This is a genomic window from Microbacterium halimionae (assembly GCF_011761265.1).
GTDB classification, from domain to species: Bacteria; Actinomycetota; Actinomycetes; order Actinomycetales; family Microbacteriaceae; genus Microbacterium; species Microbacterium halimionae.
The window spans coordinates 1-57476 of record NZ_JAAOZB010000001.1; the positions used below are offsets into that span (position 1 = coordinate 1).

55 protein-coding genes and 3 tRNA genes (1 of these 58 running past the window's edge) are annotated in these 57476 nt (G+C 61.3%); 14 read left to right on the top strand and 44 right to left on the bottom strand.

What is annotated here, in order from left to right:
• Positions 1-319: 319 nt before the first annotated feature.
• The 10 genes from FHS06_RS00005 to FHS06_RS00050 form a co-directional block, all read right to left on the bottom strand.
• Positions 320-949 (bottom strand): hypothetical protein, encoded by a 630-nt coding sequence (locus FHS06_RS00005; RefSeq protein WP_167043774.1) that lies wholly within the window; start codon positions 947-949, stop codon positions 320-322.
• A gap of 200 nt (positions 950-1149) precedes the next feature.
• Complete coding sequence (locus tag FHS06_RS00010) at positions 1150-1608, bottom strand: DUF5956 family protein (protein WP_167043776.1); 459 nt, start codon at positions 1606-1608, stop codon at positions 1150-1152.
• 140 nt (positions 1609-1748) lie between these two features.
• Positions 1749-1825 (bottom strand) — tRNA-Met (locus FHS06_RS00015).
• 32 nt (positions 1826-1857) lie between these two features.
• A tRNA-Thr gene (locus FHS06_RS00020) sits at positions 1858-1929 on the bottom strand.
• Between the two features lie 72 nt (positions 1930-2001).
• Positions 2002-3060, bottom strand: a complete 1059-nt coding sequence (locus FHS06_RS00025) for a M23 family metallopeptidase (protein WP_167043778.1) — start codon at positions 3058-3060, stop codon at positions 2002-2004.
• 330 nt (positions 3061-3390) lie between these two features.
• Positions 3391-4182 carry an inositol monophosphatase family protein gene (locus tag FHS06_RS00030; RefSeq protein ID WP_167043780.1) on the bottom strand — a complete coding sequence of 264 codons (792 nt, stop codon included), beginning with the start codon at positions 4180-4182 and terminating at the stop codon, positions 3391-3393.
• A 48-nt stretch (positions 4183-4230) separates the two neighbouring features.
• Complete coding sequence (locus FHS06_RS00035; RefSeq protein ID WP_167043782.1) at positions 4231-5181, bottom strand: hypothetical protein; 951 nt, start codon at positions 5179-5181, stop codon at positions 4231-4233.
• Positions 5182-5344: 163 nt separating this feature from the next.
• A tRNA-Tyr gene (locus tag FHS06_RS00040) sits at positions 5345-5426 on the bottom strand.
• Between the two features lie 131 nt (positions 5427-5557).
• Positions 5558-6481 (bottom strand): PfkB family carbohydrate kinase, encoded by a 924-nt coding sequence (locus FHS06_RS00045; protein ID WP_310734775.1) that lies wholly within the window; start codon positions 6479-6481, stop codon positions 5558-5560.
• A gap of 2 nt (positions 6482-6483) precedes the next feature.
• Positions 6484-6978, bottom strand: a complete 495-nt coding sequence (locus FHS06_RS00050) for an FBP domain-containing protein (RefSeq protein WP_167043784.1) — start codon at positions 6976-6978, stop codon at positions 6484-6486.
• A gap of 71 nt (positions 6979-7049) precedes the next feature.
• Here FHS06_RS00050 and FHS06_RS00055 point away from each other — a divergent pair, with 71 nt between their 5' ends.
• Positions 7050-7538 (top strand): YajQ family cyclic di-GMP-binding protein, encoded by a 489-nt coding sequence (locus tag FHS06_RS00055; RefSeq protein WP_167043786.1) that lies wholly within the window; start codon positions 7050-7052, stop codon positions 7536-7538.
• 19 nt (positions 7539-7557) lie between these two features.
• Here the strand turns inward: FHS06_RS00055 and FHS06_RS00060 are convergent, their stop codons facing one another.
• A complete protein-coding gene (locus tag FHS06_RS00060; protein WP_208387850.1) occupies positions 7558-8358 on the bottom strand; it encodes a siderophore-interacting protein in 801 nt (266 codons plus the stop codon).
• Between the two features lie 57 nt (positions 8359-8415).
• Between FHS06_RS00060 and FHS06_RS00065 the strand changes: the two genes are divergently transcribed.
• From FHS06_RS00065 to FHS06_RS00080, 4 genes are read left to right on the top strand one after another with little or no spacing between them, the layout of a single operon-like run.
• Complete coding sequence (locus tag FHS06_RS00065; protein WP_167043789.1) at positions 8416-9426, top strand: FecCD family ABC transporter permease; 1011 nt, start codon at positions 8416-8418, stop codon at positions 9424-9426.
• Positions 9423-10478, top strand: a complete 1056-nt coding sequence (locus FHS06_RS00070; protein WP_208387851.1) for a FecCD family ABC transporter permease — start codon at positions 9423-9425, stop codon at positions 10476-10478. Before FHS06_RS00065 ends, FHS06_RS00070 begins: the two co-directional genes overlap by 4 nt.
• Positions 10475-11317: an ABC transporter ATP-binding protein gene (locus FHS06_RS00075; RefSeq protein ID WP_167043791.1), complete on the top strand. Its 843-nt coding sequence runs from the start codon at positions 10475-10477 to the stop codon at positions 11315-11317. Before FHS06_RS00070 ends, FHS06_RS00075 begins: the two co-directional genes overlap by 4 nt.
• 23 nt (positions 11318-11340) lie before the next feature.
• Positions 11341-12357: an ABC transporter substrate-binding protein gene (locus FHS06_RS00080; RefSeq protein ID WP_167043794.1), complete on the top strand. Its 1017-nt coding sequence runs from the start codon at positions 11341-11343 to the stop codon at positions 12355-12357.
• Positions 12358-12416: 59 nt separating this feature from the next.
• Here FHS06_RS00080 and FHS06_RS00085 read toward each other — a convergent pair whose 3' ends face one another.
• The 5 genes from FHS06_RS00085 to FHS06_RS00105 all read right to left on the bottom strand — a co-directional run bounded on the left by FHS06_RS00085 (position 12417) and on the right by FHS06_RS00105 (position 17869).
• Positions 12417-13406 (bottom strand): alpha/beta hydrolase, encoded by a 990-nt coding sequence (locus FHS06_RS00085; protein ID WP_167043797.1) that lies wholly within the window; start codon positions 13404-13406, stop codon positions 12417-12419.
• A 46-nt stretch (positions 13407-13452) separates the two neighbouring features.
• Positions 13453-14550, bottom strand: a complete 1098-nt coding sequence (locus FHS06_RS00090) for a hypothetical protein (protein WP_167043800.1) — start codon at positions 14548-14550, stop codon at positions 13453-13455.
• Positions 14551-14596: 46 nt separating this feature from the next.
• Positions 14597-15970, bottom strand: coding sequence for an FAD-dependent oxidoreductase (locus tag FHS06_RS00095; protein WP_167043803.1), 1374 nt, complete (start codon positions 15968-15970; stop codon positions 14597-14599).
• A gap of 74 nt (positions 15971-16044) precedes the next feature.
• On the bottom strand, positions 16045-17106 hold the full coding sequence (locus tag FHS06_RS00100) for a polyprenyl synthetase family protein (RefSeq protein ID WP_167043806.1): 1062 nt from the start codon (positions 17104-17106) through the stop codon (positions 16045-16047).
• Positions 17107-17146: 40 nt separating this feature from the next.
• On the bottom strand, positions 17147-17869 hold the full coding sequence (locus tag FHS06_RS00105; RefSeq protein ID WP_167047653.1) for a demethylmenaquinone methyltransferase: 723 nt from the start codon (positions 17867-17869) through the stop codon (positions 17147-17149).
• Between the two features lie 83 nt (positions 17870-17952).
• Here FHS06_RS00105 and FHS06_RS00110 point away from each other — a divergent pair, with 83 nt between their 5' ends.
• Positions 17953-19212, top strand: a complete 1260-nt coding sequence (locus FHS06_RS00110) for an isochorismate synthase (RefSeq protein WP_167043808.1) — start codon at positions 17953-17955, stop codon at positions 19210-19212.
• Between the two features lie 7 nt (positions 19213-19219).
• Here FHS06_RS00110 and menD read toward each other — a convergent pair whose 3' ends face one another.
• Entirely contained in the window at positions 19220-20992 is a 1773-nt protein-coding gene (gene menD, locus FHS06_RS00115; protein ID WP_167043810.1) for a 2-succinyl-5-enolpyruvyl-6-hydroxy-3-cyclohexene-1-carboxylic-acid synthase, read from the bottom strand.
• Between the two features lies 1 nt (position 20993).
• Positions 20994-21410, bottom strand: a complete 417-nt coding sequence (locus FHS06_RS00120) for a PLD nuclease N-terminal domain-containing protein (RefSeq protein ID WP_167043813.1) — start codon at positions 21408-21410, stop codon at positions 20994-20996.
• Positions 21411-21481: 71 nt separating this feature from the next.
• On the opposite strand from FHS06_RS00120, the gene FHS06_RS00125 reads away from it, so the two are divergent.
• On the top strand, positions 21482-21823 hold the full coding sequence (locus tag FHS06_RS00125; protein WP_167043816.1) for a DUF4229 domain-containing protein: 342 nt from the start codon (positions 21482-21484) through the stop codon (positions 21821-21823).
• Here FHS06_RS00125 and FHS06_RS00130 read toward each other — a convergent pair.
• The 5 genes from FHS06_RS00130 to FHS06_RS00150 are packed head-to-tail and all read right to left on the bottom strand — an operon-like array spanning position 21779 to position 26909.
• Complete coding sequence (locus tag FHS06_RS00130) at positions 21779-22747, bottom strand: 1,4-dihydroxy-2-naphthoate polyprenyltransferase (protein WP_167043819.1); 969 nt, start codon at positions 22745-22747, stop codon at positions 21779-21781. The two genes, FHS06_RS00125 and FHS06_RS00130, sit on opposite strands and share 45 nt — an antisense overlap.
• Positions 22748-22806: 59 nt before the next feature.
• Positions 22807-24030: a chromate efflux transporter gene (gene chrA / locus FHS06_RS00135; protein WP_167043822.1), complete on the bottom strand. Its 1224-nt coding sequence runs from the start codon at positions 24028-24030 to the stop codon at positions 22807-22809.
• Entirely contained in the window at positions 24011-25174 is a 1164-nt protein-coding gene (locus tag FHS06_RS00140; protein WP_167043825.1) for an AMP-binding protein, read from the bottom strand. Before FHS06_RS00140 ends, chrA begins: the two co-directional genes overlap by 20 nt.
• The gene (locus FHS06_RS00145) at positions 25162-26118 is read right to left on the bottom strand and encodes a 1,4-dihydroxy-2-naphthoyl-CoA synthase (RefSeq protein WP_167043828.1); all 957 of its coding nucleotides are present in this window, start codon (positions 26116-26118) and stop codon (positions 25162-25164) included. The genes FHS06_RS00140 and FHS06_RS00145 overlap by 13 nt, the downstream gene beginning before the upstream one ends.
• A complete protein-coding gene (locus FHS06_RS00150) occupies positions 26115-26909 on the bottom strand; it encodes an LLM class F420-dependent oxidoreductase (RefSeq protein WP_167043831.1) in 795 nt (264 codons plus the stop codon). The genes FHS06_RS00145 and FHS06_RS00150 overlap by 4 nt, the downstream gene beginning before the upstream one ends.
• Between FHS06_RS00150 and FHS06_RS00155 the strand changes: the two genes are divergently transcribed.
• Complete coding sequence (locus FHS06_RS00155) at positions 26908-27945, top strand: o-succinylbenzoate synthase (RefSeq protein ID WP_167047656.1); 1038 nt, start codon at positions 26908-26910, stop codon at positions 27943-27945. The genes FHS06_RS00150 and FHS06_RS00155 overlap by 2 nt on opposite strands.
• Here FHS06_RS00155 and FHS06_RS00160 read toward each other — a convergent pair.
• Positions 27923-28570 carry a TetR/AcrR family transcriptional regulator gene (locus FHS06_RS00160; protein ID WP_167043834.1) on the bottom strand — a complete coding sequence of 216 codons (648 nt, stop codon included), beginning with the start codon at positions 28568-28570 and terminating at the stop codon, positions 27923-27925. The two genes, FHS06_RS00155 and FHS06_RS00160, sit on opposite strands and share 23 nt — an antisense overlap.
• A 138-nt stretch (positions 28571-28708) precedes the next feature.
• Here FHS06_RS00160 and FHS06_RS00165 point away from each other — a divergent pair, with 138 nt between their 5' ends.
• Positions 28709-31492, top strand: coding sequence for an MMPL family transporter (locus tag FHS06_RS00165; RefSeq protein WP_167043837.1), 2784 nt, complete (start codon positions 28709-28711; stop codon positions 31490-31492).
• Complete coding sequence (locus FHS06_RS00170) at positions 31489-33417, top strand: YhgE/Pip family protein (RefSeq protein ID WP_167043840.1); 1929 nt, start codon at positions 31489-31491, stop codon at positions 33415-33417. Before FHS06_RS00165 ends, FHS06_RS00170 begins: the two co-directional genes overlap by 4 nt.
• A gap of 100 nt (positions 33418-33517) precedes the next feature.
• On the opposite strand, the gene FHS06_RS00175 is transcribed toward FHS06_RS00170, so the two are convergent.
• The 7 genes from FHS06_RS00175 to FHS06_RS00205 all read right to left on the bottom strand — a co-directional run bounded on the left by FHS06_RS00175 (position 33518) and on the right by FHS06_RS00205 (position 45760).
• Positions 33518-37648: a LamG-like jellyroll fold domain-containing protein gene (locus tag FHS06_RS00175; RefSeq protein ID WP_167043843.1), complete on the bottom strand. Its 4131-nt coding sequence runs from the start codon at positions 37646-37648 to the stop codon at positions 33518-33520.
• A gap of 99 nt (positions 37649-37747) precedes the next feature.
• The gene (locus FHS06_RS00180; RefSeq protein WP_310734774.1) at positions 37748-39718 is read right to left on the bottom strand and encodes a glycoside hydrolase family 127 protein; all 1971 of its coding nucleotides are present in this window, start codon (positions 39716-39718) and stop codon (positions 37748-37750) included.
• A 2-nt stretch (positions 39719-39720) separates the two neighbouring features.
• Complete coding sequence (locus tag FHS06_RS00185; RefSeq protein ID WP_167043846.1) at positions 39721-40539, bottom strand: carbohydrate ABC transporter permease; 819 nt, start codon at positions 40537-40539, stop codon at positions 39721-39723.
• A complete protein-coding gene (locus FHS06_RS00190) occupies positions 40536-41501 on the bottom strand; it encodes a carbohydrate ABC transporter permease (RefSeq protein ID WP_208387852.1) in 966 nt (321 codons plus the stop codon). Before FHS06_RS00190 ends, FHS06_RS00185 begins: the two co-directional genes overlap by 4 nt.
• An 86-nt stretch (positions 41502-41587) precedes the next feature.
• Complete coding sequence (locus FHS06_RS00195) at positions 41588-42847, bottom strand: sugar ABC transporter substrate-binding protein (protein WP_167043849.1); 1260 nt, start codon at positions 42845-42847, stop codon at positions 41588-41590.
• Positions 42848-42906: 59 nt separating this feature from the next.
• A complete protein-coding gene (locus FHS06_RS14255; RefSeq protein WP_310734773.1) occupies positions 42907-43911 on the bottom strand; it encodes a LacI family DNA-binding transcriptional regulator in 1005 nt (334 codons plus the stop codon).
• Between the two features lie 130 nt (positions 43912-44041).
• Positions 44042-45760, bottom strand: a complete 1719-nt coding sequence (locus FHS06_RS00205) for an amylo-alpha-1,6-glucosidase (protein ID WP_167043855.1) — start codon at positions 45758-45760, stop codon at positions 44042-44044.
• Here FHS06_RS00205 and FHS06_RS00210 point away from each other — a divergent pair, their 5' ends adjacent.
• Positions 45761-46021 carry a hypothetical protein gene (locus FHS06_RS00210; RefSeq protein ID WP_167043858.1) on the top strand — a complete coding sequence of 87 codons (261 nt, stop codon included), beginning with the start codon at positions 45761-45763 and terminating at the stop codon, positions 46019-46021.
• Positions 46022-46127: 106 nt separating this feature from the next.
• Here FHS06_RS00210 and ccsB read toward each other — a convergent pair whose 3' ends face one another.
• From ccsB to FHS06_RS00245, 7 genes are all read right to left on the bottom strand, one after another.
• Positions 46128-47171 (bottom strand): c-type cytochrome biogenesis protein CcsB, encoded by a 1044-nt coding sequence (gene ccsB, locus FHS06_RS00215; protein WP_167043861.1) that lies wholly within the window; start codon positions 47169-47171, stop codon positions 46128-46130.
• A gap of 9 nt (positions 47172-47180) precedes the next feature.
• Entirely contained in the window at positions 47181-48881 is a 1701-nt protein-coding gene (gene resB, locus FHS06_RS00220; RefSeq protein ID WP_167043864.1) for a cytochrome c biogenesis protein ResB, read from the bottom strand.
• The gene (locus FHS06_RS00225) at positions 48862-49623 is read right to left on the bottom strand and encodes a cytochrome c biogenesis CcdA family protein (protein WP_167043867.1); all 762 of its coding nucleotides are present in this window, start codon (positions 49621-49623) and stop codon (positions 48862-48864) included. Before FHS06_RS00225 ends, resB begins: the two co-directional genes overlap by 20 nt.
• On the bottom strand, positions 49620-50213 hold the full coding sequence (locus FHS06_RS00230) for a TlpA family protein disulfide reductase (protein WP_167043870.1): 594 nt from the start codon (positions 50211-50213) through the stop codon (positions 49620-49622). Before FHS06_RS00230 ends, FHS06_RS00225 begins: the two co-directional genes overlap by 4 nt.
• Positions 50213-50842, bottom strand: coding sequence for a histidine phosphatase family protein (locus tag FHS06_RS00235; RefSeq protein ID WP_167043874.1), 630 nt, complete (start codon positions 50840-50842; stop codon positions 50213-50215). The genes FHS06_RS00230 and FHS06_RS00235 overlap by 1 nt, the downstream gene beginning before the upstream one ends.
• A 68-nt stretch (positions 50843-50910) precedes the next feature.
• Entirely contained in the window at positions 50911-51579 is a 669-nt protein-coding gene (locus tag FHS06_RS00240; protein ID WP_167043877.1) for a DedA family protein, read from the bottom strand.
• Positions 51580-51678: 99 nt separating this feature from the next.
• On the bottom strand, positions 51679-52134 hold the full coding sequence (locus FHS06_RS00245; protein WP_167043880.1) for a DUF6264 family protein: 456 nt from the start codon (positions 52132-52134) through the stop codon (positions 51679-51681).
• Positions 52135-52181: 47 nt separating this feature from the next.
• Here FHS06_RS00245 and aspS point away from each other — a divergent pair, with 47 nt between their 5' ends.
• Positions 52182-53525, top strand: coding sequence for an aspartate--tRNA(Asn) ligase (aspS, locus tag FHS06_RS00250; protein ID WP_167043883.1), 1344 nt, complete (start codon positions 52182-52184; stop codon positions 53523-53525).
• 112 nt (positions 53526-53637) lie between these two features.
• On the top strand, positions 53638-54846 hold the full coding sequence (locus FHS06_RS00255; protein ID WP_167043886.1) for a mechanosensitive ion channel family protein: 1209 nt from the start codon (positions 53638-53640) through the stop codon (positions 54844-54846).
• Here the strand turns inward: FHS06_RS00255 and FHS06_RS00260 are convergent.
• From FHS06_RS00260 to FHS06_RS00285, 6 genes are all read right to left on the bottom strand, one after another.
• Complete coding sequence (locus FHS06_RS00260; protein WP_167043889.1) at positions 54843-55154, bottom strand: Dabb family protein; 312 nt, start codon at positions 55152-55154, stop codon at positions 54843-54845. The genes FHS06_RS00255 and FHS06_RS00260 overlap by 4 nt on opposite strands.
• A gap of 2 nt (positions 55155-55156) precedes the next feature.
• A complete protein-coding gene (locus FHS06_RS00265) occupies positions 55157-55432 on the bottom strand; it encodes a glutaredoxin family protein (RefSeq protein ID WP_167043891.1) in 276 nt (91 codons plus the stop codon).
• Positions 55433-55476: 44 nt separating this feature from the next.
• Positions 55477-55770: a rhodanese-like domain-containing protein gene (locus FHS06_RS00270; RefSeq protein ID WP_167043894.1), complete on the bottom strand. Its 294-nt coding sequence runs from the start codon at positions 55768-55770 to the stop codon at positions 55477-55479.
• 75 nt (positions 55771-55845) lie between these two features.
• Positions 55846-55944, bottom strand: coding sequence for a 30S ribosomal protein bS22 (locus FHS06_RS00275; protein ID WP_003792170.1), 99 nt, complete (start codon positions 55942-55944; stop codon positions 55846-55848).
• A gap of 83 nt (positions 55945-56027) precedes the next feature.
• On the bottom strand, positions 56028-56219 hold the full coding sequence (locus FHS06_RS00280; protein ID WP_165141394.1) for a helix-turn-helix domain-containing protein: 192 nt from the start codon (positions 56217-56219) through the stop codon (positions 56028-56030).
• A 93-nt stretch (positions 56220-56312) separates the two neighbouring features.
• Positions 56313-56717: an ArsR/SmtB family transcription factor gene (locus tag FHS06_RS00285; RefSeq protein WP_167043897.1), complete on the bottom strand. Its 405-nt coding sequence runs from the start codon at positions 56715-56717 to the stop codon at positions 56313-56315.
• Positions 56718-56787: 70 nt separating this feature from the next.
• On the opposite strand from FHS06_RS00285, the gene FHS06_RS00290 reads away from it, so the two are divergent.
• Positions 56788-57476 carry the 5' portion of a TrkH family potassium uptake protein gene (locus FHS06_RS00290; protein WP_167043900.1) on the top strand. Its footprint extends 751 nt past the window's final position, so the window shows 689 of its 1440 coding nt (coding positions 1-689); the start codon lies at positions 56788-56790; its stop codon lies off the right edge, out of view.

The window sequence follows — 57476 nt, forward strand, 5'->3', positions numbered from 1 at the left end:
GACAAGTGCACGCTGTTGAGTTCTCAAGGATCGGATGCTCCCACTTTCCAGCCTCTCGGCCTTCTACGCAGGGCAACTTCTCTATCTTATTCTCTTTCCGGCGCTTGTCAAGCTGGCTTTTCTCAGATGAGATCTGGAAAAAGAGCATGACGTATCAGCGCTTTTAAGAGGAAGATTTGATGCTCCGTGACCGGCTTTTCAGCTCATCACCGGGGCAACTTGAATAGCTTAACCCATCCCTGACCCAACTTCAAACCACCCCAGCATCGGAAGTAATCACGACTGTAGCTAGGGCGCTACTGTCCGGTAATCATGCGGCTTATCGAGACGAAACGAGGTCGTTCGATGTCGACAGTTCGGGCGTGTCTACGGCATCCTCCTCGCGTCGGAAGATGATCTTGAAGATCGGGAAGAACACCGCTGCCGAGATCAGGGCGTTGATCAGCATCGTGACGACGTCGGCGCTTGCTTCGCCGGCATCCCCCATCCCCCAGGTGGAGATCAACAACTCATAGATCGGAGCTTTATAGAACCCTTGGAGCGCTGCCGCCCCAAAGGTGATGACCACGTAGGCCAATGCGTACCAGAGCGCTGCCCACCACGGATTGGTGTTCGATTTGAAAGTGATGTTGCGCTGCGCGAAGAAGTTCAACACCTGAGCGATAGCAAGGGTGATCTGCACCGCAAGAAAGTAGGCCAATCCCCCACCGCCATCAGGCAAAGATCCGGCCGCGTAATCGAAGATGTAGTACCCGTTCGCGCCCACGGGAAACGCTTGGAATCCCATGCTGACGAGTTCGGTCATACCGAACAACCATTTGATCAACGGCATCAAGATCAGCTGCAGCACCGTCATGCCGATATTGAGCAGCGTGAAGACAATGAGTTGAGCCAGCGTTTCTCGTCGCCTGGAGAACTCGAGCCACGTGGTCTTTATATCGCGCGCCATTGCCACGCCCTTCTGTATATGTCGTCAAGCGCACTCGTCACCGGAAGTTGAGTGCAGCGTGCTCAGTGAATCAAGGGATCATGGGCTTCAGGCATAACCCTGCACAAACTGTCGACTTGCAGGCATAACTTGCGCGTCCAAAGCCGGCAAGACCACGTAAGTCGAACACGCGTCTTTTGGGCGCAACACATGTGATGAGATCAGTGACGATTTCGCGGTGGGGAGTAGAGCGGTGGAACCACAGTCCTGAAAGCGTGGGCTGCGGTTTCGGGCCGGAGATAGTTGAACCCGTCTTCGCTTGCCGCGCGCTCAACGGCGCTCCAAAACTCGCTCGCCGATGTAAGTCCGTATGGCAGCTTCAGCGGTACCACGAATCCGCGCGGTGGGAGAGGAGCGCCGAGGGCGTTGAGATTCAGAGACGCGCAGTCCCGGACTTCATCGATCTCGGCATCTGTGACGGGCCTGGAAGTCTTCGTGGTGACGCCTTTAGCGTCAGTGATCGTTTCTCGCACAACCCATGGCTCACTTCCACGGCGCAACCGCAGGAGCTCCGGTGAGACCTCGGTTGCGACTACCCAGGCGATCGAGAGGGACCAACCATCCAGGGGCATCTCAATGAAGCCATCTTCACCGGTGTCGCGCTTGAGCTGATCCCACATGGTGGTCAAAGGGTAGTACCACCGTGCGCCTCGCACGCTGGTCGCACCCAAGAAAAAAGCGCTGATGCAAAACATCAACGCTTCTTCTTATTCGCAGCCACATCGAATCATCAACGTCGGTGGCCTGGCTATCGCCGTTTTGGTAGCAGGAGAGAGATTCGAACTCTCGACCTCACGATTATGAGTCGTGCGCTCTCACCAACTGAGCTACCCTGCCGCACTGCATCCACCGTGAAAGAAGATGATGCGAGCCCCGAGTCAGGATTGAACTGACGACCCCTTCCTTACCATGGAAGTGCTCTACCACTGAGCTATCGGGGCATTCCCGAATCTCTCCGGGCAACTCAAAGAGAATACCAGAGCAACGGCATCTCGCTGAATCGAGGACAAAGATCAGCCGAGGCTGTCCCGCCCCGCGTTCGCTTCGAGCCACGCGATTGGGTCTATCGCTGTGACACCGTTCATCAGAACCTCGAAGTGAGTGTGAGCACCGAACGAGTAACCAGTGTTACCGGTCTGGCCGATGAACTGGCCCGCCTCGACGACGTCGCCCACGCTTACCTGCAACGAGCCGTACTGCATGTGGCCGTAGCGGGTAGACACAAGCTGGCCGTCAATCTCATGATCGATGACGACGGTGACACCATAGGCGCCGCCGCTCTCCGTCGCGATGCGGACAGTACCCGCAGCGATTGACTGCACATGTGCGCCCGCACCCGGAACGAAGTCCGCACCCTCATGGAACTCACCAGTACGCCACCCGAAGCCGTAGCTGATCGAGACACCAACCGCGAACGGCCACTGGATGGCAGCATCCGGGTCGTTGACATAGAAATCTGTCGGCTGTGTGATGCCCAGCTCTGCGGCTGTCGCGGCAACGGAACCGGTCGAGTAATCGGCACGGCTGAGCGCAACGTTTTCGACATCGGCTGGCGCAACGTACGCCTGGATCTCTTCTGCGTCACCGGCAACATCTCCGCCGGCAACAAGACTCGTCGAGCTTGAGCTCACAGCGGCGGCACTGACAGCTTGCGCAGGCGTTGTCATTCCTACCGCGAGAAGTCCCACAACACCGACGATGCTGATGGAAAGCGATGTCGTCGTCGCGCGTTTGAAAGCAGCGCCCCGAAAGCGCCCCCAACCTCGACGCGCTGTCCGCTGCGAAGCGGCGAGATCGTGGGTCTCGCTAGCCATCGCAGCTGCCGCGACCTGAATTGGAAGCTCTCCCGTGAAAGAAAAAAGCTTCGCAGCAGCAGCGAACTCGTCAACCGCAGAGTCATCTGCGTCTGAAACATTGCCCGTGTCGATCGTCGGCACTTCAGCGGCCAATGGGACAGAAAGCCACTCAGGGTCAACGTTACGATCGGCATCGTTGGCCGGGATGTCCTCAGCGACCGATGCCGCAACAACAGTTGGAACCTGGCCAGCAGACCTCGCCCCGTTAGCGCGCAATTGACGCCTCGTCAACCCTGCCTGCGCTACCGCCAAGGACGGCGCAGAATCAGAAGCAGAATAGGTGTCCTCGCTGTGCACAGCCGACTCTCGTGGTTCAGCAGACGGCTGAGCAACACGGGAAGAACGACGTGTACGCGCCGCGGCGCTCGAGGGAAGGTCAGAATTCAACGGGCAGTAGGCTCTCGGGTCTCGTCGTCGGGTACGACGCTTAAACGTTCGGAAAAATCTTCAGCATTACTCATCTTTGTTGCGGCCGCAGGGCACACGCACGAAAGATAACGACTTGGTAAACGATAGCGTTTTCAGTCTGAGAATGCCATGTAGGCCTCAACTCATGATCGCCGCGGCAAGTCGGTCGAAGAAACCGCTTCCTGCGGCAATAGTCATATCCCGGCCGGGACGCCCACCTGGCGAACCCCCGACTCGCCCGCCAGCCTCACTGACGAGAAGCGCACCGGCCGCATGATCCCAGGGATGCAGCCCCCGCTCGTAGTAGGCGTCGAGCCTGCCAGCCGCCACGAAAGCAAGATCAAGAGAAGCCGCCCCTATGCGTCGAATGTCTCGCGCCAGCGGCATGACTCGAGCCAGACGCTCAAGTGCTGCTGCGTGCGTGGTGGGGTCGTACCCAAAACCGGTGGCAAGAAGTGCCCCCGCGCCACCAGGCTCACTGTTCATCTGCAATCGTGTGCCACCCAGCCATGCTCCTCCCCCACGCGTGGCGTGGAAAAGCTCGCCAGACATCGGATTGAATACGACTCCGATTTCGTTCACCCAGGTCTCAGGATCCGCGGAAGCAGAAACTGCAGCGATGCTCACGGCGTATGACGGGATGCCGTAGGCATAATTCACAGTGCCATCGATTGGATCAACGACCCATGTAATGCCAGTAGTGTCTGCTCCCGCGCCGGATTCTTCGCCGAGGAAGCCGTCGTCTGGGCGCTCAGCTTGTAGGCGCGCACGGATAAACGACTCGACCTCACGATCGGCCTCGGTCACGATGTCGGCAATTGCCGATTTCGTCGCGGCGATTGCCACGCCCTCGCTCCGACGGCGTGCTGCGAGCGCTCCGGCTTCACGGGCGATATCGATTGCGAGAGGGAGTAAGTCGCTGACGTTCACTATCCCCACGGTACTCGGGCGGAAGGCCCTGACCCGACGAAGACGAACTTAGTCTCGAGGAGGCAGTGGAGGCGGCGGGGGGAAGCCCTCGTACCCGGTCGCCACGTCGGGCGATGTCTCCGCTTGCTGTGCATTTTCTTTTGGCGGCACCCAGGTTTCGACCCGCGGATCAATCGCACCTGGACTCGGATACCCCGTGTAGTAGGCGTTCCAATCAGGTGTGCCGTCAACCATGACCGGAAGCGGCGTGAATCCATCGACGTACGTGGGCCACGACTGTGTCGGCGCCGTCCGCTGTGAAGCCTGCGCGGCGGCGTGACTCCACGAAGGGGACGCTCCCGGATGCGGCGCCGATACTTGCCTCGGCTTCTTCGGGGCAAAGAGCACGTTGACGAGCGGCAAAAGAGCCGTACCCACCGCTCCGAGAATCGCGACCGCGACAACGATGCGCCAATAAAGATTGTGGAAGTCGACCCACTCACTCAGCATCAGAGGCAAGACCAACAGAGCGGCGAGTACAGCGACAAGTCCCATCGTGGTGTAGCTGATCACTGTCGTGAACGTCATCCGATACCGCTGGTACGCCCTGCTATACAGGCGAATATGCAGCAGGGCGAGTTGCAGGATGAGAACAATCAGGAAGAAAGAGAAGACGCGAAGTGAGCCGCTGCCGAAAAAGTACGAGCTCTCCGGCATCCAGGTCAGGAAAGCGCCGATAAGCAGTGCGAGGATCCAGCTCCCCATGCTCACCAAGGAGAACCAGAGCGGTCGACGCTCGGCGAGGTGCACTTCCAGGATCGCTATTCCCGCGAAGCCTGCGAGCAGCACAATCGTGAGGAAGGCTCGGCCAACGAGGCCGTTCGACTCCCCAACGAGTACCCACACAACGCAGACGAGCGCTGCGGCGATGAGGGCACCGATGGCAACCCAAATTGCCACCCTGAGAAGCGGTGAGTTTGATGCAGTGTCAGTCGACGTGTGAGGCGCTGGCGCGGTCATGACGAACTCCCTTCGGCGAGCCTGCGCCCGCTCGCCCATACTGTCACGCAGCACCACGCGCCGCGCGACAGCAATAAGGTTCTGTGAGTATCTCGGCGCAGTTCAGAACGCATTGCCTGAAATGCGAAAAAGACCCCGCAATGCGGGGTCTTTTTTCATAACGTGGCGAGTGAGGGATTCGAACCCCCGAATGCTGAGCAGTCTGATTTACAGTCAGATCCCTTTGGCCGCTTGGGTAACTCGCCAAGGCGCACCCGCCCAGCTTTTGCAGTCGACCGGAGGCGCGATCACCAACAATACTATCGCGAGGCGTTGGGCAGAAATCGAGCTGCTGCAAAGCGTCTCGCTCTGGCGTCTGCCCGCGATTTAACAGGCGTCAACTGCCGAAGCGGTCGGAGCTCAACCCGGACAATGCCGAGGGCAAGCGAAGCAGAGCACCTTCAAAGCGACACGTGGCGGCGGCGACATCCATCGCTGTGACCAGCACCTCGGTCCAGTCCGAAGCATCGCCTGGATGGTGAGAGAGGAGCGACGCGACAGTGGAAGAAAGCACAGCATCTCCCGCTCCCATCGTGTCGATGATCGGGCCCGGCATCCGTGAAATCGGTGCGGAAACAACGACGTCGCCAGCTTCCACACTCGCACCTGCGGCGCCCGCGGTTGCCAGCACGGACTCGACGCCGAGGCTCACCAGCCGCGCGCGAAGTTCCTCAAGCGACGTGCCATAGAGAAGGGCTGCGTCATCATCACCAACCTTGGCAAGGCTCGCTCCGGCGACGATCCGCTCAAATCCTCGGACGAACTCGCCGCGATCGTGCATCATCCCACTCCTGGGATTGGGATCGATACTGATCTGCCCACCGGCCGTTTCGAGAACCTCAGCAAGTTCGCGCGTTTGACCCGCATTATCGAACGGAAAACAGCTGATGACCGTCATCGCTGCACCGCTCACCGCTGCAATCTCGGCATCACCAAAGTTTACTCTCCGGCGCTGCGCTGCTTCGTTGAACTGATATGTGGGCTCGCCTCCCGCCGAGCGCACGCTCACCGCACGAGAAGTGCCATAAGGACCGATTGTCGGGATGAGGCTTACGCCGTAGTCGTCGAGATACGTGCGAATATGCGCACCGGCGCTGTCGTCGCCGACCATAGCGATGAGGCTCGTCGGAAATCCGAGCCGAGCAAGCCCAACTGCGACATTTAGCGCGGCGCCGCCCACAAACTCACGAACCCCGGCATCGTCGCGCAACTCATCGATGAGCGCATCTCCGATTACGACAACGCGGCCCGTCATCTTCATCGCTACACTTCTCCGGTTGCGGCAACCCTATCCACAAAGGCCTGAAGGCGCCGTTTCGTGCCATCGATCTTGAGGTCTACGCTGCCTCGAATTTCGCTTGGCGCGAGGGGTAGCGCAAGTCGCACGTTCTCGTGGCAAGACAGGTCGCGACAGATGTAGGTGCCTACGCTTCCACCCTCATCATCGGCGGCCTTTGCTCTGCGAGCTGTGAACAGCGCCACCTGGTTGCCTGGCTGCATCGTGTGGCACACATTGCACATGGCGTTGCGTGCCTGCGAATTGCCCTCTGCGGCGCGCATGATGACGCCGGTAGGCATCCCATCGCGTTCGGCGACGACATAGGCGCGACCGCGGGTTCGCGGATCTCTCCAGGCGAAGAAGTCGAGATGGTCCCACTCGGTGAGCGGGAAATCGAGAGGCACGGATAGTAGGCGCAAGTCGTCGTCTTCGGCGTTGACGAACGAGGCGCGCAATTCTTCCTCGGTCAGCGGACGCATGCGCTATATCTTACGAACCCATTCGACATCGCCGCCAGGGCAAGGCTCGTCTACGCCGGTAGAATCTCTCCATGGCTGATTCCTCGTTTGACATTGTGTCCAAGGTCGACCACCAGGAGGCGGATAACGCCCTGAACCAGGCCCGCAAAGAAGTCGAGCAGCGTTACGACTTCAAAGGCACCGATTCTTCGATCGAGTGGAGCGGCGAGAGCATCCTCATTAAGTCGAACTCCGAAGAGCGCGCCAAAGCCGTCCTCGACGTGTTCCAGACCAAGCTCATCAAGCGTGGAATCTCCTTGAAGAGCCTCGAATCCGGCGAGCCAGCGGCGAGCGGTCGCGAGTACCGCATCGTGTCGACCTTGAAGGATGGCATCTCGCAGGAGAACGCGAAGAAGATCGGCAAGCTGATTCGTGATGAGGGCCCAAAAGCCGTCAAGTCACAGATTCAAGGAGACGAGCTTCGAGTGCAGTCCAAGAGTCGCGATGACCTGCAAGAGGTCATCCGCCTGTTGAAAGCTGCGGACCTCGACGTCGACCTGCAGTTCATCAACTACCGGTAGATCTGGCGTCCCACGCGCGTCACGACGCTACGAGGCTGTGTTTCCAGAAGCCGGAGAACGTGATTCGCGACTTCGGGAGGCCCGCCCGGTGCAGCACGCGACGCCCCTCGGTGGCGAGCGTTGACTCTCCCACGACGAAAGCGTAAGCACTCACGTCAGGCGCAGGCCGGGCGGCGAGAGCGGCGAGCGCCCGCGCTCCTGGAACTTCGTGTGGAGCTTCACGTGGAATCCAGATGACCTCAACACCAGCTGGCGCGGCAAGTTCTTCGACATCGCCGGATGCTGCGACCTCAATGATCGCAGTGCCGGTCACCGAGGCGTCGAGGTCACGAAGGATGCCGCGAATAGCCGGGAGACCGGTTTCGTCAGAGATGACATGGACCTCAGTAGCATCCTCTGGTCGATCAAAGAGCAGACCCTGATCGAGGAAGCCGACCGGAGATCCAGGCTCTGCGGTAGCAGCCCACATCGCAACACCACCGGAGAGGTTTCCGTCGTGATCCCAGTGGAGCACGACGTCGATGTCCATCTCGGATCCGTTCTCTCCGCGGCGCACGTCAGAAACCGTGTAGTTGCTGTAGTGGGGGCGCACCTCATCTGGCATCGCAAGGTACGGCTTCCACCAGACCCGTCCGGTGACGGGCGGGAGAGTGAGCGGCATCCCCGCCTTCGGCGGAATGAAGAGGCGAAACCAGTGATCAAAGCCGCCCCACTCGAAGTCGTCAAGGTTGCCCCCTCTGAGCGTTACGCGCTGAAAAGACGGAGAAAGACGCACAGTGCGCGCGACCTCAGCAGTCACGAGCTGGGGGGCGGTTGGCATGAGTCTTGGATAGCGGGCCACAACTAGATCTTATTAGGTGAGGCTACGCTTAGGTACATGCGTTCTTTTCGACCACAGACGCGGCCCCGCGCGCTCGTGATCGCTTCTCTCATTGCGGGCGCGCTTGTTGTCGGGGCTATCAGTCTGCTTCTCGGCAGCAACCTGATCTCGCCAATCGACGTTTTTCGAGGATTGTTCGCACCTGTAACCGACACGGATGCGATCGTCTGGGGTTCCCGAGTACCCCGCACTGTTCTCGGCCTTTTCGTTGGTTTTTGTCTTGGCATCGCCGGCGCGGTTATGCAGGGCCAAACTCGCAATCCGCTCGCCGATCCTGGCATCTTCGGGGTTTCGGCCGGAGCGAGCCTCGCGGTCGTCATCGGTGTGTATGTTTTCGGCACATCCTCGATCCTTTCGACGCTGTGGCTTGCCCTCGCGGGCGCGATCGTTGCAAGCGTCGTGGTCTTTTCGGTTGCCGCTCTTGGCCGGGGGCTCGCAAGCCCGGTGCCGCTGGCTATCGCCGGCTCCGCAGTATCAGCCCTGCTCGTAGCTTTTACTTCACTCCTCGTGCTGAGCGACGAAACCACGCTTGCCGCCTACCGCATCTGGGTGGTCGGTTCACTTTCTGGTCGCTCCCTCGACGGCCTCGCGGCTGCTGCGGTTTTTGCGGCTGCTGGACTCGCACTCGCATTTCTTAACATCCGCTCGCTCAACAACCTGGCGCTCGGCACGGAGCTTGCTCATGGCCTTGGTGAGAATCTCATCCGTGCCCGCCTCGTGGGGCTCGGGGCAATCACCCTGCTGACGGCGAGCGCCGTAGCCATCACCGGACCGATCGGGTTTGTTGGTCTCACAGCGCCGCACATCGCACGCTCGCTCGTCGGCGGAAACCACTCGTGGCTGCTTCCCGCTTCGGGCCTCATCGGGGCATCGGTGCTGCTCGGATGCGACGTGGTGGGGCGACTGATCGGGGGCAATGCTGAAGTGCCGGTCGGCGTCGTGCTCGCCGTACTCGGCGGAATCGTGTTCGTAGCGATCGTGCGCCGCGGAAAGGTAGCGGCGCTGTGACGACGACCGTAAGCCGCACGTTCGCCGTGGCACCGATTCACCATCATCGACGCGCAATATTTGCTACAGCTTCACTCGCGATAGCACTCGTATTGTGCGTCCTCATCGGCCTGTCGGTGGGTTCGTCATCGATGAGTATCGGCGATCTTCTTCGCACCCTCGTTGGCGGCGGCACGTCGAGTGAGCAACTCATCATCTTTGATCTGCGGATGCCGCGGGTCGCTGGCGCTGTGGTGATCGGCGCGAGTCTCGCCATCGCCGGCGCGCTCACACAGACTTTTGCGCGCAACCCTCTGGCCTCCCCCGACATCCTCGGGGTGACATCGGGAGCTAGCCTCGGCGCTGTCGCCGCGATCGTACTCGCAGGCGGCACCTACAGTGTCGGTGCTGGCGCTTTGAGCATTGGCGTCCCGCTCGCCGCTGTACTCGGCGCCGTGGTTGCAGCCGCGCTTATCTACGTGCTGGCATGGCGAGACGGTGTCGACACCTATCGACTCATCCTCATTGGAATCGGCCTGACCGCAGCTTTTGGCGGGGTCACGAGTTATCTCATCGCTCGGGCTGAGATCTCCGCGGCAGCGACCGCGGCGCAGTGGCTCGTCGGCAGCCTGTCGGGAATCTCGTGGTCAAGTGTCTGGCCCGTCATGATTGCGCTCGTTGTGGTGCTCCCGATTGCGCTTTCGCAGACCAAGAATCTCGACATCAGCCAGCTCGGCGATGAAATGCCCGTCGCTCTCGGTGTATCCGTGCAGCGCCACCGGCTCATCGTGATCGGGTGTGCGGTTGTTTTGACGGCGGCTGCTGTTTCAGCGGGTGGACCCATCGAGTTCGTTGCGTTCGTCGCACCGCAAATTGCACGTCGTCTCGGCGGTTTCGGCAGACCCCCGCTTGTCGCGTCAGCTCTCATGGGCGCCATCATCGTCGCAGGCGGTGATGCCATCACCCGCGGCACGCCCCTCACTGTGCCAGTCGGCATCATCACCGCCATCATCGGAGCCCCGTACTTGATCTGGCTTCTCACCCGCCGCACGCCGAAAGGAAGCGTCGCATGAACGAACAACGGATGCCGACACTCGAAGCGCGTGGCGTGACCCTCGCGTACGAGCGGAACGTGATCTTCGAAAACCTCGATCTACGCATCGAAGAGGGTGAAGTCACGACTCTTATCGGGGCCAATGGCTGCGGCAAATCGACTCTTCTCAAAGCCTTCGGGCGCTTGCTGAGCGCAGCATCAGGTGATGTCCTCTTTGAAGGTCGATCCGTGCGCGAGACTCCGACACGCGAGGTTGCTAAACGCCTCGCGATCCTGCCTCAGAAGCCCGTCACGCCCTCGGCTACTTCGGTTCGAGATCTCGTCGCACGCGGGCGACACCCACACCAGAGTCTCTGGCAAGCGTGGACCGCGAAGGACTCCGCAATTGTTGACGCAGCGCTCACCGCAACCGGGCTCGACCATCTCGCCGACCGCGATGCTGGTTCACTCTCCGGTGGGCAGCTGCAGCGCGCGTGGATCGCTCTCGTGCTGGCACAGGAGGCGCCGACAATCCTTCTCGATGAGCCCACCACGTTTCTCGATCTGACACACCAGATCGATGTATTGCGCTTGGTTGCCCAGATAAACCGCGATCGCGGGGCAACCGTCGTGATGGTGCTGCACGACCTCACACTTGCCGCGCGATACTCTCATCGGCTTGTCGCGATAAAAGACGGCATGGTCGTGGCAGACGGCACACCGTGGGAGGTACTGACCCCCGGCATCCTGCGCGAAGCTTTTGATCTTGAGGCACTCGTGATCTCCGATCCCCACACAGGTTCACCGCTTGTCGTGCCGCTGGATCCCACTTTTGCGCACACGGCCCAGCTCGAACCGCACCACGATGTGGAGTTTTAGTTAGGTTCGGCTAACCTAATTACATGACCACTTTGACCCCGCGGCGTCGTGCCGCGCGCATCTTTGTTCCTGTTCTCGCGGTGGCCATGACCGCTCTCGCCGGATGCTCCGCCTCGAGCGAACCCACGGCAACCGACGCGTCGGCTGATGCCGCGTGGACCTACACTGACGACACCGGCACAACTGTCACGCTCGACCACCAGCCCGAGAACATCGCAAGCTACGCCGACTACGCGATCGGCATGATGAGCTACGGACTTGAGCCCGTTGCAATCTTCGGGCGTCAGGATGTTGCCAGCGATGACCGTTTTGCCGACTACGACCTGTCAGATGTCGCGATCGTGGGTAACAGCTACGGTGAAATCGACCTCGAAGCGTTGGCCGCCGCCGCTCCCGACATCATCGTGACCGGCATCTACCCGACTGACCGCGAGGGCACGCTCCCCGTTGATGGACCGTACTACGCGTTCGCTGATGTCGAGCAGCAAGCACAACTCGAAAAGATCGCTCCGGTCGTCGCTATTGAAATTGGCGGCAACGGCAGCGACGTTATCGACAGCTTCAACAACCTTGCCTCGGCGCTCGGCGTGAGCGACGAAACGATCGCTGACGCCAAGACCGAGTACGACGCGGCCGCGGCTGACCTCACCGCCGCCACTACAGAGAACGACCTCGAGATCACGCAGGCGTACGCGGATGCCGATGGCGTGTATGTCGTGAAGCCCGAAGATGAGCCCGAGACGGCGCTCTACGGCAGCCTCGGCGTCAACTTCACGAACCTGAACCCCGATGGCGACTACTACTGGGACATCTACAGCTGGGAGAACGTCGGCGACATGATGACCGGAGACGTGCTGTTGATGAACGTCGAGGGCCTACAGGAAGAGGGCTTGCTCGAGCAGGCAACCTTTGTCGACGACCCCGCTCTTCAGGCGGGACAGGTCTACCCGTGGCAGGTCGCAGCCTTTGACTACGCTTCGCAGGCGGCTCAGATGACCGAGCTGGCCGACATCATCCGCAACGCGGACAAGGTCGCATAACGCACCTCACTAACAGTGGATGGGGCGTGGCCGGGATACCGGCCACGCCCCACATGCATTCAGGATGAAGTGGCGGCGGCGACAACCCAGTTGTGCAGCAGCGCGTAGGCATGTGCGCGCGGACCCGGTGCTGAAAGAAACACGTCGTGAATCGCGTCCTTTACGCGTGCAATGGTGACAAGGCGCCCAATTTTGAGCGACGCACGAGCGATGTCGTCCACAACGAGGACTGAGTCAGACGACGTCATTGCGGGCGCCCACCGCACCGGGGGCGTCGAGCGTGTCGACAGCATGACAAGCGCAGGACAACCCACGTCAACGCCCTCGGCGATCGCTGCATGCCCCAGAATGACGGCATTGAGCCACCCCGGATGGGTCGGAAACCCGCGCTCGGGTCGCCACGCAGTGGGCCCCTCCGGCAACACCCCCAGCTCACGCTGTGCACGGGTATAGAAGCCGAGATCAACGACCGGTTGCGCGCCGCGAGGCTCATGTCGCGCCCGCGCTCCCACGAGCGGAGCAAGCGCTGCCCGAGCGAAAGCTCCGATCTGCAACTCGAGCCACGGACTGTTGAGCACGATCGCGGCCGCCACAGCCGGGTGTCGAGCAGCCCACAGCGTGAGCGTCAAACCACCTGTGGAATGGCCGACAAGCATGAGCGTGCGGGAGGCATCCCGACCTTGCCCGATTGCAGCAAGCGCCGCATCGATATCTTCGTCGTATGTCGCAAGATCGGTGACATACCCCGGAGTTTGACCGTCCCGCAAACTCCGACCGTACTTTCGAAGGTCAAGGGCATAGAAGTGTGCTCCGAGATCCGCGAAGAAGGCGGCTTCTTCGCGCTGAAAGAAGTAGTCCGACCAGCCGTGCAGGTAGAGCACGTCGACGTTTCGGAGGGGCTTATTCCACGCCGTAAGGGGGTTCGGAAGATGCCGCACGAGAGTCGCGACGACATCGCCCTCGTCATCGGGTTCAAGTGTGAGCGTGTGCTGCTCGAAGCCGCTCCCGAGGACGTCGGGCGCCCATACCGCCCTAGCCCTACCGCTCATGCGGCCAGCCTAATCGGCGCGCCGCGCATCAGCATCTGAAGCAGATCTACATTGAATAAGAGTCAATGATGTGCGACGCGATCTGAGTTCCGGCAAGCTCCAGGTCTGCAGACTCGTTCGCCCCCGGAAAGAATGTGAACCGGAACCAGTCACCGGCGACTGAGATATCGACGTAACAGCTGTAGTAGGCCCCGCTGACTGTGTCGCAATCGAGTACGGCCTCCGCATCATCGCTTCCTACGCTGAGTTCGTCGCCATCGCCAGAAACCACCGAGTCGTAAGCCCAGGCGCCGCCCGGCAACACGGCGAGGATTCCGCCTAGGTTCGAATTTAGATTCATGTAGTAGCAGGGAAGTGCGGACAATGGTTCGTCGATGATCCAAGCCTCGATGGACCAGCCCCCGGAAGGCCGGCTGAGTTCAAGATCGTCGGTCCCGAAGATTGCTTCGACCTGTTCAAGAGATAAATACTCTTCGCAAAAGCCTGATAGCACTCGGGGATCTGAAGCATCTTCTTCATGACGCTCGTCCTCGCTCACCATCGAAGAAACTCCGGCAAGAACGGTGTCCGCACGCTCGTTCGCGATCGCTACGCTCTCGAACGCTTCGAGCACACCATCGAAATACACAGCGATGTAAGCATCTGCGTTCAGAGCTGCCCCCGAGCACTGATACGAATTACAGCCATTCTCCACTTCGCCGTAATAGCTGACCATGTCAGCGTAGGCCTCAGAAGCATCTGCAACCACGGTGACTGTTGCCAAGCGTCGCGCATCTTGACGACCGAACTCGCAGTACAAATCCCCGAGCTGCGCGAACGCATACTGCGGTGGCCCGGGGAGCCACCCTGGGCCGGATGCTTCGTCGAGGTCGTGTATCTCTGAAGTCGGTGAGAGCTGCTCATCGTATGCAGCCGAAATAATCGGCTCCAGATCCGTGCAGTCGAACCCGAACCTCGAGGCGGGCTGAGTTTGCTCTTCGGCTTCAGGCATCGGAGCAGAGGATGGCGTCGCGGAACGCTCTGGGGCCGAACTGCTCGTTGGCGACGATGTGACGATGCTCTCGGGCTGCGCGACACATCCCGAAAACACAACCGTGCTGATCACTGCTGCAGATAGCCCAACGACAACTCTCATGCTTCGCATAGGAACGAGCCTAGCGAGAGAAAACTATCGACCGAGCTGGCTGGGCCTACTCGCCGCGGGAGACGCGCACCATCTCGTCACGATCGACGACCTTGATGCGGGCGCGCTCATGGGGTGCCCCCAAAGCAATCTCATGCTGGTCGAGCAAGTGCCACCCGTCGAGGTCAGTCCACTTGACGTCACGCTCAGCAAGAAGCGCCGGGATGGCGCCTTCCGAATCATCCTCTGGCTGCCACCAGGATGCCTGGTCGTTGATGATGTGCCGGACAGTTTCCATCGCGTCCGACTTGGTGTGGCCGATGAGTCCGACCGGACCTCGTTTGATCCAACCGGTCGCGTAGACACCGGGCACACGCTCGTTCGAGTCTTTGTGCAGCACTTGCCCCTCTTGATTGGGTATCACGCCATGACGCTTGTCGAACGGCACGTCCGCCAGAGGTGAACCGAAGTACCCGACAGCGCGATACATCGCTTGAATCGCGACCTCACGCATCTCGCCGGTACCTTCGACGCCACCCTCGCCGTCGGGGCGGGTGCGCTCGTAGACAAATGACATGACACGTCCGTCAGCATCCTTCTTCACTTCGACAGGGTTCGCCCAGAAGTGCAGGTGCAAGCGGCGCGAGGCTTCTCCCCCGGCGTTGTTCACGCTCGGTCGCTTCCGCCATGCCTGCAGCACGCGGTCGATCACCATGACCTGTTTGTTGCTGGCGATCGCCACTTTGGACGCTTCGTCGTAGTCGAAATCCTCGTCGTAGACGACCATGTCGACGTCGCGAAGCTCGCCGAGTTCACGGAGCTCCAACGGGGTGAATTTGACCTGCGCAGGACCACGACGGCCGAACACGTGTACATCAGTGACACGGCTTTCGCTGAGTCCCGCAAAGACGTTGTCAGGAATCTCGGTGGGTAAGAGGTCTTCAGCGTGCTTCGCCAGCATGCGGGAAACGTCAAGCGCAACGTTTCCGTTTCCAATGACGGCGACCGATTCGGCATCCAGCGGCCACTCACGAGGGAAATCGGGGTGTCCATCGAACCAGCTAACGAAATCCGCAGCACCGTACGAACCGAGAGCATCGATTCCGGGAATGTCGAGATCGGCATCACGGATAGCACCGGTCGAGAAAACCACGGCGTGGTAGTGATTTTTCAGGTCTGCGAGTGTCAGATCGCGGCCAAAAAGCACATTTCCGAAAAAGCGGATGTCTCCACTGTCGAGCACATCACGCAGAGCGTTGACGATGCCTTTGATGCGCGGATGATCGGGGGCGACACCGTAGCGAACGAGACCGTACGGCGCGGGCAGCTGCTCGAAAAGGTCGATAGAAACGTCAAACTGACGCTCAGCCTTCAAAAGAATGTCAGCGGCATAAATGCCCGCCGGTCCTGCACCGACAATGGCCAGCCTGAGCTTGGTCATGGGGGTTCCTTTCGCTTTCCGTGCCTAAAGAGTGTCGATGAGCGGGCCGCGCATTCTTAGCGCCGCGCCAGGGCTCAGCTGCTACGGTCAGCTACCGCTTGAGCGAACCGAGTGAGTCCCTCGCGAACCGGGCCATCGGGCAGAGGTGCGAGCGCGGCAATCGCGCCGTCAGACCACTCGTGTGCAAGCGAAAGCGTCGCCTCGGTGGCTTCGTGATCGCGAAGATCCGCGAGATCGGTATCGAGAATCGCTGGGTCTTCGCCGTTCGCGATGCGCACGACACCCGCGTCGATACGCTCGCGGAGACCAACGGATGCCTCATCAGTTCGCCGTCCGAGAAGTAAGTACGGCATCGTCGGAACGCCGGCGCGAAGGTCGGTGCCGGGCACCTTGCCGGTTTTTTCGGGATCCGCCGACAGATCGAGTACGTCGTCAAGCAGCTGGAAGGCGACGCCTGCTTTCTCGCCAAACTCCACAACGGCCGGTTCATATTCAGCAGGAGCGTGCGAATACGCGACGCCCGACTGCGCTGACGCGGCGATGAGCGAACCGGTCTTGTCTGCCAGCACCTGCAGGTAAAACTCGACGGGGTCATCATCGGGGCCAGCACCGACTGTTTCGTGCATCTGCCCGAGCACGAGTCGCTCGAACGTATCGGCTTGAAGCTTGATGGCGCGCTCACCGAGTCGAGCCATGATCTTGCTCGCGCGGGAGAAGAGCAGGTCTCCGGTGAGGATTGCGACATTGTTGCCCCACACCGACTGTGCACTTGGCACACCCCGACGGACGTCTGCACCGTCCATCACGTCATCGTGATAGAGCGATCCGAGATGCGTAATTTCGAGGGCAGTTGCGGCGAGGATGACCTCGTCGGTCACGCCATCGCCCAACTGAGCAGTGAGAACCGCGAGCATGGGGCGGATTCGCTTGCCGCCGGCCTCGTAAAGGTAGCGAGATGTTGCATCTGCGAGGTGATCGTCGATCTGAATCTCGATCGCAAGTCGCGCCTCAACGTCGGCGAGGCCTTTCTCAACGGTCGCCATGAGACGCCGCACTTTCGGACCGGCGAAGATACGCTCCGTCAGTCCGAGGCTGCCCGCCAGTCGGGTGCCCGTTGCGGGCCGGCTCGAAGTCACCCCCTCAGCCTACCGGGGCGAGAGGGTGCCCTGGCCTAGCTCAAAGAGGCTTGACAGCCCGGTGGAGCGCCACGATGCCAAAAGTCAGGTTGCGGTGAGCGACATCGGTCCAGCCCGACGCCCGAATCCACGCGGCGAGCGTGTGCTGATCCGGCCAGTTCTTGATCGATTCGTTGAGGTAGTCGTACGCCTCAGCGTTGGAACTCACTGTCTTCGCAACGCGCGGCAGCACACGGTCGCTATAGAAGCGGTAAAGACCAGCGAATGCCCGGGGCGTGGGGTGGGAGAACTCGGCGATCACTAGTCGGCCACCGGGACGCGTCACTCGCAGCATCTCAGCGAGCGCCTTTTTCGGTTCGTTGACGTTTCGCAAACCAAACGAAATCGTGACCGCATCGAATTCGTTGTCCGCGAAAGGCAGCGCGGTGGCATCCGCCTCGGTGAAGCTGAGGTTTTGCACATCACCGTGGCGACGCCGCCCCTCGGCGATCATTCCCGGTGAAAAGTCGGCAGCGACGACTACTGCGCCGCTGGCTGCGAGCGCTACCGAACTCGCTCCTGTGCCCGCAGCGAGGTCAAGAATCCGCTCGTTGCGCCTGGGCGCGACAGCCTTGGTCGTTGCGGCCCGCCAGAGCTGATCGTTCCCGAGGCTGAGTACGGTGTTTGTTCGGTCATAGTTCTTCGCGACCTGATCGAACATGCCGCTCACACGCGCGGGGTCTTTTCCAAGGTCGGCACGATTTGGCTCGGCGGGTGTCGTCATCACCCAAAGAGTCTAGGCGTCAGAAGCTAGGCGAGACTGGGATCTGCGGATCCGACGGCTCGCGCCGAGTCTAGGCTTGAGGAGTGACCGTTCCTCCGCCTGCGCAGCTGCGCGTCGTGACGCGAGAAGTTGCGACGATAGAGGAAGTGCTGCCCTACACGGATGCCTCCGCTCCCCTCGTATGGCAGCGCACAGGAGATGGCTTCGTCGGTGCGGGTCCCGTCGTGGTTCGCCTCGATGAATCAGGACCGCTTTCTCGCGGCGAGCGAGCGCGAAATCTCGCGTCGCGTTGGCGCGCACTCGCCGAAGCCGCCACAGTCGACGACGATGTGCAGATCCCCGGCACCGGGCTCGTGGCCTTCGGCGCCCTAGCTTTTGATGATGCTTCGGCGACATCAAGTTCGCTACTCGTGCCGTCTGTCATCGTCGGACGCCGCGGAGATCGCTCGTGGGTCACACATATCTCTCAGGACACTGCCGCGCCATCAATGACAAAGACTGCGTATGGAGCGCACTGGGCGGCGACAGTTGGGCCCGGTCAGCTTGACCCCGCCCACCACCAGGTCGCAGTCCGTGAAGCTCTCGAGGCGATCCACTCCGGCCTCGTGAGCAAAGTTGTCGTTGCCCGAGACCTTGAGGGAACCCTCCCCGCAGATGCCGATTTGCGCCGCCTGGTGCGAGCGCTGGCGACGGGTTACCCCGACACATGGGCATTCGCTGTCGACGGCCTCATCGGCGCAAGCCCCGAGACGCTTGTCACGGTATCGAGCGGCACAGTGACAGCGCGCGTTCTCGCAGGCACAGCCGCGCGGGGCGCTGATCCCGACTCGGATGCCGCAGCTTCTGTCGCACTCGCAACCAGCACCAAAGATCAAGACGAGCACCGCTACGCCGTCCAGAGCGTGCTTGCCTCACTCGGCCCCCTCGCTCCAGCACTTGCCGCGGGGGAGCAGCCGTTTGTGCTGAAACTTCCTAACGTGTGGCACCTCGCAACCGATATCGAGGGAACGCTGACAGACGCGGCATCCGCGCTCGATCTTGTCGCAGCCCTCCACCCCACAGCGGCCGTCGCCGGAACTCCGACCGATGCTGCCCTCGAGCTGATTTCGCGCCTTGAACCATTCGACCGCGGGCGATACGCCGGGCCCGTCGGCTGGATCAATGCTGCGGGTGACGGCGAATGGGCTATTGCGCTGCGCTGCGCGCAGATCGGCCCGGGCAATGGCGACACGCTGGCGATCACAGCCCACGCTGGTGGGGGGATCGTCGACGGAAGCGACCCGGAGTCGGAACTGCTCGAAACCCGCGTGAAGTTCCGTCCGATCGTTGACGCCCTCGCCTGAAGGCGGACTAACGTTCGAGGGCGACTTCGATGAGTTGACGACCTGAGATTTGCCCCGTGAGCACCTGGTCAAGCTCGCCGCGCGTTTTCGGGCGGTGGTACTCCCAGCCGTATGCCGCCGCGAGATGCTCGAAGCTCGCATCTTGCGGTGTGTACTGCACCCGCGCGAAGGCTTCGCTCGACGCTATCGACGCAACTTCGAGACCGTCAAAGATTGTGCCGCCACCATCGTTCCCGACGATCACTTGCAATCGCGGTGCCGACTCGTGCGTCGGCAACAGCAGCGCTCCCACATCGTAGAGAAAAGCGAGATCTCCCAACACGACACGTGTCACCCCGGGGGAACCGGCCGCTTGACTCGCCAGCGCGATGCCCATCGCGGTCGCGATCGTTCCGTCGATTCCGGCAAGACCACGATTCGCGTGCACAGGTATTTTCTTGCCGCCCAGAACACTATCGGCAACGCGCACGAGGCGCGATGAGCCGAACATAAGCCGATCGTGTGGCCACGTTGCTCGCCACACAGCGTCAACCAACGTCGTGCGGTCAAGCGGCTTTCGAATTACACCGAGCTCGGCGGCAATCGCGCCAAGCCGCTCCCGCGGTTCAGTAGACGAGAGCGCGTCGGCATCGGGCGCGGGGGGAGCAAGATCAACGGATGCCGCGCGCGACGCGCGTATCCAACGGCCCAGCCATTCGCGATCTGGGGCGCCCGGGCTCACCACAACACTTGTTACAGCGCTCGTCATCCCATTGAGGTTCAAGGGCTCGCCGGGCCCTCGCACCGCGATCACTTCGACATCGTCACGCGAAAGCAGTGCGACGACCTCACGACTCAACGTCGGATGCCCGAAAACCACTGCACGCTCGACATCGCCGCCCAGTTCGCGCAATACGTCGCGATACCCGTGCACCAGATACCGTCCGAAGCGGGATCCGCTCACGATTTCAGCCACAAGCGGCCAGGAGCCATCGTGGGCGATTTGCTCGGCCGCTACGCCTGAGTCTGCGCCGGCAACGACAACTGTTCGTACCCCGCGGGCGAGCGTGCGAGGTTCGGCTGCGTCGTCAACCTCGCACGCTTCGCCGATGCCACCGCCCCCCTGGTACAAGGCACCCGACGCGTTCGCGAGGTTCTCAGCGGCGGCTGCTGCATCGTTGTGGTTGATCTCCGCGGACGGCGCCGTAAACCATTCCGGAAGATGCCCGGCGAGAGGTTCGCGGTACGGCAGGTTGAGGTGCACTGGCCCCGCGCTCCGGAAGCCGTCGCCGAGAGCTGCAGCGATGGCGGCGTGTGCCACCTCACGCAACATCATCGTCTGCGACGCTGTGCCGTCGGCATCCGTTTCTTCCGGAACCGGCAGATCTGCTTCGTACCGCAGGTTCGGCGCAAATATCCCCACTTGCCGCGTGGCCTGGTTTGCACCAATACCTCGCAGTTCCGGCGGGCGATCTGCCGTGAGCAGAAGAAGAGGCACACCGGCGTGATGCGCTTCGAGGACGGCAGGAAGAAGGTTCGCGACAGCCGTTCCTGATGTACAGATAACTACCGCCGGTACCCGAAGTTCACGGCCGATGCCAAGAGCGGTAAATCCGGCTACGCGTTCATCAATGCGCACGTGAAGTGCCGCACCCTGTCGTTCGAGCTCCGCGGCAGCGAGTGCGAGAGCTTGCGAGCGAGACCCGGGACTGACAACAAAGTGGCGAACACCACTGTCAAAAAGCGCACGAATCAGTGCGGCCGCAGCGTCTGTCGCAGGCGACCATTTCGCCTCAGCCATTTCAGCCGAGCGCTCCTCGTGATCCCCGCGTGTCGTCGTCACCATCGCTGCGCGCGCCAGTCTCCGCATCGTCCACGGGAGCATCTTTCGCAGGAGTGCTGTCTTCGTCATCGAGGCGAGCGAGCTCTTCCTCAAGACGGCGAATGCGCTCGTCTTGGTCGCTCACGGAGCCGAGCGTGCTCAAAAATGCCGGATCGTCGTCGGGAGCGTTCCGCTCAGCTATCAAAGCCCTGCGGCTCACGCGACCCACCACGAACCAGAGGAGGCCGCCGAGCACCGGAATGAGGATGACAATGACAATCCAGGTTCCTTTACGCACGCCACGGTGCCGGTCAGCTGGCTGCAGGGCGCAGTCGACAACGCTGTAGACCCAAAACACGGTGACCACAAGCGCGAGTATGAGTATCAACCTCGCCATATCCCCATCTTAGGCGCCGTTCCGGGTACGAGAGCGGCTGCTCCCGACAAAGACCGGCATACGATGAAGAGATGAAAGCCCGCTCCGCCCTCGTCTACACCGTGTTGCGGTTGCTGGCGTTCCTGATTCCGTTCGGCCTCTTGATGCTGTTGCCGATTTTTCAGGAGCTCTACTGGCTTGCCGCGATTTTCGCAGCCGTTATTGGCTTGAGCTTGTCGATGCTGTTTCTGAGGCGACCACTCGCTCAGGTGACGACGGATCTTGTTGCTCGCCGCGAGTCTCGCGCACCGAGAGCTCGCGATGAAGACGACGAAGACGCCAACGTCGACGCTCTCGCAGCGGGTGATTCGGCGTCCGCCGATGTGGCGTCAGCCGATGAAGGCCCAGAAGAGGAACGCACCGTAAGCAACTGACGTCAAAGACGTCAGTTGCAGCGCCACCACAAGTTCGCGCGGAGCGCCGTAGGTCCAGACGATCAAAATCGCCGGTAGCGCTGCGAGAAGCGCGAGAAGCGCAAGCCACGCGATCGGGAAGAAGAGCGCGAGGAAAGCGGCGATCCCGAACGGTGCGAGCACAAACAGCGTGAAGAGCACCTGTGTCGCGCGCTTGCCGATCAGCACCGTCAACGTGCGTTTACCCACCGTGCGATCCTGATCGATGTCGCGAAGGTTGTTTGCGAGCAATACCGCGCACGCCAGCAGCCCGGCCGCAACCGCTCCGAACCACGCTTCTTGCGGCAGCGCGAGCGCCTGCACGTATGTCGTGCCGAGGGTTGCGACGAGACCGAAGAAAACGAAAACGAACACTTCACCCAGTGCGTTGTAGCCGTAGGGGCGCTTGCCACCGGTGTAGAACCATGCCGCGATGATCGAGGCAGCTCCCACGAGAAGAAGCCACCACTGTTCGGTGCGTACGACGATTGCGATACCGACGAGCGCGGCGAGCGCAAAGAACGCCAGCGCGACGATCAGCACTGTCTTCGCTTTCACACGTCCAGATGCCGTTAAACGGACGGGGCCCACGCGGACATCGTCGGTGCCACGGATGCCGTCGCTGTAGTCGTTGGCGTAGTTCACGCCGATCTGCAAGAACACGGCAACGGCCAGGCAGGCAAGTGCGATCACCCAGTGCAGCGAGTCTGTGACGAGGACGGCAGCGCCTGATCCGATGAGGATGGGAGTCACGGCCAGAGGCAGAGTCCGAAGTCGAGCCGCGCCGACCCAGTCACCGAGCGTGACGGGCCGCTGCGCCCGCGGGTCACGCGGTGCGTTCGCCTTTTGCGGATTGCCAGAGCGGTGCTGCGGGCGAGTGCGGTTCTTCTTGGTTTTTGCGGCCACGAGGAGAAATCTTAGGCCGCTGAGTGATGCTCCGCCCACATCGGGCTACCGGCGGGTTCTTACGACGCGAGAGTGAGAGCGATACCGCCGACCGCTCCAACGATCACAACTGCCCAGGGCGGGGTGCGCCATGCGACGAGCAGCACGAAACAGACAAGCGCAAGGGCGAAGGATGCGGCATCCGTTACTGCCGTTATGAACACCGGGTTGTAGAGGGCCGCCGCGAGGATTCCCACGACAGCCGCGTTCGCCCCGCGCATGAGCGCCTGTGCACGAGGGCGGGCACGGAAGACATTCCAAAACGGCAGCACGCCGATCAGGAGCAAGAAGCCGGGAAGGAAGACGGCGATCAGAGCAACGAAGCCTCCGCTGATTCCGGCTGGCCCCGCAGAAGACAGGGCACCGAGGTATGCCGCGAAGGTAAACAACGGACCTGGCATTGCTTGTGCGGCACCATAGCCCGCCAAGAACTGTTCAGGAGTGATCCATCCCGATGTGACGACCTCCGCTTGTAGCAAGGGAAGAACGACGTGTCCCCCACCGAAGACGAGGGCACCGGAACGATAGAACGCGTCGAAGAGCGCGACGGTTCCCCCGGGAAAGACAGCCGCGAGGATTGGGAGACCGATGAGAAGCGCCGCGAAGGTGGCCAGTGAAATTGCGCCGACGAGCGGTGATACCCGAATACTGAGCTGCCCCGTCACCGGCGGAGCATCAGAGCGGCACCAGAGAAGACCAGCGATCGCTCCCAACACGATCGCTGCCATCTGTCCGACCGGCCCTGCCAGAAACAGCACCACCACGGCGGCCCCGACCGCGATCGCGGCGCGCCGCCGGTCCGGGGCGAGGGTGCGCGCCATTCCCCAGACGGCTTGAGCCACGATCGCAACTGCAACGATCTTCAATCCGGTCAGCATCCCGGCACCGATAGGGCCTTCGAAGAGGTTCGCACCGAGGGCGAAAGCGATCATGAGCAGCACCGAGGGCAGTGTGAAGGCTATAAACGCGGCCAGCGCCCCGAGCGGCCCTGCCCGCAGTAGGCCGACGGCAAACCCCACCTGGCTCGACGCGGGACCTGGAAGAAACTGGCTCAGCGCGACAAGGTCGCCGTACGCGCGATCATCCAGCCAGCGACGGCGCGTGACGAACTCATCGCGAAAGTACCCGAGATGCGCCACCGGGCCGCCGAACGCCGTCACACCGAGCTTGAGAAAAGCAAGGAACACTTCGCCCACTCCGCCACGCTTTCGCGTGGGTGGTCGGTCAGGCGGGGTGGTCGCCATTCTGTGCTCCGCTCGCAACGATCGCACGTAACGCTACCCGGTCGGGCTTACCACTCGGAAGCATCGGAATTTCATCCACGGCTAAGACGCGCGCAGGTCGCGCCGGGGCTCCCAGCAGCTCACCTACAGCAGCGCGAACCTTCGTAAAATCGGGGGTCTCAACGGCGCGTGTGCGGGCGATAACAACAACGGATGCCTCGCCCCATCGCGCATCGGTCGCGGCTATGACCACGGCGCTTTCCCATCCCGCTACCGCTCTGACGGCTGTTTCCACCCGGTCGAGGGAGACATTGATACCGCCCGAAATGATGACGTTGTCGGTGCGGCCGTCGATGTGGAGCAGCCCGTCTTCGAGTCGACCGGCATCTCCCGTGCGATACCAGCGTGTGCCGAGAGCATCCGTGATGAACGCTTTCGCCGTGCGTTCTGGGACGCCAAGGTATCCCTCCGCGAGGGTCGGACCCGTGATCTGCACTTCGCCGTCGACGATACGCAGCGACACATCATCGAGCGCGCGGCCGTCGTAGACGCATCCGCCACTGGTTTCACTCGAGCCGTATGTGCGAACGATGCGCGCGCCAGCGGCGTTGGCTCGTTCACGCACGCGAGCCGGGAGAGCCTGCCCACCGATCAAGATGGCCTCGAATGAGCGGAGCGACCGGCTCACTGCTTCATCGCTTTCGGCCGCGTCTAGCAACGTCAGCAGCTGCGCTGGTACGAGCGACGTGAACCGCGGAATGGAATCACCACCCACGCTCGACGTCATCGAAAGAGCTGCGGCGGCGAAGGCGCGCGGCGAGAAAGACCCCGCCAGGATAGACGGTTCATGCCCGCTCACAAGAGCGCGCACAAGCACCTGCAGACCCGCGACGTACTGCGCAGGAAGTGCGAGGAGCCAGGCACCTTCGCCGAGGCGAGCCGAGGTTGCCATCGCGCTCGCAGTCAGTGCATGCCGGCTGAGCACAACGGATTTCGGGTACCCGCTCGAACCAGATGTCGTCACGACCGCCGCCGTCCCCGCCGGAACGTCGCCCCGTGCATCGCTTCCGAGGCCAAGGGCAGGACCTGCACCGCTCAGAGCTGCGCGAAGTGCTCGCAACACTACGCGCGGGTCGTCTCCCGAGACGGGCTCTAGTAGTGCCACGGGTATGGCGACCAGTCAGGCTCGCGCTTTTCGAGAAACGAGTCACGCCCTTCGACGGCTTCGTCAGTTCCGTATGCCAGGCGGGTTGCCTCGCCCGCGAACACCTGTTGCCCGACAAGACCGTCATCAACAGCATTGAAAGCGAATTTCAGCATCCGAATCGCTGTCGGTGACTTCGTGAGGATCGTGCGCGCCATCGAGATAGCTTCGCGCTCAAGGTCAGCGTGAGCCACGACACGATTGACAGCGCCCATCTCGTAGGCGCGATCAGCGGAATACTCCTCGGCGAGAAAGAACACTTCACGGGCGATCTTCTGCCCAGTTTGGCGTGCCATGTACGCCGAGCCGTAGCCGGCGTCGAAAGAGCCGACATCGGCATCCGTCTGCTTGAAACGGCCGTGTTCGCGAGACGCGATGGAGAGGTCGCAAACGACATGAAGCGAGTGACCGCCACCAGCAGCCCACCCGGGAATCACCGCGATGACGACCTTCGGCATGAAGCGGATCAAGCGCTGCACCTCGAGAATGTGCAGTCTGCCCGTTCGCGCGGCCATCGAGGGGTCACGACTCGCCGCATTGGCGCTCGGCGCTGCGGCGGGTTGCGACCCGTCGGCTGGTGCTTCATCAGCGGCGTACTGGTACCCGTCGCGGCCACGGATCCGCTGGTCACCACCGGAGCAGAAGGCCCAGCCGCCGTCTTTCGCACTTGGGCCGTTGCCGGTCAGCAGCACGACTCCGATACGAGGGTTTTGCCGTGCATCATCGAGTGCACGATAAAGCTCATCGACCGTGTGGGGGCGAAACGCGTTCCGCACCTCTGGGCGATCGAATGCGATGCGAGCGATGCGACCATCGAGCGAGATGTGCGACGTGATGTCGGTGAATTCTTCTGCTCCCGGCGCCACCGCCCACTCGGCCTCATCGAAGATGTCAGATACGCTCATGCGTTTTTCCCGTCGCGCCACGCCAGCCAGCGCTTGACCAGCTCGTAGTCCCACTCCGGCCCGAGAAGCCCCAGAGTGAACAGTCGCGTGCCCTGTGCGTGCAGCGCGTCTGCGGTTGCTTCGTCACGATCGCGAAGTTCGTTCGAGATCGTGAGATTTGAAAGGTCGCGCTCCTCCCGCTCGGCATGACGCTTGATCACGTCGACCTTGTGGGAAACGTCTTCTGGCGCGACAAAACTGTGCCAAATATCGGCGTGACGAGCCACGAGTCGGAGGGTCTTCTTTTCTCCTGCTCCCCCGATCATGACCGGGATGCGGCGGGTCGGCGCCGGGTTCAACACGCCCCAGCGCGACTCGATGCGCCCAAGTCCTTCGGCGAGCGCGTCAAGACGCGAACCCGCGGTGCCGAACTCGTAGCCGTACTCGTCGTAGTCGCGTTCAAACCAGCCAGATCCGGTACCGAAGATAAAGCGGCCCTCGCCGCCCTTGGCGGAAATGTGGTCGATCGTGCGAGCCATGTCTGCCTGCAGATCAGCGTTTCGATAGCTGTTGCAGTTGACGAGTGAACCGAATTCCACGCGCTCGGTCTGTTCTGCCCATGCGGCGAGCATCGTCCACGCTTCAAAGTGCTCACCATCGGGTGCGCCGAAGAGCGGAAAGAAGTGATCCCAGTTGAAGAGGATGTCGACACCGAGATCTTCGAGACGGCGTGCGGCGTCTCGAATGCCGCTGTAACTGACGTGCTGGGGCTGAATCTGCACGCCAAGGCGCACCGGTGTGTCGATAAGCATGTCGACAGCCTACGACCGGGTCCATGATGGAGCTGTGAAAGCAACGCTGCCCCCACTCGAAGAACTCCTCTCCTCCGCCCACGTTGTAACCCTCCCGCTCGCCACACGGTTCCGCGGCATCGAGGTGCGGGAGGCCATGCTTTTTGACGGCCCCGAGGGCTGGACGGAGTTTTCACCGTTCCTCGAATATGGCGATGCGGAGGCTGCAACGTGGCTTGCTGCCGCAATTGACTTCGGGTGGATGCCACAACCACCCGCCCGCCGCGGCACTGTCGGCGTCAACGCGACGGTGCCAGCTGTACCTGCAGCATCTGTGGGAGACGTGCTTGCCCGCTTCGATGGCTGCCGCACCGCGAAGGTCAAAGTGGCCGAACGTGGCCAGACCCTGGCCGACGACATTGCGCGGGTACGAGCCGTCCGCGAAGTGATGGGTATCGAGGGACGCGTCCGAATCGACGCCAACGGCGGCTGGAACGTCGACGAGGCCGAGCACGCGATTCACGCCCTCGCCGATTGCGACCTCGAGTACGTAGAACAGCCATGCGCGAGTGTGCCCGAGCTCGTGGAACTTCGCCGTCGAGTGAAGTTTCACGGCATTCCGATTGCTGCCGACGAGAGCGTGAGAAAAGCTGAAGATCCGCTCGCTGTCGCTCGCGCGGGTGCCGCCGACATCCTGATCGTCAAAGTGCAGCCTCTCGGCGGCGTGAGTCGAGCGCTCGACATCGTGTCGCGCGCGGGGCTTCCTGCCGTGGTCTCGAGTGCCCTCGACACCTCTATCGGACTCTCGATGGGTGCGGCCTTGGCGGCAGCTCTTCCGGACCTCGACTACGACTGCGGGCTGGGGACAGCGTCGCTGCTTCTCGCGGATGTCATGGAGCAACCGCTGCGGCCACGCTCTGGGGCAATATCAACAGCGCGGGTTGCCGCTGACGAATCGACTCTTGCTAAAAATGCGGCATCCGCAGACCGCTTCGACTGGTGGACTTCGCGTCTCAGCCGCTGTTACGAGATTCTCAGCGCGTCGGCGGAACAATAAAAAGTTCGGCGAGCTGTGCGATTCGCTCGCCGCCGATGCCGCGCATCTCATCGAAGCCGAGCCCCTGCATCGCTCCGCGAATCGCTTCAGATTCCCACACCGAAAGAATCGTGCGGGCTACATCTTTTAGCGGCAACCGCAGGGCCATCTTCTGGGATTTCGCGACATCGCCGATGATCTGCGCAACCGATTCGCACATGCTTTCTTCGAGCGCAAGATAAGCGGCCGCCAGCTCTTTCTGGCGCAGCGCATGCACGCGAATTTCGCTCATGAGCAGAACACCAAGCCGGTCATCACCCGACACGTCAAGCACCTGTTGCACGACACGCATTGCTGAGCCCTGCCCACTGGCGGGCACGAAGTCACCGCTGCGCTCAAGCGTCGAAATACGTCGGCGCACCGCATCTAGGCGCTCCCCCGAGACCCGATCGACAAGCGCGAGAAAGAGCCCTTCCTTCGACTCGAAGTTCGAGTAAAAGGCACCGCGTGTGAATCCGGCTCGTTCGCACACGTCTTCTACCGACGCTGCATCGAACCCCGACTCAGCAAACACCTGTTGCGCGGCGTCAAGAAGACGCTGGCGAGTGAGCTCCCGTCGACGCGACGGAACCGCTGCTTCACTCATCGTTGCCTCATTTTTCGAGCATGCGCACATTGATTATTCACACCTAGCCCTCAGGCTCGCGACGCCGGGTAATCTTAGGATACATCTGTGTATCGGATACAACGTTGTATCGATTGAATCTCAACCCTCGGAGATGTTGTGTCCACTCTGCTTTACTCGCTCGGACGTTGGTCGTACCGTCACCCCTGGCGCGTTCTCCTCACGTGGCTCCTCCTTCTCGCGCTTGCGGGCGGTGGGGTCGCTCTCTTTGCCAAGGGCACGAGCAACACCTTTTCTATTCCCGGAACAGAATCGCAGGCCGGCCTTGAACAGCTGAGTCACACCTTTCCGCAGGTCTCAGGAACAAGCGCACAGATTATCGTTGTCGCCGCAGATGGGACTTCCATCACAGACGACGAGTATGTCGAACCGATCGATGATGCGATCAACCAGCTCGAAGATATCGACGGCGTCCTCGCCGTCACGAGTCCGTACTCCGACACCGTGACGGGGAGCATCTCAGACGACGAGAACGCGGCCCTCATACGTATGCAGTTCGAAGGTCAATCAACCGATGTCTCGGATGCCTCGATCTCGGCGCTAGAAAACGTGTCTGATGAGTTAGGGGCAGCACTCCCCAGCGACTCGATCGTCTCTCTCGGTGGCGACCTGTTCTCGAGCTCCGTGCCAGGTTTGTCGATAACCGAACTGGTCGGGCTGATCATTGCACTTCTCGTGCTGATCGCAACCTTCCGCTCGTTTGTCATCGCGGGTCTCCCGTTGGCGACCGCGCTCATCGGCGTCGGCCTTTCGATGGCGCTCATCTACGGCGCCACAGCCTTCGCTACCGTGTCATCGACGACTCCGCTCCTCGCGCTCATGCTCGGGCTTGCGGTCGGTATCGACTACGCGTTGTTCATCATCGCTCGACATCAAGATCAGGTAAGAACGGGAGTCGACCCCGAGGAGTCCACCGCACGCGCCAACGGCACGGCCGGATCCGCCGTGGTCTTCGCCGGAATCACGGTGCTCATCGCACTCATCGGACTCAGCTTTGCCAACATCCCGTTTCTTACGACGATGGGAATCGCCGCGGCTGTGGCTGTCGCCATTGCTGTTGCGCTCGCCGTCACGCTGACCCCCGCTCTCCTCGGCTTCACAAAAGCCCGTGTCGTCGGGTGGCGGCGACGGGTACCCACCGTTGCGAAGGTCTCCAACGAGGCGGAGAAGCCGCGCCAAGGCTTCGCGACTCGGTGGGTCTCGATTGTGACGAAGCATCCGGTTGTCACGTCGCTCATCGTTGTCGTGACCCTCGGCGTTGTCGCGATCCCGTCTGCGAGCCTGGGCCTCGCTCTTCCGAACGCCGGGCAGCTGCCAAAGGACAACTCGGCACGCCAGACCTACGACCTGGTCGATGAGTACTTCGGGCCCGGCGCAAACGGGCCGTTGATCATGACGGGAACAATCGTCACGTCGACCGATCCGGTGACGCTGATGGATGACATCGCCGACGAGGTCGCAAAGATCCCGGGCGTAAAAGAGATCGCACTGGCGACGCCGAACGAGTCAGCAGATACCGGCATCGTGCAGATCATCCCCGAGACAGCACCGGATGACCCGGCAACAGCCGACCTGGTGCGAGAACTCCGCGACAGGCACGACTACTTCCTCGATGAATACGGCATCGATTTGAAGGTCACGGGTTACACAGCTGTCGCAATCGATATCTCCGACCGACTCTCATCCGCACTTCTCCCCTTCGGCATCTTCGTGGTCGGCCTCTCACTCATCCTGCTTACGATCGTCTTCCGCTCGATCTGGGTGCCAATCGTTGCCGCACTCGGATACCTGCTGTCAGTTGTCGCTGCCTTCGGGGTCGTCGCTGCCGTCTTCGAATGGGGGTGGTTCGCCGACGCGCTCCATGTCGCGCGCGTTGGTCCGATCATCAGCTTCATGCCGATCGTCTTGATGGGTGTGCTTTTCGGACTTGCGATGGACTACCAGGTCTTCCTCGTTTCCCGAATGCGAGAAGACTTCATTCACACTCGCAAGAAAGCGGGGCATCGCAGTCAGCGCGAAATCGCCATCGCTGCTGTCCGCAGCGGGTTCACGGCATCCGCTCGCGTCGTCACCGCCGCTGGTGTGATCATGTTCGCGGTGTTTGCCGCGTTCATCCCCGAGGGCGATTCGAACCTGAAACCAATCGCACTCGGCCTTGCCTCCGGCATCGTGATCGACGCTTTTCTCATCCGAATGACGTTGGTTCCCGCAGTGATGGCGTTGCTCGGCGACAAAGCGTGGTGGATTCCGAAATGGCTGGACCGGATTCTGCCGCACTTCGACATCGAGGGGGAGGCCGTTGAACGCGAGCTCAGTCTCGCCGAGTGGCCCGAGCCGAACTGCACAGCGGCAGTCGTTGCCGAGGATCTCGCACTGCACGATAACCAGGGTGCACAGTATTCAAACGTCACTGTGCGAATCGAACCGGGCGAGACGCTCGTCATCTCGGGCGTGGACGCGCTCGGCCCGCGCGCTCTCGGTTTGACCTTCGCCGGACGCCTCGACCCGAGCGAAGGCCGATTGCGCGTCACTGGGCATCTTTTGCCCGAACGCTCTGCGTGGGCACGTGCCTACGTCGGCGTTGCGTTGCTTGACGGTGCTGCAGACCCGGAGCGAGAACTACGCACCGCTCTCGGAGGCGGCACGACGCTCATCATGATCGACGGCCTCGACCGAGTACCCGCTTCGGAGCGATACGTCGTGACCGAACTGATCAGGGCTGCCGCGGGCTCTCGCACGCTCACAGTTGTCGCTACAACGACAGAGGCCGTCGATACCCGCGCACTTCTCGTTGATAGTGGGCTTCCACAACCAACGAATCTGACTCTGACCGAATCGGGTGGCTCCATCGCCACCGCAATTGCCTCCGAGGTCTCCGCATGAGTACATTCATCGAACGCGCCCGCAATCGTCGCCCCGTTACCTGGTTGACACTGATCGGGGTGTTGCTGCTCCCCGCTCTGATCGGCGGTGTGCTTGTGGTCGCGCTCTACAACCCGGTCGACCAGCTCGACAACATGACGGCAGCAATCGTGAACAACGACGAACCCGTCACCCTCAACGATCAGACTGTGCCGCTCGGTCGCCAGCTGACTGCGGGCCTCGTCGAAGGCTCAGACGATCTTGAGAGCAACCTCGACTGGACGATCACAAACGACGAGGATGCCGCGGCCGGCCTCGCCGACGGTTCGTATGCTGCTGTCATCACAATTCCGGAAAACTTCTCGGCGGCCGCGACGTCGACAGCGGGTGACGACCCAGAGCAGGCCACGATCGAGGTCACCACCGCCCCGGATGCCCGAATTGTGGATGAGGCGATCACCGCTCAAGTGACTCAGACCGCTGCATCCTTACTCGGACAGCAACTCTCTGAGACGTACCTCGAGAATGTCTTCGTCGGGTTCACAAGCCTGAACGAGCAGCTCGGCGAAGCGGCGTCGGGCGCTCACGACCTTGCAGATGGCGCCGAGACAGCCAGCGAAGGCGCGACCTCTGTTGCCGAGGGGACTGCGTCTGCAGCGTCAGGTGCGGCCGAGCTCCCCTCCGCTGCGACCCAGCTCGCCCAGGGCGCGTCGTCGATCGCTGACGGCGCTGGCCAGCTGGGGTCGTCACTCGACTCCGCTGCAGCGCAGGTCGTCAACGAAGAACTCCGGGGTGCAGCGCAGCAATCTGCCGCCAACGCCGCGAGCGCCGCTGATCAGACATCTGCCGTGGCTTCCACACTCGGTGGTCTCGTACAGGAGTGCTATACGATGTCAGGAGCAACCCCAGCATTCTGCGGTGAGCTCGCCGCAGCGTTGGGCGATCAAGACGCTCCGGCGGAGAACACCGCGATCGGCGCGGCAGTAGCTGCCGGCACCGCGAGCGCTTACGCCGCTCCCACTTCTGATGGCATCGCCAACCTGATGTCTTCGACCAGCGGCGGTCTCCAGCAGGCCGCAGCCGGGGCTCGCGAGCTGCAGTCCGGAGCATCCCAACTCTCATCCGGTGCAAGTCAGCTTTCAAACGGCGCAGCTTCTCTTTCTTCCGGGCTGTCCCAACTTTCCGACGGCACGGCTTCACTCGCCGACGGTGTCAATCAATTGGCCGATGGCACGAATTCGCTTGCGGACGGACTTGATACTGCCGTCGAGCAGATTCCGACCTATACGGATGCCGAGGCGACAACCCTCGCCGCGGTCGTTGCGGATCCGGTCGCAGCGGAGGGCGTCGGCACGAACCTCTTCGGAGCCTCGGCCATTCCACTGCTGTCTGCCTTGGCGCTGTGGTTCGGTGGCCTCGCATCTTTCATCGCGCTGCAGGCTGTGTCACGTCGAGCACTCGTGAGTCGCCGGTCATCGGCAGCTCTCGCGCTTCGCTCCTTTGCCCCCGCTGCCGCCATCGGCGCCGGACAGGGATTCTTAGTCGCCGCTGTCGTGCAGTTCGCGGCATCGTACGAGTGGGGCGAATGGACGTTGTTCGCACTCCTCTGCGTCGCCGTTGGCGTTGCGTTCGCCGCCATCAACCAGGCGCTCGTCGCGGTGTTTGGCGGAATCGGCCGCTGGTTGAGTGCAATCATCGGTGTGCTTGCCCTGGCAACAGGTGTTGTCTCGACGGTGCCACCGCTGTTGACACAGATTGCCAACTACATGCCTGTCGCACCCGCCTACAACGCGATGCTCGGTTCGCTGACATCCGCGGGTGGCGTTACCGCCGGCATCGTGGGGCTCGCGGCTTGGGCGCTGCTTGCGCTTATCGCCACGATCATCGCGACTGCCCAGCGGAGGAAAACCTCCGCACACGGCGTGGCCGAGGCATCCCTCGCGTAAACAGGTCAACCCCATCCCCGCTGACTTGCCCATTTGTGTGGGTGCACAAGGCGCAACACCCACGAATATGGGCAAGTCAGCGGTGGAATGAGGCTGAATGCTACTTTGAGCTGCCGCTCATGAGGTCAGCTGTTTGGCGACGACGCAGGAACAACATCGCGCCGCCCATCAGAAGCATGGCCCCCGCCAGCGGCAGCCACGAAAGTGCAGCCGTGCCACCTGTCACAGCGAGATCACGAGAAGCAACCGTCAGGCTGTACCACCCGATTACGTTACCGTCCGTGTCAGTGACGACAAGTCGGTGATCGCCGAGTGCCATCGACGCTGGGATCGTGAACTTCGCAACCCCAGTAGACGACACTGTCGCTGACCCGAGCGCCGTCGGTGTCGAATACATCCACCCGAAAACGGTCTGACCCGCGTAGGCGCCGCCCACGACCACCGAGATCGTATCTCCCGGTGCAACATTCTTCGGCCCTGAGATCTTGCCGAAGTTACCGCTCGTCAGAGCTGCCGCATCGGGGGCTGTCGGCTCATTTTCGCCGCTACCGGAACCGTTGTCAGTACCGGAACCGTTGTCAGTACCCGAACCGTTGTCAGTACCCGAACCGTTGTCAGTACCCGAACCGTTGTCAGTACCCGAACCGTTGTCAGTACCCGAACCGTTGTCAGTACCGCCATTGCCGGTCGCGCTCAGCGACGAAACACTAATGCGGTCGATGATGGGCGCTTGATCGGAACGCAGTGGAATTCCGGGCCAGTTGTCGGATGCATAGGTGACACCGTCGAAGTTCGGCTGCTCTTCAGCCCCGAACTCGATCGTGTTCGACCCCTGCGTGAGATCGAATATGAGTGTGCGCTCCCAGAAGTTGTTCTTGTGGAACGTGGGGACGAAAAGCACTCGTTTTGCATCGGCGCCGTTAAGGCTGATGTCAGCATGACGCGCCATCGGGTTCGGGTTGTAGTGGGTCGCGGGCACTTGCTCAGGGTTCGAGAACCGCACAACGACAGCGTGTGGGCCAGCTTTTTCGGCGTCAATGGTGAACGTCAACTTGTTATCGTTGCCCGGCTCGCCACCGATGCCAGAAACAGCCTTTCCCCCCTCGGCAAGACTGAAGTCTTGCACCGTCGCGGCGCCGCTGGCCGCGGCATCCTCCGCCTGGTACTCGGTCACCTTCAACCTGTCATCCGATGCGCCGATGCGAAGCTCGCTCACAACGGCTGCCCCTGAAACAGTGACCTTATTGACACCTCCATAGAGGTGCACCGCAGCAGAAGTTGCGTCCGCAAGGTCGAATATTTCCGCGTCATTCACCGACACCTTTCCAGTCCCGGTGCCAACCACGGTCAGTGCTGCCTCTGCATCACGCACGCCGTACACCCAGAACGTCGCGTCCTGGCCGTCCGCGAGCGAAATCGCGCCTGATCCATCAGAAGCGACTGAACCGGTGTGTTCCGCCAACTGCGCGCGGTACATGTCAACCGTGTCGCTCGGCTCTGCAGATGTCAGCGTGATGCGGTCAACAATCGCGTCGCCCTGCGTCGCACCTGGCCCTGTCGCACTCTTGGCATCCAGAGAAATGGTGTGCATACCTGCGGTCAAATCGACCGTGGTGTCGGTGTGGTCCCATACAACCCACTTGTAGGCAAGCGGGAGGAAGAGCTCCTGCTCTGCCTCACCATCAACACGCATGAACACATTCGTCGGGCCTTTGTCCGCAACCGCACCGTAGGTGTTGAGGCTGTTCGCAAAGACTGACAGGTCGTACTTGCCGTCAGCAGGTACATCAACGGTGAAGTCCAAGACGAGGTCAGACCCCGTGCGAAGCCCACCCACGTCGTACTGGCCCGACGTGTAGAAGTTGGCGACGTTTGAAGTAGTTCCTTCTGGACCGTTCTTGCTGTAGCCACCACCCGTGTGAGCAGCGTCTTCGGCTTCGTACGATGCGGTCCACGCCGCGCTGGCCTCGGAGGTTTCTGCTCCGGCGCCTGGCGTGACGACGATTTCGTACGCTGAGGACTCTTTCATTTTTGAGAGACCATCCGAACCGAAGGTGATCGTCGCAGTCCCGTTTGATACCGGAACAATCGTGTCCGAGATCAGTTCAGGCCTGTCCGAGTCGCCCAATTGACCCGTCCACGCGATCTCCCGCACCTGCACGCGGACGCTGTCTCCGAAGACATCAGCGGGAATGTTCGCAAAGTCGACCGGCGCCGAACCCTCGCCACCGCCGACGATCGCGCGCGCAACCGCCTTGTCTTCGTCGAGGGATGCCACGCCCTGGAGCGTGTAGTTCTGCCCGGGCGCAGGCGGCGTCAGTTTCACAGTGTGACCGCTCATTTGCGCGTAGGAGTTATACAACCACCACTGTCCGTTGCCGCGGTTTTGCTGCACCGCGGAATCCGACAGGTTTCCGTTGATGTTCCAGAATGCGATCATCGCATCGACTTTGGAATCCTCGATCGCGGAAATCCACTGGATCATCTGTCCCGGAACCGACGTGTGGTAATTGAACGCGTATTCGTTGACGTTGATTGGAAGCTCGGTACCCTCGTACTTCGTTCCTTCGAACGCGTCCGCCACCCAGCCGCGCAGCCGTTTGACCGAGTCACGAATGGCCTGCGGATGCGTGAGTTCGTGCCATGTCACGATGTCAGGAACAGTGTCTTCGGCAACCACGTGCGAGAAGAAACCTTTCACCTGGTCGTAGAGGATGCTCGTCCCAGGTCCGGCAATTCGCATGTCCGGGTAGGTCGCTTTGATCGTCCGATAGGTCTCATCCCATGCTGCGAAGTAGTCTTTGGGGTCGCTGAGCCACGAAGTTTTGTTGAGACTCCACTCCCCGGTTCCAAACATGTTGCCTTCGGGCTCGTTGAAGGGCTCGATCACGATATGCGCGCGCTGCTCTTCGGGAAGCTCGGCCAGCATTGCGAGCTGTTTTGCGAGCACATCGCGGTAGCTCTCGAGTTTTTCCTCGGGCGTGCTACCCGGCCATTGGTAGGGGAAGCCCCGATACCAATCCGTCACGCGCAGATATACATCGCCGCCTGTCTCGTTGACGAGGGTAGGCAGTATCTCCAATGCATCCGAACCGGGATGCTGCGCACCATCTTGAGCTTTGGTTGCGACGGTACGAACGTTCATTCCCTCAATCAGGTTCTCGCTCGGCATTCCGTCGCCATAAAGCCCATAGAGCAGACCCGATGCGCCGCCCATGAAGTCACCCGTATTTGTTCCCAGGTCAACGCGCAACTCGCCACGGAAAACAGTGATCTCTGCGGAGACGGGAAGGCCTTCGACGACACCCGACACTGTGAAAACTCCAGAAGAGGCATATTCCGCGGGATCAATAGCCGCCCACGCCACCTCGGCATCACGCACGTAGCCGTCCGAGTAGTTAGCACGCACGACGGCCGGGAGTGCCGGAGCATCTCCCACGCGAGTGCGCAGCTCAATTTTGTCTTGCGCCAGGGACGTGATCGTTGGGGCTTCTGTGCCGGTGATCTCACGCACCTGTTCGGCGGTCAGCGCTGACCGATAGATGGCAAAATCTTCGACGGCCCCGTTGAACGCGGGGTCGTTGTAAAAAGAACTTCCGATGGAGCCAGCGCTCGTAGCTGCAGGAGTAAGGAGATCGCTCGCAAGAACATCCGTTGCTGCAGAAGACACTGCCGCGCCGTCGATGTACGTGGTAATTTTGTCGGACTGAGCGTCGAGCGTGACGGTGAGGGTCGTCCACTCCCCGGCTTTGAGCCCACCAGCACCTGTCATCTTCGCTTCCCCGACGTCGGCGGAACGCGTGATCGCGACGCGAAGATCACCATCACCGTTTGACGGCGAAGCGAAAAGATAGCGCTCCTTATTAGAACCGAGCCCGTAGAGCCATTGCCAATTTGGACCGCCGTCCCAGCGCACGCGGGTCGAGACGGTGAGGTCACTGGCGCCCTCGAGCACGCCACGTGGGATGGTGACTCGGCCACCCGTGAGATCAAGCGCTTTCGACGATTCGCCGTCAATGATTGCGGCGGATCCCGAAATCGTGCCGTTCCACCCATTCGATGACGAATCGGGAACGGAAGTTCCGGATACATCATCCATTGAGTAATGCAGGTCCGGGACGATGTTATTCGGAGTCGCCATCGCGGGGGCACCGCCGACAACGAGTGTTGTGCCGACGGTGAATGCGGTCGCGAGAGCGACGGTGCTTCGCCATCGCCGACGGGTATTCATTAGAGCTTGCACGGAAGAAGACCTCTCTGTCTTGATGTGGTGTGCTGGAAATGCACAAGGAACATTGACGTGCTGGCGCGAGGAACCGCCCTCGCGGGGCTAAAGAGCTCGGCGGTCTCCCTCCGTCGTCGGAATGAACACGCGCATCGTCGAAGGCGCGCGCTCAGCCCACCGGTGGTACGGCACAAAGAGCAGCTGGAAGGGCGTGCTGCCGCCGTTCGCGCCGCGCCTCCCATAAGGCAAAATCGCAGAACCCGAGTCGGCAAAGGTTCTCGCAACGGCCGCGGCCTGGGCACCGTCGCCGTGCGCTTCAGGCAGCCGCGACACGTCGAGCCGCACAGTGTCAATTGCAGCTCCCGCAGGCAGATCGGTTGATTCAACGCACAGGACGAGCGGCCCCCGTTCGACGGCGACGGATCCGCGCACGGCATCGATGCGTGGATCAGGCCACGTGAGTCGAGGCTCGATAGGCAGGTGAAGCGTCACAACGTCGCCGGGGGCGAAGACGGAGCGCACATCAGCCCAGCCAGGTTCCACAGCTTCTACAGACGCGCCGGAGCGGGCAATTCGCGCACCGGCAGCCCACGATGGAACTCTCAGCCGCAGGGTGGCCTCGCCCTCGGGGGCGGCCTCGATGGTCACCGTGACAACGCCGTCGTCGGGATAGCGGGTCGCCACATCAAGAACGAATCCGCCCGCCGAGACGCGGCCCTCAGAATATTGCAGGAGCGCGAGCGTATCGCCCTCAACTGACGCGCTATAGGCGCCGAGAGATGCAAGTGTGCGTGCCACATTCGTGGGGCAACATGACACGTCGAACCACGGTGCACGCACGCCCCCCTCCGCGCGCATATTGACGCCGTCGTGTGCGCTCTCCCCCAGCACCCGCTGCTGTAGCGGATTTGCGTAGAAGAATGCAGTCCCGTCGGCCGCCGGAGACGTTGCAACGACATTGAACAGCGTGCGTTCTATGACGTCGACGTATTCGACCTTGCCGGTCGCGAGATAGAGACGCCACGCGACCATGACGGATGCCACACCCGCACATGTCTCGCAATACGCACGATCATCCGGCAGCTCGTAGTCGTCGCCGAAGCCCTCATCTTCGTGACGCGATCCCATCCCTCCGGTGAGGTACGTACGACGCTCGAGCGTCCGCAGCCATTGGCTCTCTAGCGCTGCGAACAGCTGCGAATCATTCGTGTCGATCGCGACGTCGATCGCACCGGCAGTGAGATACAACGCACGAACGGCGTGGCCGCGAAGCACTGTGGCATCGCGGACCGGCACATCGTCTTGAAAGTACTCCGCCGACAGAAGCGGACGCACCGGAAGCGAGCCATGACCGCGTCTCGCGACGAAAAGTGCTGCCTGTGCGACGTACCGCGGCTCATTGACTGCCCGACCAAACTCCGCGAGAGCGACCTCGACCTCGGGGTGCCCACAGATGCCATCGCGTGCATCCGCACCAAATTCAGTGCAGATGTGATCGGCTACTCCCTGCCCGATAGAGACCAGTTCGTCGTCAATCCCCACCGTCCGCACGCGCGCAACGGCCGCCTGAAGAAGATGCCCCATGTTGTAGAGCTCGTGCCCCATCGATAGGTCGGAGTAGCGATCCGGGAGGCCGTCGTGACCAAAAGCTGTATCGAGGTAGCCGTCTGGGTCCTGTGCCGCACCGACGCGTGAAACGAGGCCCGCGAAACGGTCTGCCAGCAGCGGGTCATACTGTCGGCCGAGTTCCCACGCCATTCCCTCGAGGAGTTTGTAAAGCTCGGAATCCGAGAATGCCCATCCGGGTCGGTCGACGGTGGGCTCTCCGCGCGCAATGCGATCAAAGTTCTCGATCCAGCCGAGCTTCTCCATCCAGGCGGCACAGTGCTCGAAGGTCGCGGCGGCGTTGACGGCTTGACGTTGTCCCCAAAACCCAGAAGCCGAAAGCGACACGTCGGCCACAGAAACCCCACGGCGCTCTGACGCCAACGGCTCGACCGGTGTCCCGAGCAAATTTACGTGCGCATGCCGGGATGCCGCGGCATCCGTGTCAATGCGAGATTCGTGCAACGTCACACTTAATCCTTCACTGCGCCGGCGGTGACTCCCGCGGCGACGTACTTTTGCGCGACGATCAACAGAATCGCGGCGGGTATGGAGGCAACGACAGCTGTTGCCATGATGGCGTTCCACTGCGTCGTGTTGTTTCCGATGTAGGCGTAAATACCCAGCGTCACGGGTGTGAAAATGCTGTTGCGACTGAGCGTTGAGGCGAACACGAAGTCCGACCATGCCCAAAGGAACGCGAACAACGACACAGTGAGCACCGAGTTGCGGCTCATCGGCAGCACGATCGAGATGAAGGTTCGCCATGAACCCGCGCCATCGATTCGCGCTGCCTGCAGCAGTTCACGCGGCAGGCCGCTCATGAACGCCGTGAACAGCAGCACGCCGAACGGAACAGCGATCGTCGAGTCTGCCAGGACAAGACCCCAGATCGTATTAAGAAAGCCGAGGCGCACGTAGATCGCATAGAAGCCCATCGCCATGACGACGGCAGGAATCATCTGAGCGACCAGCAGGATGAAGTTGAGCGGGCGACCACCGCGGAGGTTCAAAAGCGCAATCGCATAGCCTGCCGGCGCGGCGATCAAGACTGTCAGAAGCACGCAGCAGAGACCGAGTAACAGGCTCGTGCCAAGGTTCGGCAGCTGCTGCGCGAACACAGCTTCGTAGCCCTCAAAAGTGGGGTCGATCGGAAAAATGTGTGGTGGATCAAGACGAAGATCTTGAGTCTTCGTGAGTGAAACGTTGATCATCCAATAGACGGGAAAGAGCATCACTACGGTGAAAAAGACTCCGAGCACTGTCTTCCACCAGGGGCGTCGGGCGTTCATGCGTTCTCCTGACGTCGCTGAATACGGAGATAAAAGAAACCGAAGATCAAAGCGATCACGATGAGAATGTTGCCCACCGCGGCGGCGGGCGACAGGTCGGGCTGACCTGTGCCGAACGCTTCGCGGTACGACCAGATCGCGAGGGTCGTGGTGGCGTTAGCCGGACCTCCGCCTGTCATGATCCAGATGATGTCGACGACCTTCAGTGTGTAGACGAGTCCGAGCAGCAGTGTGATTGCTGAGACTGGGCGAAGCAGTGGGAACGTGATGCTCCAGAATTGACGCCACCCGCCCGCTCCATCGAGGGATGCCGCTTCATACAGGTCTTCCGGGATGTTCTGCAATCCCGAATACAAGATCACGAGGTTGAACGGAATACCGAGCCAGATATTGGCGATGATCACAGCGAAAAGTGCAGTGTCAGGCGACGTGAGCCAGTTGATCTGGCCGATGCCAAATGTGCTGAGAAAAGCGTTCACTATGCCGTTGTCGCTGTTGAGCATCCACGACCACACCGAGCCCGAAACGATCAGGGGCAGCAGCCACGGCACGAGAAAAAGAGCTCGGAGGATTCCCGAGAGGCGGAAGTTGCCCCGGAAGAACACGGCGAGCGCCAGGCCGAATATGTACTGAAAAATGAGGGACCCGAACACGAAAGCAAACGTGATCCAAAGAGACTTCAGGAACAACGAGGACGAGAAGATCTCGATGTAGTTCTGAAGGCCAACGAATTCGGCGTTGCCCTGCACGAACGCACGAATCGTGTAGTCGTGCACGCTCAAATCAATTGAACGAATAAGCGGGTACGCGTAGAACGCAAGCAGGTAGGCGATGAGTGGAGCGGCGAAACCGACCGCGACCCACCTCGAACCGTGGCGCGATCGACGCTTCTTTTTATCGGGCACGGTGACAGCGATGGTGTCGGTCACCGGCGCGTCTCGACGCATCGTGGGGATTGTCATGCGAGTCCTTCGAAGTGTCCGAGGCGGGTGAGGTTACTCACCCGCCTCGGGGGGATGGCGAGCCACAGAGCGCTCGCCGGGGGTAGTTAGTTACCGGTCGCAGCAGCTGCAGCATCCTGCGCCGCGTCGAGAGCTTCCTGCGGCGTCTGTGCACCCGAGAGCGCGCTCTGCACAGCAGTCCAGAGCTGTTCAGAGATCAGCGGGTAGTCAGTTCCGAGGTTGTCGCTCGTGCGGCCCTTCGCTGCTTGCACGGCTTCAACCCATGTAGACAGGTCAGGGTTCTCTTCGAGAAGCTGTTCTTGCCCATCGGCTGTCGGCGGGATGTAATACGCGAAGGTGTTCGCGGTCTCAACAAAGCCCTCGGGCGTCGTCATGCACTCGATGATCTGACGAGTGGTGTCGTAGCGTGCTGTGTCGGACTGCACCGGGGCAATAATGAACTCGCCACCGGTCGGTGCGGGAGCGGCCCCTCCGTCGCGCGCCGGAATCGTGATGATTCCTGTCTCGAAGCCCGCGTCTGCAGCGCTGTTGACCTGCCACGTACCGTTCTCGACGAAACCGAACTCGCCGGTGAGGAACTCTTCCCATGTGGTGTTCTGAGAGTTGCCGATAACGGAGTTGGGTGCGAGTCCGTCGTTGAGCCATCCGGTCCAGAGGTCGAGCGCCGCGACAGCGTCGGGCGAGTTGAGCTCTGTGAGGTCTGCTCCGGCGCCCCAGAACCATGGCAGGAACTGGAATGAGCCTTCTTCGGTGTTGATTCCCGCAAAGGTGATTCCGGTCTTCCCGCTCGCGTTGACGGCTTCGAGCGCTGTGGTCAGCGAATCCCAGTCAGTGATGGATGCCGGGTCGACTCCTGCTGCGCTCAACACATCAGCGTTGTAGTACAGCGCGAGGGTGTTCGCACCAATCGGGATGCCGTAGGTCGCGCCGTCGATCTGACCCGCAGCGAGGAGGTTTTCGTCGACGTCAGAAACGTCAAGCCCGAGTTCATCCATCGTGGTCAGCATGCCGGTGTCAGCAAGAGTCGAAACTGCCGGGTTATCGAGCAGGATGACGTCGGGTGATGTGCCCTCCTGGGCCGCCAACAGCGCTGAGTTCGTCAGCGAGGTGGTGTCGTAAGCCGTGCGTTCAATTGTGACTCCGGCGTCGGTGCCGCACGCCTGGACACGCGCGTCCCAGTCCGAACCTGCTTCGTGCTGGGGGTACGGATCCCACCAGGTGTAGGTGTCGCCAGAAGCGCTACCGGAAGCATCGTCCGAGCCGCCACCGGAACATCCAGCCAGGGCACCGACCGCTACCGCGGCGGTGATGAGTGCGAGGGGTGCTCGCAGTTTCTTGGTGATCATTGGTTCCTCCTTGAACGTTGAGCTCGCCGGGCGACGAGCCTTGCTGTGCCGGCCAGGGATCAGCGCGGCTGGGGTGCGGCGGTGCTGCCGCGGTCTTGGATTGTTGGCGGGATAAGTTCGATGAGCGGCTCGACGGCAAGGTCGGCGGCAGCTTCAATGCGCGCAACGAGGTGCTCGACAGCGCGACGACCGAGTTCGTCAGCGGCGCTATCAATGGCCGAATACGGCAGCGAAAATGTACGGGCAAAGTCATCGGAGTAGCGACCGATGACGGACAGGTCGCCCGGACTTGAAATACCGCGCATGTTCAACACATTCGGTAGCGCAGCCGCGGCGGCTTCGTTGTTGAGCAACAAGCCTGTCGCGTCAGGGTGTGCGTCTAGGAATGCATTGAGGTCGCGGCCGATCTCGGGCTGACTTGCCGAACCGAAATAGTGGTGGAGGGTTACTCCGAGCTCTTCGGCACGCTCACTTGCGGCATTCGCGAGACGCCATACGTAAGCTCCACCTCGCTCAACGACATGCTCAGGCTGCGACACAAGAATCAGTTCGCGGTGTCCGAGCTCAGACATCCGTTCAACCATCAGCCGTCCGGTTGCGACGAAATCCAGGTCGAAGATGTCGAAGTCGCCGGTCTCCCCAGGAAGGCCGACGAGGGCGCCGGGCTGGGATGCGGACTGGAGTACACCCAGACGCTCGTCGTCTTGTGCGACGTTCAAAAGCACGAAGCCATCAACCATGCGCGAAGACGAGATGCGTTGCAGCGCCGCGGCGCCATCACCCTCGGATACCAAAAGAGTGTCGTAGCCGAGCTGCCGAGCCGTGTTTGTGACTCCGAGGATGTACTGGAGCATGGCGGGCGCGAATTCGTCATCAAGGAACTGGGCGAGCAGCGCAATCACTTTGGTTTGAGACGTGGCAAGCGCGCGTGCGCCCGCGTTCGGGGTGTAGCCGAGGCTTGCGACCGCTTCAGCGACCTTGAGCCGCACCTCGGGCGAGATCGTGCGCTTTCCAGATAGCGCATACGACGCGGTGCTGCGAGATACCCCAGCGACGCGTGCCACATCACCTATCGTTGCCACTTTTTCCTACCATTCGTTCGTCATCGAACCGGTTCGATTCGAACCGGTTCGACACTATGCCAGGAGCGGACGTCCCGCAACCCTTTTTTCTTAAAATCGCGTCGAGCAGCGTCTAGCTGACCCGATGGGCGCTGTCACGAGCGAGCATCAGGTACGCACTCGCTGTCCAGGTGTAGGCGCGATCGCGCAAGCCTTCTCCCGAGAGAGCGTCGAAATTCTCCGCAAAACCTGAGCGTTCACAAAGCGCTCGAAACCTCGAGCTCACTGCATCCGCAAGCTCGGTATATCCGCCGCGGCGCAGTCCATCCTCGATCAACACGGTCGACGGAGCCCAGATCGGCCCACGCCAGTACCCGTCGGCTTCGTACTCGACGGTGTCGGGGCGTTGGGTTGCCGGGCCCCACTCTGTGAGGTGTTCCTCAATCTGCGACGCCAGTTGATCGCCTAACTCTGTGGGCAGCCGATCGGCAATGACAACAGCGAGGAGCGGGAGGAGGCTCGTGCGGGTACTTTTTTGTCCACTCAGCACTCCGCGCGCGAAGAACCCCTCGGCGTCGCGCAGTTCATCGAGGAGGGCTCGCTGCATCCGCTCGGAGCGCTGCCGCCAGCTGTCACCCGCCGCGATGTCGAGCTCGTCGGCGAGATCTGCCAGCACATCCATTTGCACCGCCAGAAATGCGGCCAGATCTGGAGCTTCGACGACTCGATCAATGTCGAACATTGTGGAGTTGTCCCAGCCGCTGTCGTTGCCGTGCTGGTAGTGCGGAATCTGGCGACCGGGCGCCGTCCGCTGCTCGAGCCAGAAGCGCGTCCAGTCCGCGAGGTGCTCGTAGACCTCTACAAGCTGGTCTCGCGAAACGGGCGCGGATGCCGCGGCTCTCAGCCTGCGCAGAGCCCATCCGTGAATCGGCGGTTTCACGAAGTTGTACAGCACCTCGGAGTGCGTGATCGAGTCGGGCATTGCGCCACCTGGTTCCTGGTGGTCGAACGGGGCAAGAAACTGATCAATCGCGGCATCCGGCAAGCCACCCGCGAGGGCTATGGCGTTGAAGCAGTGGTCCCAGCTCCACACTTTGTCCATCCAGTGCTTCGACATCAACACGGATTCGCGGCTGAGAAACCCGGCGGGTGCAACCGTCGCCGACCACATGACGTAGGCCGCGAGCTCGACTGTGCCCGCAGTTTCTGGTCTTCGCCAGTTCGCGATCTTGTCGACGTACTCTGCGAACATCGACGCCGAGTTCGCAACAGCATCGTCAAAAGCGAGCACAGGCTCACTCGCTGAGACTGCCGACGTATCGAATTCCTCGATGGCAATTTCCCATCCGTCGGATCCGGTCACAACCACAGCGCGCTCCGCGTCGCCGAGCGCTTCTGCTCCGACGATCTCCATCTCGCCACGCTGGACGGTGACGCGGTAGCGGCGACCTGTCTCGTAGCTTGTCAGCACCGCAGCACTATCCATGGGATCGAGGAAGAGGTACGACCCCGTAAACGGCGTGAGTGCACTGGATGCCTCGCTGAGGGTGAGATCAACGCCCTCCCCCGCGAGAAGCAGCCGTGACGGCGACGCGAAAGTTGCGCGCATTCGCGCGCTTGAACCGCAATCCCACGAAAGCGCCGCGGGATTCGCCGTCACCGGCGCGGAGAGTTCGACACCGTCGCGGGTCGGAACGAAAGCAAAAATAGGATGGATTCCGCCGGTGTGCGAGACGAGATGGACGTGGTCGGATCTCTCATTCAGCCCAATTATCGGGGAGAGGTTCAACCAGGACCCGCGCATGCTGAACGGAATCTCCTCAAGGGAGAACTGCGGCAGAGAAGTGCTCATGTGGTGCCCTCGTTGCGTCATCGAACCGGTTCGACAACGCTACTGCACCTCACGGGTCTCGTGGCGCCACTACGCCCACACTCTCGGCCCGACCCCGACCCCGATGCCGCTCTCGCTCTCGACCTCGCTCTCACACCCCACACCATGCGCCTCCTGCGCACGTCGTGCCGGAGGCATCCGCATGCGACCCTTCGCGACTTGCCCGTTTTTGCGGGTGCCGTGCGTCAAACACCCGCAAAAATCGGCAAGTCACGGGAGTGATGGGGCGACAGAGCGAACGGGACAAACGTCACGCCGGGATGCCGGGATGCCGGGAGGACCGGGGAACGTGACGATGCATGCCGCGCGTCAGCGGTACGCGTGGGCTCTAGCTGAGCCCGCTGTAGACGTGGAGTCCCTTGAAGAACATGTTGACGATCGTGAAGTTGAACATGACGGCAGCAAAGCCGACGATCGACAGCCACGCCGAGCGGGTTCCACGCCATCCGCGCGTCGCACGCGCGTGAATGTAGCCGGCGTAAAGCACCCAAATGACGAAGGTCCACACTTCTTTTGTGTCGAATCCCCAGTAGCGGCCCCACGCATCGTTGGCCCAGATGGAACCCGCGATAAGAGTGAAAGTCCAGAACACGAACCCGATGATTGCGAACCGGTAAGCCATCGCTTCCATTGCATCGGCACCCGGTAGAAGCCGCACGAAACGCGGTCCAGTCTTCACGACAGTGCCGGCCGGAGGCTCAACTTGCGCTGCCACCTTGCGCTCGCGCCGGGCTTGAAGAAGCTGCAGAACTGACAGCGCAAAAGCTAGTGCGAAGAACGCCGTACCGAGAGATGCGACAAAGACGTGAACGACGAGCCACACCGACTTGAGTGGGTCCATCAGTGGCGTGATCTCGACGTAGAACGCGAGAGTCGCACTGCCGAGAAGCAGAACAACGAGACCGGTGACGAACGAACCGAGGAAGCGGAGGTCATAGCGGAAGAGCACGGTGAGGAACACAGCAACGATGAGCATCGTGCCCGTCAGCGAGAACTCGTACATGTTCGACCACGGCACACGCTCGGCCGCGATTCCGCGGGCGACGTCGGCACCAACGTGGAACAAGAACGCCAACCACGTCAGTGTTGTGCCGATGCGAGCGAAGAGCAGCCGCTGCCGAGCAGAACCACGAGCATACAGGGATGCCTCGGCGGCACTTTCTTGGGCACGCAACTGCGCCACGGACTCACCCGAGCCCGCTGCGACAAGTTCTTTGTCGCGCACAGCGACGTCTTGAGCTTCGACGAGTGCGGCCGAACGGCGCGACAGATCGATTGTGTATGCGATGAACGCGAGCGCATAGATCGCGATGGCGGTCCAGACGAGCAGCACCGATATGTCGTCGAGACTGAGCCCTTCGGTTGCAGTCATTTCTGAATTCTACTTCCCGGATTCGAGGGCGTCGCCGTGCTTGCGCGCCATTTGAGCGACAGCTGCCGCCAGGATCGGGTCTTCGCCGCGAGCGAGACCCGCATATTCGATCTGAATGCCCGATTCGGTCGTGGTCGCCTTTACCCACATGCGGCGTCGGGGCACGAAGAGCGCCACGAGAAGACCAAGCGTTGCAAGCACAGCGAACAGCAGCACCCACGGCCCTGCCGCGTCGTGGTGGATCGAAAGCGACGCGAATCGCTTCACCGACTGCTCATAGCCCTCTGAGCCCTCGGGCGCTTCGTTGGTGAAAGTTACAGTGCCCCATCCGTTCGGAAGCTCGGCGCTGTCGCCGGGCATGAGCTCGATCGACTCGACATCCGTGTCGGTACCGGTGAGTTTTTCCATAGAACCCGTGTCGAGGGTGTAAACCGAACGCGGCGCGCCATCGTCGATGCCAAGATCACCCGCGTACACGTTGAGGGTGAGCACTGGGTAAACCAGGTCGGGCCAAATCGACGTAAAAGCCCCGGTATCGAGGGCCTGAGCTGTCGGGTAGAAGAATCCGACGAGTCCGACCTGCTCAGGCAACCCGTCGGCAACCTTGACGACACCAAGAGACGTGAGGTTGTTGTCTTGCGGCAAGAACGGCACCGAATCCTGGTACACGACATTGCCATCGGCATCTGCGACCGTGATCGTTGGCGCATAGCCGTTTCCGAGCAGGTAGATGCTGTCGCCCTCGAGCTTGAGCGGGTGGTTCACACGCACCGAGCCCTCGGTGGCTTCTTCGCCCGGCACCTGAGTTGTGAGATTCGCGGAGAAGTCGCCGGCTTGACCAGCACCGCTCGTTCCGGCGTCTTGGTATGTCACGTCGAAGCTATCGAGTGTCATCGAGTAGCGCGATACCTCATCGATGTTGACGAAACGGCCCGGGTTGAACGATGAGTAGTCAGTGAGCGCATTCACGAATGTGGTGCCCTCCACGATGACTCGCTGGCCCGTGTACGTAAAAGAACCACCGAGACCAACGGCGATCAAAACGCCGATGAGCGCGATGTGGAAAACAAGGTTCCCCGTCTCACGGAGATAACCACGCTCAGCGGATACCGAATACGAGCCGCGCCGGTCGTAGCGCTCCACCCGGTACCCGGCGGTACGAAGCTGGGACGCCGCGAGGTCGACGGCATCCTGCGCATGCTTGTCGGGGTCGTCTTCGTGCGCGATCTCCGACACGATGTGGTCATCGAGGCGCGCGAGCCGGGCGGGGGTACGCGGCGGCCGTGAGCGGAGCGCCTTCCAGTGGTGCTTCGTGCGAGGGATGACGCAGCCGATAAGTGAAATGAACAGCAGAATGTAGATCGCCGAAAACCACGACGATGCATAGACGTCGAACAACTGCAGGTTGTCGAGAATCGGCGCAACATCCGGGTTGTCAGTGAAATACTGCGTCACACCGTTCGGGTCGGCAGTTCGCTGCGGGAAGATCGATCCAGGTACAGCCGCAATAGCGAGCAACAGCAGCAGCACAAGCGCCGTCCGCATGCTCGTGAGCTGGCGCCATGCCCAGCGCATCCAGCCGATAAAGCCAAGTCGAGGCTGCGTGATGTCACCTGAGCCGTCGCGTCGATCATCGGAGACAGCCACTCCGTCGACGTGGTCAGACGGACGCAGTGGCTCGGAGTCGGCCTCAGAGCGGGAGCGGGACATTGATGAACACCCCCTGCAGGTGCGACATGAGGGCGCTCCAGACGCCGACGACCATCAGAACACCCAGCACGATCAAAAGCACTCCGCCGACGATGTTGAACGCCCGAATGTGCCGCCGGACAAACGCCACCGAGGTGGTGGCCCATCCGAAGCCGAGGGCGAGAAGAAGAAATGGGATGCCGAGCCCCAACGAGTAGGCAAGGCCCAAAATGGCTGCGCGCCCTGGGTCACCGAAGTTCCATGAGACGGCGATGATCGACGCGAGAGTCGGACCGATGCACGGCGCCCAACCGATGCCGAGGGCAAGCCCCAGCAGCGGCGCCCCGACGAGGCCGAGGTTGCCACGAATCTGTGGTTTGAAGGTGCGCTGGGCGAAGCCGAAGACTCCGATGAAGATGAGGCCCATCGCGATCACGATCACACCAAGAATGCGCGTGATGATGTCGGCGTACGCGATGAAGAATGCCCCAAGGGTGCCACCGAGAATTGTGACCGCCATGAATACGACGGTGAATCCTGCGATGAAAAGCAGCACTCCGCCAACGAGCCGGCCGCGTCCCGGCGTCGTAGACCCCCCGGAGGAGCCCGGCGCGACAGCGCTTGATGCGCCCCCGAGAAATCCGAGATAACCCGGGACGAGCGGCAGCACACAGGGCGACAAGAACGACACGAGGCCTGCCGCGAGCGCGAGGGGTACGGCAACCCACAGCGCGCCCGCGCCGATGATCGCGTCGGGGTTCACGAAGTTTCCGCTACCGCGTCGCGCACGAGCGCGGTGAGCACAGACGCGTCGGGCAGCTCGCCCACGATGCGAGCAGCAACTCTGCCCTGCTTGTCAAGAACGATGGTTGTGGGCGTCGCATTTAGCGGCGTCGCATCGGCGAAAGCGAGCTTGACGCTGCCGTCGTTGACAGCAATCACACTCGGATAGCTGATGCCGTTGTCTTCGGCGAAAGCGAGCGACGTGGGAGCCTGATCATAGGTATTGACGCCGAGGAAGGCGACATCTTGATCGGTGAATTGTTGATACGCCTTTTCTAGCCGCGGCGCCTCGACGATGCACGGACCGCACGCTGCGTACCAAAAGTTCACGACCAGCACGTCTCCGTCGTAGTCGTCGCTTGACACGTTTTCGCCATTGTCGAGCACGCCATCGAACTCAACGGGCTCGCCTCGCTCGTCGGCCGGGATTTCGACCACGCTCAGGTCGCCCGCGATATAGCCCTTGTTGTCCCCCGCGTTGTACTGCTCGGCGAGCGGATCGCTCGTGCAGCTCGCCAAAACGAGAACTCCGACAAGCGCGAGGGATGCTGCGCTCACAATCCTTCGCATCACACTGCTCCCACATCGATCGAGCCGGCGCTCGTGGCAGGCTCCGCGTAACCAACTTCGGCCCAGCCCGCGCCACGGCGTTCGAAAGTGGTGACGCTCGACAACGCGCACCGGCGATTGCGTGGATCGTGTTTCGCAGGCAAACCGGCGACGTCGAGGTGAGTCACCCAAATCGGAAGCTGGTGCGAGACGATCACAGCATCTCCGCTTTCAGTGCGAGTCCAGGCATCCGTCATTGCCCGATTCATTCGCGCGATCACGCTCGCGTATGGTTCGCCCCAACTGGGAACAGCTGGCCGCATCAGGAATCGCCAATTGAGTGGGTTCATGAGTGCACGCTTCATTCGCGTGCCTTCGAACACGTTGGTCGGTTCGATTACTCGTTCGTCAACGACGGGATCGAGTCCAAAAAGTTCGGTGAATGGCTCCGACGACTCACGGGTGCGCTGCAGCGGGGAGCACACGAGGGACGTGATCGGTCGTTCGAGGCCCTGCAAAAACTCGGCTGCCTGGCGCGCCATCTCTCGTCCGTCTGCGCTCAGCCGGAAGGCGGGCAGGCGGCCGTACAAAACGCGTTCGGGGTTATGCACCTCACCGTGTCGCACGAGGTGAAGACGGTCTGCGGGCACACGTCAAGTGTACGTGGATGCCTCCTATGGAGAGCCTGAGCGTGAGCTGCGAGAGAAGGTCGCACCAGTCACTCTGAGGCTGACGTTCCTCCGGCCCGCCGCGTTCGGATGATCGAGCGAACGCGCATCGTCAGGAACCAGCCGAGCGCCACGACCACGCCCACGATGACGACGGTTTGGAAAAAGTCAGCGTACCGCTCGACGAGTGGCCATGATTCACCGAGAAAGTACCCGGCAAGCACGAAAATCGTGTTCCAAATCGCGCTCCCGAGCGTTGTCAAGAGGCCGAATTTCCACAGCGGCATGCGCGTGACGCCTGCCGGTATCGAGATGAGGCTTCGAAAAAGCGGAATCATGCGGCCAAAGAAAATGGCCTTACCACCGTGACGCTGAAACCACCCCACTGTGCGGTCGATATCTTCGGGATGCAGCAGCGGCACCTTTCGGGCAATCGCCCTAAGCCGCGCAATCCCAAGCCAGGCACCCAGTGCGTAAAGCATGAACGCGCCGACGACCGACCCGGCTGTGGTCCACGCGAGCGCCTCGAAGAGAGTGAATGTGCCGCGGCTCGCGGTAAGGCCCGCCATCGGCAAGATGACTTCACTCGGCAACGGCGGAAAAAGGTTCTCAAGAGCAATAGCGATGCCTGCCCCGGCGGGGCCAATGATCTCCATAAGCGAGACCGACCAGTCAACAATGCTCGTCAGCCAGGACGTATCTGCGGTGGTGTCGGTCATCAGGTGCCCTTGCGCGAGGTGATCGGCACGCCCGAAAAGGCGCTGACGGCCACCGTATCGAGCCAAGATGACTCGCTCCTGTGAACGGGTGCTGCGCGATCAGGCTCCGACGGCGCCGGCCCACACGATGAAAGCGCCCACGTTCCAGAGCCCCACCACAAGCACAAACGCTGCAAGCGGCACCCAGAACGCCAGACGGCGAACGATCAGCAGCACGATCGAAAGGGCGAGCGCTATGACAAAAGCGATCCACGGCGCTGTCAAAGACACCCAGACCCCGATATTCATGACATCTCGACTGCACGCTCCCGACCCGCACGCGTTGAATGCATACGTCAGGAGAACTGCCAACACGGATGCCGTCACACTCGCCGCTGCCAGCAGCACGAGCAGGCTGATCGTCAGCCACAGGTCCCAGCGGCGCCGGCGTCGCTGTGGGAGTGAGTTCACATCTCGCCGCGGAGTCGGCCCCGCGGCGTACTCCGATACCGGAGGTTCGGTGCTCACCCGATAGGTCTCTGGGCCCAGCGTGTAGACCCGTTTCTCGCCGCTCACGAGGCTTATCTTAGAGCCGAGCGTTCGCCCACGTAGACTGGTCTCCCGTGAGCGAACGCGTCCTGATTAGTGAACTGCAGTCCCGTGCCGATGGCGCCGTATCGGTGTCGGGATGGGTTGAAACCGTCCGTGACCAAAAGAAGGTGCAGTTCGTCATCCTGCGCGATGAGACCGGCGCCGTGCAGTTGGTGAACCCGGCGACTCGTGAGGTTGCTGAAGATGCACCCGCAGAGGCATCGGATGCCTTGGCGCTCACCGAATCAATCTCAGCTCTATCAACGGGCACATTCTTGAAAGTGCACGGCACACTCAAGCACGACGAGCGCGTGAAGCTTGGCGGCACAGAGATCAAGATCGGCTCGCTCGACATCGCGGCCGCAGCAGATCCCGAGACGCCCATTGCGAGCGATTCCGGCATGGATAAGCGCATGGACTGGCGCTTCATCGATCTTCGCCAGCGCCGCAACAACCTCATCTTCCGGGTGCAGACGACGCTCGAGCACGCGATGCGCACCTACTGGGTGGACCGCGACTACATCGAGCTCCACACGCCAAAGCTCATGTCGAGCCCGTCAGAGTCGAACGCCGAGTTGTTCTCGATGGAGTACTTCGGCGACCAGACGGCATACCTCGCTCAAAGCCCCCAGCACTACAAGCAGATGGCGCAGGCGTCAGGCTTCGGCAAAATCTTCGAGATCGGCGATGTCTTCCGCGCTGACCCGAGCTTCACCAGCCGTCACGCGACTGAATTCACTTCTGTCGACGCCGAGATCAGCTGGATCGATTCTCACGAAGATGTCGCGGCGATGCAGGAAGAACTGCTCGCAACAGCAATTGCTGCCGTGAAAGAGAAGCACGGCGCGGAGATTGCCGAGCTCTTCGGCATCGAGGTTACTGTTCCGTCTCTCCCCTTCCCGCGCATTCCGCTCGCTGAAGCGCACGACATCATCGCGGCCCGCGGGTATCAAACTCCTCGTACCGATGGCGACCTCGACCCCGAAGGTGAGCGTCAGATCTCAGCTCACGTCGCTGAGACCTTCGGCCACCAGTTCGTGTTCATCACCGACTACCACGCCGGAATTCGGCCGTTTTATCACATGCGTGATGAAGAAACCGGGCTCACGAAGAGCTACGACCTGCTTTTCCAGGGCGTGGAGATCACGACCGGCGCTCAGCGTGAACACCGCATCGATGTGCTCGAAGCGCAAGCAGTCGAAAAGGGCCTCGCTCTGGAAGGTCTCGAGCACTACCTCGACTTCTTCCGCTATGGCGTGCCGCCGCACGGCGGCTTCGGCATGGGCCTTGCCCGCGTTCTGATGTTGCTGCTCGGAGAATCCTCAATCCGCGAAGTGACGTTCCTCTTCCGCGGACCCACACGGCTCGCGCCCTAGCGACCACGACGTTGTGCTCAGCGGGGTAACACACCTTTGCTGAGCACAACGTGACTTGCAAGGCACGCCGAGGCCCTGCGTACGCTGGGTCTTCCGAACCGAAGGAGATCCCATGTGGCAAGACTGGTTGGAGATCGGCATCGCCGTCGCCATCGCTATTGTCGGCGCGCTGCTTCTCGCTTGGATCGTAACGTGGGTTTTCCGTCTCATGGCCCGCCGGGGGTCGTGGCCGACAGTCCTCGTGCAGCGGGGGCGCCGACCGTTCCGAGTGATGATCCTGGTGATTTCGCTCTGGATCGCTATCAATATTTCGCTCCCGCCGGATACCGAGTGGCGTGACGGCATCAATCAAGCTTTCACAATCGCGATCATCGGAGCCAGCGCGTGGCTCGTGGGTGCCCTGGTCTATTTCGCGACCGACCTAGCGCTGGGTGCATATCGCATCGATGTGCCTGACAACCGGGTGGCGCGACGCATCCGCACCCAGATGCTCATTCTGCGGCGCCTTGCTGTGGCCCTCCTCGTCGTCATCGCCATCGGAGCAGCGCTTCTCACCTTCCCTTCGGTGCGGACGGTTGGCGCGAGCTTGCTGGCATCCGCCGGCATTGCTTCTGTTGTTGCCGGTCTCGCCGCGCAGTCGGTCCTGGCAAACTTGTTCGCGGGCATCCAACTCGTCTTCAGCGAAGCAATTCGCGTCGACGATGTACTCGTCGTCGAAGGCGAATGGGGCCGAGTAGGCGAGATCACCCTGAGCTACGTTGTGCTCAACATATGGGATGATCGTCGGCTCGTCTTGCCGTGCACCTACTTCACAACGACACCTTTCGAAAACTGGACTCGCAAAGGCTCTGAGCTGTTGGGCGCGATCGAGCTCGACCTGGACTGGCGCGTGTCTCCGACGCGTATGCGAACTCACCTTCAGCATGTGCTCGCCGGCACCGATCTATGGGATGGTCGCGCTTCGGTTCTGCAGGTCACCGACGCGACCGGCGGAATGGTGCGTGTGCGCATCCTCGTGACCGCAAAGGATTCGCCGACGCTCTTCGACCTTCGCTGCATCGTCCGCGAGTCAATGGTCTCGTGGGTACAGCAGAACACTCCCAACGCGCTGCCGACACAGCGACTTCTTATCACCGACCCGAACGCGGTCCGCGACGCGGTAGAAGATCCCACGCCGACAAGCGACGGACTCTTTACCGGCAGCTCAGAGGCGGAAGAGCGTGCCAACGAGTTCACTCAGGCAGTGCCGATCATCCGCCCCGGAGACGAGGATGAAGCGGATTCCGCCATGGCGACGGATGAAACTTTGAAGAGCTCTTAGCGCGCCAGCGCCGACAGGTCGATGTCGACGGCCACCCGGTCCGAAACGACACTTCGCACGAGCGGCAGCACTGCCTGATGAGCGGGATGGTTTTGGTAGGCGTCTAGTGCCGCAAGGTCAGCGACATCCACGATGAGAGCAAGATCCCAGTTTCCTTCGACAACTCCGGCGCCCACGGTGATGTGTTGGATTTCGGGAACTAGACCCTTCAACGCTGTCAACGCTGAAATAACGCTCTCGGAATGTTCGCTACGGGTCGCTTCGTCTGAGGCGGCAAGCTTCCACGCGACAATGTGTCGGATAGTCATTGTCAAGCGTCTACTTTCTTTGCCGCATCGAGGAGAGCGTCGCGCAGGCGTTCTGGCGCAACGCGCCACTGGGCGTGAAGACGCCCGTCGATGAGGATCACCGGAATCTTTTCCCACCAGGCCTCATAGAGCGCCGGGTCGGCGTCAATCGACGCTTCGACCACATCGATGCGATCCGCTGCCGCTTCTGGAAGCTCGGCGATCACATGATCGATGACTCCCGCGGCAACATCACACAGGTGACAGCCGTCTTTGCCGATGAGGGTGATCGTGGTCACAGAGTAATTCTAGAGCGCCCACGAGTGCCGGGGCGCCGGGCCGATCAACTCTCCAGCGGGAATCCCGCAGCGACCCAGTCGCTCGTGCCACCGTCAATGTTGGTGACATCGTAGCCGCGCGCTTCGAGAGCCTCCACAACCCGACCAGAGCGGCCGCCGACCTGGCAAATGACATCGAAAGAGCCGTCCGGCAACTCATCGAGCCGCGTACCCAAGCTCGACATCGGAACGTTGACCGCACCGGGCACATGCCCGGAAGCAAACTCGTCAGCTTCGCGTACATCGATCAACGGCACTCCATCACGCTGCTGGAGCTGCTGAACTGAAATCGACTTCATGGGATGTCTTCCTCTTCGCTCAGTGGCAAACACAAAGCGCCCATCCGAGTGGATAGGCGCTGAGTGTCAATGCCGCTACTTTTTGTTGCGGCGCTGGTGGCGAGTCTTACGAAGCAACTTACGGTGCTTCTTCTTCGCCATGCGCTTACGGCGCTTTTTAATGACTGAACCCACGGAAACCTCACTATGTCTGGGGCTGGACGCGCACATACCCGCGCCCGGGAACGGGCGTTTGTGAAAAAATGCCTCGTATCAGTCTAGCCGACGTCAGCGGCTGATCGCTGCACGGCCTCTGATACTGCCGTTTCGGGTACACGATAGCTTCGCCCGAAGCGGACTGCAGGCAACTCCCCCGCGTGCACGAGACGGTACACGGTCATCTTTGACACCCGCATGATGTCAGCAACTTCGGCGACCGTGAGGAAACGAACGTCAGGTAGATCGGGCATCCTGTCCCCCTTGCTCACCGGAGAATGCTGAGCACACTCTATGGGCTGGGTGTGACTGGTGTAAACCTCTGTGACGCGTGAGGTAGAGGACCGTTACCGCTTTGGAAGCTTCTTAATTGCGGACTCGAAGGCATGACGGGCGGATGCCGCGGCACGGCCGACAACGTCAGCCGCGTACGCGGCAGTATCAGGAAGAGGTGCGTTCTCTGCCGCTTCGGCATCGTCATCGATGAGGAATGGGACGAGCCAGTCATCGATAGCGTCAAGAGGCGCGGCAGACAGACTGTAGTAGCGGTGTTGGCCATCTTCACGCACTGAGACAAGATCCGCTTCTCGCAGCACCTTCAAGTGCTTTGAGACCGTGGGCTGGCTTACGCCCAGGTCACTCACAATATGTGACACGCTCGTGCCGTGATCTCCTACGGCTGCGCGGTCAAGAAGCAAGCGCAGAATATCGCGTCGGGTGCCGTCTGCGATCACATCGAAGATATCCGCCATGACCATAGGCTAGCCGTGGACAGGCGTAAGTACCACGAACCGGGTATCGAACAGCGAAGGGAGATCTCGCATGGCGCGTAATCAGCCCCCCGCGCGCGCATCGGGGTGGCGTCTGCAATTTCGACGAGTCGGTCATTTCGCTCGCGGGTTCGCAACGTCGTCGCCGGCACGATTCGCGATCCTCGTCTTCGTCTCTCTCATACTCATCTTCACTTTTCTCCTATCGCTTCCGGCTGCATCGGCCAATGGTCGCGGCACACACATGGCTGACGCGCTCTTCACAGCGGTATCGACGATTTGTGTCACTGGTCTCACGACGGTCGACATGGCGACACAGTGGTCGCCTTTTGGTCGAACGATTATTTTCCTCGGCGTAAACATCGGCGGCATGGGGGTCCTCACCCTTGCCTCGATCTTGGGCCTTGTCATTTCAAAGCGCCTGGGTTTGCGAGCAAAACTTATTGCTGCCGGCGATAGCAATCCGCTGCGAGCACACGGCGGGCCGATCAATGAGGGTCAGACCGTACGTCTGGGTGAGGTCGGCCAGCTGCTTCGCACAGTGGCGCTCTCGACGCTCGTCATTGAAGCCGTCGTTGCTCTCATGCTCTATCCCGCCCTGATCATGGCGGGTATTCACCCACTCTCAGCTCTCTGGGAAGCGCCGTGGTACGCCGCGATGTCGTTCACCAACACCGGATTCACTCCTAACCCGGGCGGACTCACGCCGTTTGCGGATGACTACTTTCTGCTCACAGTTCT

Coding starts and splice junctions, on each gene's coding strand:
- FHS06_RS00090 (WP_167043800.1), bottom strand. CDS start 14,550: ATGCGAAGCATGAGAGTTGTCGTTGGGCTATCTGCAGCAGTGATCAGC.
- resB (WP_167043864.1), bottom strand. CDS start 48,881: ATGTCCCGCTCCCGCTCTGAGGCCGACTCCGAGCCACTGCGTCCGTCT.
- chrA (WP_167043822.1), bottom strand. CDS start 24,030: ATGGCGACCACCCCGCCTGACCGACCACCCACGCGAAAGCGTGGCGGA.
- FHS06_RS00150 (WP_167043831.1), bottom strand. CDS start 26,909: ATGCTTATCGACACACCGGTGCGCCTTGGCGTGCAGATTCAGCCCCAG.
- FHS06_RS00285 (WP_167043897.1), bottom strand. CDS start 56,717: ATGGCGGATATCTTCGATGTGATCGCAGACGGCACCCGACGCGATATT.
- FHS06_RS00205 (WP_167043855.1), bottom strand. CDS start 45,760: ATGAGCACTTCTCTGCCGCAGTTCTCCCTTGAGGAGATTCCGTTCAGC.
- FHS06_RS00035 (WP_167043782.1), bottom strand. CDS start 5,181: ATGACCGCGCCAGCGCCTCACACGTCGACTGACACTGCATCAAACTCA.
- FHS06_RS00105 (WP_167047653.1), bottom strand. CDS start 17,869: ATGACGACACCCGCCGAGCCAAATCGTGCCGACCTTGGAAAAGACCCC.
- FHS06_RS00260 (WP_167043889.1), bottom strand. CDS start 55,154: ATGACTATCCGACACATTGTCGCGTGGAAGCTTGCCGCCTCAGACGAA.
- FHS06_RS00095 (WP_167043803.1), bottom strand. CDS start 15,970: ATGACCAAGCTCAGGCTGGCCATTGTCGGTGCAGGACCGGCGGGCATT.
- FHS06_RS00240 (WP_167043877.1), bottom strand. CDS start 51,579: ATGACCGACACCACCGCAGATACGTCCTGGCTGACGAGCATTGTTGAC.
- FHS06_RS00080 (WP_167043794.1), top strand. CDS start 11,341: ATGACCACTTTGACCCCGCGGCGTCGTGCCGCGCGCATCTTTGTTCCT.
- FHS06_RS00060 (WP_208387850.1), bottom strand. CDS start 8,358: ATGCCAACCGCCCCCCAGCTCGTGACTGCTGAGGTCGCGCGCACTGTG.
- FHS06_RS00190 (WP_208387852.1), bottom strand. CDS start 41,501: ATGACAATCCCCACGATGCGTCGAGACGCGCCGGTGACCGACACCATC.
- FHS06_RS00050 (WP_167043784.1), bottom strand. CDS start 6,978: ATGCGTCCGCTGACCGAGGAAGAATTGCGCGCCTCGTTCGTCAACGCC.
- FHS06_RS00055 (WP_167043786.1), top strand. CDS start 7,050: ATGGCTGATTCCTCGTTTGACATTGTGTCCAAGGTCGACCACCAGGAG.
- FHS06_RS00155 (WP_167047656.1), top strand. CDS start 26,908: ATGTCGACAGCCTACGACCGGGTCCATGATGGAGCTGTGAAAGCAACG.
- FHS06_RS00085 (WP_167043797.1), bottom strand. CDS start 13,406: ATGAGCGGTAGGGCTAGGGCGGTATGGGCGCCCGACGTCCTCGGGAGC.
- FHS06_RS00255 (WP_167043886.1), top strand. CDS start 53,638: ATGTGGCAAGACTGGTTGGAGATCGGCATCGCCGTCGCCATCGCTATT.
- FHS06_RS00170 (WP_167043840.1), top strand. CDS start 31,489: ATGAGTACATTCATCGAACGCGCCCGCAATCGTCGCCCCGTTACCTGG.
- FHS06_RS00185 (WP_167043846.1), bottom strand. CDS start 40,539: ATGAACGCCCGACGCCCCTGGTGGAAGACAGTGCTCGGAGTCTTTTTC.
- FHS06_RS00280 (WP_165141394.1), bottom strand. CDS start 56,219: ATGCCCGATCTACCTGACGTTCGTTTCCTCACGGTCGCCGAAGTTGCT.
- FHS06_RS00065 (WP_167043789.1), top strand. CDS start 8,416: ATGCGTTCTTTTCGACCACAGACGCGGCCCCGCGCGCTCGTGATCGCT.
- FHS06_RS00175 (WP_167043843.1), bottom strand. CDS start 37,648: ATGAATACCCGTCGGCGATGGCGAAGCACCGTCGCTCTCGCGACCGCA.
- FHS06_RS00270 (WP_167043894.1), bottom strand. CDS start 55,770: ATGAAGTCGATTTCAGTTCAGCAGCTCCAGCAGCGTGATGGAGTGCCG.
- FHS06_RS00005 (WP_167043774.1), bottom strand. CDS start 949: ATGGCGCGCGATATAAAGACCACGTGGCTCGAGTTCTCCAGGCGACGA.
- FHS06_RS00230 (WP_167043870.1), bottom strand. CDS start 50,213: ATGCGAAGGATTGTGAGCGCAGCATCCCTCGCGCTTGTCGGAGTTCTC.
- FHS06_RS00160 (WP_167043834.1), bottom strand. CDS start 28,570: ATGAGTGAAGCAGCGGTTCCGTCGCGTCGACGGGAGCTCACTCGCCAG.
- menD (WP_167043810.1), bottom strand. CDS start 20,992: ATGGCTGAGGCGAAATGGTCGCCTGCGACAGACGCTGCGGCCGCACTG.
- FHS06_RS00075 (WP_167043791.1), top strand. CDS start 10,475: ATGAACGAACAACGGATGCCGACACTCGAAGCGCGTGGCGTGACCCTC.
- FHS06_RS00195 (WP_167043849.1), bottom strand. CDS start 42,847: ATGATCACCAAGAAACTGCGAGCACCCCTCGCACTCATCACCGCCGCG.
- FHS06_RS00010 (WP_167043776.1), bottom strand. CDS start 1,608: ATGTGGGATCAGCTCAAGCGCGACACCGGTGAAGATGGCTTCATTGAG.
- FHS06_RS00120 (WP_167043813.1), bottom strand. CDS start 21,410: ATGGCGAGGTTGATACTCATACTCGCGCTTGTGGTCACCGTGTTTTGG.
- ccsB (WP_167043861.1), bottom strand. CDS start 47,171: ATGACTGCAACCGAAGGGCTCAGTCTCGACGACATATCGGTGCTGCTC.
- FHS06_RS00145 (WP_167043828.1), bottom strand. CDS start 26,118: ATGAGCGTATCTGACATCTTCGATGAGGCCGAGTGGGCGGTGGCGCCG.
- FHS06_RS00045 (WP_310734775.1), bottom strand. CDS start 6,481: ATGAAGATGACGGGCCGCGTTGTCGTAATCGGAGATGCGCTCATCGAT.
- FHS06_RS00125 (WP_167043816.1), top strand. CDS start 21,482: ATGAAAGCCCGCTCCGCCCTCGTCTACACCGTGTTGCGGTTGCTGGCG.